The organism is Sorangium sp. So ce367, assembly GCF_051520455.1.
Taxonomy (GTDB): Bacteria; Myxococcota_A; Polyangia; order Polyangiales; family Polyangiaceae; genus Sorangium; species Sorangium cellulosum_B.
In genome coordinates, this window is sequence record NZ_CP150334.1 from 9,516,260 (window position 1) to 9,573,930 (window position 57,671).

At 69.7% G+C, this 57,671-nt stretch carries 29 protein-coding genes (1 of these 29 cut by a window edge); 8 read left to right on the forward strand and 21 right to left on the reverse strand.

Features of this window, described 5'->3' with window-relative positions; genetic code table 11:
• Nucleotides 1–5,373, reverse strand: partial view of a sensor histidine kinase gene (locus tag WME97_RS36135; protein WP_437544501.1) — the 5' portion only. The gene continues 270 nt to the left of window position 1, outside the view; 5,373 of the gene's 5,643 nt are visible here — the first part of the coding sequence; the start codon lies at nt 5,371–5,373; its stop codon lies off the left edge, out of view.
• A gap of 428 nt (nt 5,374–5,801) precedes the next feature.
• Between WME97_RS36135 and WME97_RS36140 the strand changes: the two genes are divergently transcribed.
• Complete coding sequence (locus WME97_RS36140; RefSeq protein WP_437544503.1) at nt 5,802–6,023, forward strand: hypothetical protein; 222 nt, start codon at nt 5,802–5,804, stop codon at nt 6,021–6,023.
• Entirely contained in the window at nt 6,010–7,230 is a 1,221-nt protein-coding gene (locus tag WME97_RS36145; RefSeq protein ID WP_437544505.1) for a DUF790 family protein, read from the forward strand. The genes WME97_RS36140 and WME97_RS36145 overlap by 14 nt, the downstream gene beginning before the upstream one ends.
• A gap of 43 nt (nt 7,231–7,273) precedes the next feature.
• Here the strand turns inward: WME97_RS36145 and WME97_RS36150 are convergent, their stop codons facing one another.
• A complete protein-coding gene (locus WME97_RS36150) occupies nt 7,274–8,350 on the reverse strand; it encodes a PHP domain-containing protein (RefSeq protein ID WP_437544507.1) in 1,077 nt (358 codons plus the stop codon).
• A 192-nt stretch (nt 8,351–8,542) separates the two neighbouring features.
• Here WME97_RS36150 and WME97_RS36155 point away from each other — a divergent pair, with 192 nt between their 5' ends.
• Entirely contained in the window at nt 8,543–9,652 is a 1,110-nt protein-coding gene (locus WME97_RS36155; protein WP_437544508.1) for a glycosyl transferase, read from the forward strand.
• Nucleotides 9,653–9,672: 20 nt separating this feature from the next.
• Here the strand turns inward: WME97_RS36155 and corA are convergent, their stop codons facing one another.
• Complete coding sequence (gene corA, locus WME97_RS36160; RefSeq protein WP_437544510.1) at nt 9,673–10,878, reverse strand: magnesium/cobalt transporter CorA; 1,206 nt, start codon at nt 10,876–10,878, stop codon at nt 9,673–9,675.
• A gap of 272 nt (nt 10,879–11,150) precedes the next feature.
• Here corA and WME97_RS36165 point away from each other — a divergent pair, with 272 nt between their 5' ends.
• Nucleotides 11,151–12,476 (forward strand): hypothetical protein, encoded by a 1,326-nt coding sequence (locus tag WME97_RS36165; RefSeq protein ID WP_437544512.1) that lies wholly within the window; start codon nt 11,151–11,153, stop codon nt 12,474–12,476.
• Nucleotides 12,477–12,515: 39 nt separating this feature from the next.
• Here WME97_RS36165 and WME97_RS36170 read toward each other — a convergent pair whose 3' ends face one another.
• Nucleotides 12,516–12,935 (reverse strand): GFA family protein, encoded by a 420-nt coding sequence (locus WME97_RS36170; RefSeq protein WP_437544513.1) that lies wholly within the window; start codon nt 12,933–12,935, stop codon nt 12,516–12,518.
• A gap of 225 nt (nt 12,936–13,160) precedes the next feature.
• On the opposite strand from WME97_RS36170, the gene WME97_RS36175 reads away from it, so the two are divergent.
• Entirely contained in the window at nt 13,161–14,705 is a 1,545-nt protein-coding gene (locus WME97_RS36175) for a hypothetical protein (RefSeq protein WP_437544515.1), read from the forward strand.
• A gap of 103 nt (nt 14,706–14,808) precedes the next feature.
• Here WME97_RS36175 and WME97_RS36180 read toward each other — a convergent pair whose 3' ends face one another.
• From WME97_RS36180 to WME97_RS36205, 6 genes are all read right to left on the reverse strand, one after another.
• A complete protein-coding gene (locus WME97_RS36180; protein ID WP_437544517.1) occupies nt 14,809–15,075 on the reverse strand; it encodes a GxxExxY protein in 267 nt (88 codons plus the stop codon).
• Nucleotides 15,076–15,291: 216 nt separating this feature from the next.
• Nucleotides 15,292–17,520 (reverse strand): NADP-dependent isocitrate dehydrogenase, encoded by a 2,229-nt coding sequence (locus tag WME97_RS36185; RefSeq protein ID WP_437544519.1) that lies wholly within the window; start codon nt 17,518–17,520, stop codon nt 15,292–15,294.
• Between the two features lie 406 nt (nt 17,521–17,926).
• Nucleotides 17,927–19,162 carry an ATP-binding protein gene (locus tag WME97_RS36190; RefSeq protein ID WP_437544520.1) on the reverse strand — a complete coding sequence of 412 codons (1,236 nt, stop codon included), beginning with the start codon at nt 19,160–19,162 and terminating at the stop codon, nt 17,927–17,929.
• A 21-nt stretch (nt 19,163–19,183) separates the two neighbouring features.
• Entirely contained in the window at nt 19,184–20,881 is a 1,698-nt protein-coding gene (locus tag WME97_RS36195) for an ATPase domain-containing protein (RefSeq protein WP_437544522.1), read from the reverse strand.
• Nucleotides 20,882–21,331: a hypothetical protein gene (locus tag WME97_RS36200; RefSeq protein ID WP_437544524.1), complete on the reverse strand. Its 450-nt coding sequence runs from the start codon at nt 21,329–21,331 to the stop codon at nt 20,882–20,884.
• Complete coding sequence (locus WME97_RS36205; protein ID WP_437544526.1) at nt 21,328–22,806, reverse strand: ATPase domain-containing protein; 1,479 nt, start codon at nt 22,804–22,806, stop codon at nt 21,328–21,330. Before WME97_RS36205 ends, WME97_RS36200 begins: the two co-directional genes overlap by 4 nt.
• A gap of 674 nt (nt 22,807–23,480) precedes the next feature.
• Between WME97_RS36205 and WME97_RS36210 the strand changes: the two genes are divergently transcribed.
• The gene (locus WME97_RS36210) at nt 23,481–34,496 is read left to right on the forward strand and encodes an amino acid adenylation domain-containing protein (protein ID WP_437544528.1); all 11,016 of its coding nucleotides are present in this window, start codon (nt 23,481–23,483) and stop codon (nt 34,494–34,496) included.
• 18 nt (nt 34,497–34,514) lie between these two features.
• Here the strand turns inward: WME97_RS36210 and WME97_RS36215 are convergent, their stop codons facing one another.
• The 4 genes from WME97_RS36215 to WME97_RS36230 form a co-directional block, all read right to left on the reverse strand.
• Nucleotides 34,515–39,578 (reverse strand): protein kinase domain-containing protein, encoded by a 5,064-nt coding sequence (locus tag WME97_RS36215; RefSeq protein ID WP_437544530.1) that lies wholly within the window; start codon nt 39,576–39,578, stop codon nt 34,515–34,517.
• Between the two features lie 193 nt (nt 39,579–39,771).
• Complete coding sequence (locus WME97_RS36220; RefSeq protein ID WP_437544532.1) at nt 39,772–41,916, reverse strand: response regulator; 2,145 nt, start codon at nt 41,914–41,916, stop codon at nt 39,772–39,774.
• Nucleotides 41,913–47,882 (reverse strand): AAA family ATPase, encoded by a 5,970-nt coding sequence (locus WME97_RS36225; RefSeq protein ID WP_437544534.1) that lies wholly within the window; start codon nt 47,880–47,882, stop codon nt 41,913–41,915. The genes WME97_RS36220 and WME97_RS36225 overlap by 4 nt, the downstream gene beginning before the upstream one ends.
• A 191-nt stretch (nt 47,883–48,073) precedes the next feature.
• Nucleotides 48,074–48,277: a helix-turn-helix domain-containing protein gene (locus WME97_RS36230; protein WP_437544536.1), complete on the reverse strand. Its 204-nt coding sequence runs from the start codon at nt 48,275–48,277 to the stop codon at nt 48,074–48,076.
• Nucleotides 48,278–48,444: 167 nt separating this feature from the next.
• On the opposite strand from WME97_RS36230, the gene WME97_RS36235 reads away from it, so the two are divergent.
• Nucleotides 48,445–49,755 (forward strand): MBL fold metallo-hydrolase, encoded by a 1,311-nt coding sequence (locus WME97_RS36235; RefSeq protein WP_437544538.1) that lies wholly within the window; start codon nt 48,445–48,447, stop codon nt 49,753–49,755.
• 26 nt (nt 49,756–49,781) lie between these two features.
• Here WME97_RS36235 and WME97_RS36240 read toward each other — a convergent pair whose 3' ends face one another.
• Nucleotides 49,782–50,261 carry a carboxymuconolactone decarboxylase family protein gene (locus tag WME97_RS36240; RefSeq protein WP_437555562.1) on the reverse strand — a complete coding sequence of 160 codons (480 nt, stop codon included), beginning with the start codon at nt 50,259–50,261 and terminating at the stop codon, nt 49,782–49,784.
• A gap of 136 nt (nt 50,262–50,397) precedes the next feature.
• Here WME97_RS36240 and WME97_RS36245 point away from each other — a divergent pair, with 136 nt between their 5' ends.
• Entirely contained in the window at nt 50,398–51,291 is an 894-nt protein-coding gene (locus WME97_RS36245; RefSeq protein WP_437544539.1) for a sigma-70 family RNA polymerase sigma factor, read from the forward strand.
• A 272-nt stretch (nt 51,292–51,563) separates the two neighbouring features.
• Here the strand turns inward: WME97_RS36245 and WME97_RS36250 are convergent, their stop codons facing one another.
• The 6 genes from WME97_RS36250 to WME97_RS36275 form a co-directional block, all read right to left on the reverse strand.
• Nucleotides 51,564–52,034, reverse strand: coding sequence for a cupin domain-containing protein (locus WME97_RS36250; protein WP_437544541.1), 471 nt, complete (start codon nt 52,032–52,034; stop codon nt 51,564–51,566).
• A gap of 259 nt (nt 52,035–52,293) precedes the next feature.
• Nucleotides 52,294–53,769: a hypothetical protein gene (locus tag WME97_RS36255; protein WP_437544543.1), complete on the reverse strand. Its 1,476-nt coding sequence runs from the start codon at nt 53,767–53,769 to the stop codon at nt 52,294–52,296.
• A gap of 88 nt (nt 53,770–53,857) precedes the next feature.
• Nucleotides 53,858–54,793, reverse strand: a complete 936-nt coding sequence (locus WME97_RS36260; RefSeq protein WP_437544545.1) for a hypothetical protein — start codon at nt 54,791–54,793, stop codon at nt 53,858–53,860.
• 90 nt (nt 54,794–54,883) lie between these two features.
• Nucleotides 54,884–55,321, reverse strand: coding sequence for a CBS domain-containing protein (locus tag WME97_RS36265; RefSeq protein WP_437544547.1), 438 nt, complete (start codon nt 55,319–55,321; stop codon nt 54,884–54,886).
• 257 nt (nt 55,322–55,578) lie between these two features.
• Nucleotides 55,579–56,844 (reverse strand): pectate lyase family protein, encoded by a 1,266-nt coding sequence (locus WME97_RS36270; protein WP_437544549.1) that lies wholly within the window; start codon nt 56,842–56,844, stop codon nt 55,579–55,581.
• Nucleotides 56,845–57,221: 377 nt separating this feature from the next.
• Entirely contained in the window at nt 57,222–57,608 is a 387-nt protein-coding gene (locus WME97_RS36275; protein WP_437544551.1) for a GxxExxY protein, read from the reverse strand.
• Nucleotides 57,609–57,671: the final 63 nt, after the last annotated feature.

The following is a 57,671-nucleotide window of genomic DNA, read 5'->3' on the forward strand; positions in this document are numbered from 1 at the left end:
GCCGGTGCCGAACTTGATGGCATTGGAGAGCAGGTTGGTCACAACCCGGTCGAGACAGGATCGATCCCACCTGCCACAGGCCGGCGCGCCGGTCTGGATCGACACCGAGCAGCGGGCCCCCGTAAGGTCGGCCTCGAAGCGCTCGGCCACCTCGCGGACGAGGGCGCCGAGGTCGACGTCCGTGCGCTCGAGCACGAGCGGCCCCGTGTCAAGGTGCGACACGTCGAGCAGATCATGGATGAGCCGGGTCAGCCGGGTTCCCTGTCGCTCGACGAGCTCGAGCCGCCGATCGAGCGCTTGCGGATCGATGACTCGCCCCAAAGGTGCCGCCCTGCGAAGGGACTGCACCGCAAGCGTGAGCGAGGTGAGGGGCGTGTTGAGCTCGTGGGATGCGACCGTGAGGAACTCGCTGCGAGCGCGGACGGCCTCCTGCGAAGCGCGGTAGAGCCTGGCATTGTCGATCGCGATGGCAGCGCGGCGCCCCAGCTCCACGGCGAGCCCGAGGTCGGCGGGCCCGTAGCGGCGCCCCGGGGCGTCGCAGGCGAGGCTGAGCACGCCGAGCGTCTGCCCGCGCGCGATGAGCGGCACCGAGATCCCGGTCCGCGTGCCGAACGCGCGGACGAGCCGCACGTGCTCGTCGTTGTGGCAGATCACCCGCAAGACATCGTCGGTCAGCTCGGGCGTGAGGACGGGCTCGCCGGTGCGGAGGGCCGCGATGGCGGGGTGGGGGGAATCCCAGTGGGGCGGATATCGCGTCACCATCTCCAGGAGCATGGGCTCCTTCGTGGGGTCTCTGTGCGCCACGGCGAGGCGCCGGATCTCTCGACCTTCTACGAGGTCGATGGCGCACCAGTCCGAGAGGCCTCGCACGCAGAGGCGGCCGAGGCGAGCAAACATCGTTTCGTAATCGAGCGACTCGGAGAGCACCGCTCCCGCTTCGGCGAGGAACGCGGCCTCTGCGAGCGCGGCCTTCTCCTTGGCGAGCAGCAGAGCGTTCTCCAAGGAGATCGCGGCTTGCGTGGCGAGCAGCGAGAGGGCGAGGAGCCGATCGGGCGTGAAGGCGCCGGCGAGGAGGTCGTTTTCGAGGCAGAGCAGGCCAACCACCTCGGCTTGCCGCAGGATGGGCAGGCAGAGCACCGACTTGGGCCGGTGCGCCGCGAAGTAGTCGTCGCCGGCGAACTTGCCTGCGTCGCCTTCGGCGTCGCTCAGGATGACGCGCTCCTTCGTTCGGTGCGCGTAGTGGACGACGGACGCGGGGACACGCTGGGAGCCATCCACCGACATGGTCTCGAGGACGGTCGTCACGACCCCCTTGGCGTCGAGGGTCGCCTCCGCTTCGATCGAGAGGCGTTCGTCCCGACACAGGACGAAGCAAGCCCGCTCGGCGCCGCCCTGCTCGAGGACGATCGTGAGCAGCGTGCGCAAGAGCTTGTCGAGGAGGATCTCGCCCGAGATGGTTTGGGATGCTTTGGTCACGGAGCAGAGGTCGAGCTGCTCGGTCCGCATCGCGACGGTGGCCGTGGGCGCGAGGAGCCTCGACTCGACGAGGTGGGGATACTGCTGCTCGAGCTGCCTGACCTTGCCATCGGCTCCCCAACGGGCATAACAGGCGCGCGCATCGCCGAGATGGGCAATGCCGTTCTTGTCGAGGCGGCGCTCCAGGTAGAACCGGCCGGCCAGCTCGTTGGCCAGGGCCTCGTGGTGCACGAAGCCGCCGTCGTGGGCCGAGCGGCTGGCCTGCTCGTAGAGGCGCTGGGCATCGAGGTCCCGGCCCTCGATGCGCGCGATCTCGGCGGCGCAGAGCGCCCTCTGGGGTTCGAAGTTCTCGGGGCAGTGTTTGGCCCAACTTGCGAGTTCCCGGTGGTGCGCCGCCAAGGCGTCTCGGTGCGGGGATCGCGCTTCGGCCGGCACCTCCGTGCAGACACCCGCGTGCGCAAGAGCTGCGTAGAAATGGTACTCGACGTGCTCCAAGAAACAGCGCGTCGTCCAGAGAAGTCCCTGCGCCTTTGCGACCGCCGTGAGGGCAGACGCATGGTCTCCAGCGAACAAATGGGCCTGCAGCTTCCGGATCCAATACCAGCAAGAGGCAATGGCCAAGTTAGGATTGGCTTCGAGGTACTGTTCGAATTGGGCCTCGTCGAAGTCTGGTCCGTTGAAGGAGGTGAAACAAACCGTCAGACCACGCAGCATCCGGACGAGACGCAATTGTGTTACGATGAAGGCGATGGTGAGGCCGAACTGCGCCTTGCGCGCGAACGAAAGTCCAGTGACGGCCTCACGCTCCACTTCGACGAGCGGATCTCCGCATACGAGCATGTTGGTGACCAGGCAATTGCAGGCGAAGTTGGCATAACTGAGGTCGCCGATCCTGGTCGCCACATCGAAGACGCGCCGCAACCACGGCTTGGCCGAACGCATGGGCCGTGTCCACGGGACGATGAAATGTCCGAACATGTGGTAGACGCGGGCTTTGTACCCGTCCAGCCCGCGCCTCTCCACCAGGTTGACGGCGAGCTGCCCGAAGCGGAACGCCATCGCATATTCCTCGAAGTAAGGACCGAGGATGATGCCAAACCAGACGTAGGCATTGGCCGATGCGTCGCTGTTGCCGTGCTCCAGGCTGAGATTGACGGCGTGCAAGGTGACGAGGCACACGAGGTTCTCGTCGATGGTCATGCTCGTCGGCGCGATCCGGGACAGGACCTCCATGGTGGCGCGCGCGGCCGGATCGTTCATCAAGGGCAAGTCGATGAGGTCCTCGATCCGCCCCTCGTCGAGCCGCAGCCATATCCGCTCGTACTCCTGCCGGACCTCCGCCTGGGTGGGATGCGGCGACCACTCGACCCCGCATTCGCGGAGATAGTCCAGACCGACGGCGACCGCACGGTCGGCCCGATCGAGGGTGTGGTACAACTCCACGCGCAAGCAGGTGACGGCCGCCTGGTCCACGATGCTCTCGGCCCGCTCCCAAAGCATCCCGAGCCGCTGCTCCGCCGCCGAGAGCGCGCCGGTCAAAAACTCGCATTCCGCTCGATGGAGCTCCAGCGCGAAGGCGAGCCCGTGCACGCGCTCCCAGCGGTCCTCGGCCAAGAGCGCCACGCCGGCGGCGAGGTAGCGCAAGGCCGAGGCGTAGGCCGTCGCCGCCTTGGCGCGTTTGCCGGCCAAGAGATCGAGCTCGGCGATCCGCTCCCGCTCCTCCTGCGACTCGACCAGCTCACTGCCGCGATTGAGCTGGTTGACGACCTCGAAGATCCTCTCGGCGATCGCCTCGGGCGTCAGGCTCGACGATAGGATTCGGCCGATGCGCAGGTGGGCGCCGGCGCGCGCGGCTTCCGGGATCAGCAAATAGGCCGCCTCCTGCACCCGGTCGTGGAGAAAGCTGTAGGTGTCCTCCAGGCGGAGGACCAGGCCCGCCTGCACCGCCTCCCCCAAGGACGCGTGGATGGCCCCCGCGGATTGCCCGAGCGCGAGGCCAAGCGTCTCGACGTCGGCGACGTTTCCCAGGCAGGCGAATTGTTTCAAGGCGTTCCGCGTGCCTCCTGGAAGGCGGGCGAGCTTGCCCACCATCAGGTCCACCACGTTGTCCGTGTAGCTCTTGGCGTGGATGCGCGGCAGATCCCAGCGAAAGGCCCCGCTTCCGGGGTTGAAACCGAGCAGCTTCTCCTCGCAGAGGGCCGTCAGGAACTGGGTGGTGAAGAACGGATTGCCCTGGGTTTTCTCGAACACGAGCTCGGAAAGCGGCCGGACCCTCTCGGGACGATCATGAAGCGCATCGGCGACGAGCCTCTCGACATCGTCCGGCGAAAGGGGAGTGAGGACGATGTCATGAACGATGCCGCCCGCCTTTCGGATCGCCTCCAGGCTGCGCATCAGAGGGTGACTCGAGTCGACCTCGTTGTCGCGGTAAGCCCCGACCAAGAGCAGGTAACGCACGTCCGGGTGGGTCGCCAGATCGGCGAGCAGCGCCAGCGTCCCCGCGTCCAGCCACTGCAGGTCGTCGAGGAAGATGACCAGCGGATGCGCGGCCCGGGCGAAGACGCCGATGAGCTGCCGGAACACCATCTGGAAGCGGTGCTGTGCCTCCTGCTGCGGCAACTCCGGCACCGGCGGCTGGGGCTCAAGGACGAGCTCGAGCTCGCGGATGAGACTCACCATGAGCTCTGCGTTCGGGCCCAGCGCCGCGCACAGGGCGTCCCGCCACGCTCGGATCCGGGCTTCGCTCTCGCCCAGGATCTGGCGGATCAGGGCCTGGAAGGCCTGGGCCAGGGTGGCGTAAGGAACGTCGCGCTTGTGCTGGTCGCACTTGCCGGCGATGAAATGCCCCCGCTTTTCCACGATCGGTTTGTGCAAGGCATTGACGAGGGCACTCTTGCCGACCCCCGAATAGCCGGACACCATCACCAGCGCCGGCGCGCCGGTTGCCGCCACGGCGTCGAAGACAGCCAGCAGCGCGGCCGTCTCCCGCTCACGCCCATAGAGCTTGTGCGGGGTCTGGATTCGTTCCAGAACATCGTCCTTGCCGAGCGGGAACGGCTCGACCCTTCCGCACGCCTGCCATTGGACCAAACAGCGCTCCAAATCGACCACGAGGCCGCCGGCGCTCTGATAGCGGTCCTCCGGCGTCTTGGCGAGCAGCTTCGAGACGATGCGCGCGATCGGCTCGGGTACCTCGGGGACGAGCGCCGAAGGAGAAGGAGGAGCGCGGGCGACGTGGCAATGGACCCATTCCGCGGGGTCCTTCGCCTCGAAAGGGAGCTTTGCGGTGAGCATCTGAAAGAACGTGACGCCCAGCGCGTAGAGATCGGAGCGGTGGTCGATCGCGCGGTTCATCCGCCCCGTTTGCTCGGGCGACAGATAAGGCAACGATCCCTCGATGAGCCGGGGAGGCTGTGCGGACGGCTGCTCGCGGGGCAGGCGGGACGCGAGCCCGAAGTCGGCGAGCTTGAGCTCGAAGGAGGCGGGGTTCACGAGGATGTTCTCTGGCTTCACGTCCTTGTGGACGATGCCCGCTTGGTGAATCTCCGAGACCGCCCTCGCGATGGCCATGGCGAGCGGGAGAAAGCGATCCATCGGCATGGGCGTCCCGCCGAGCAGCTCGCCCAGGGACCGGCCGCCGAAGTCCTCGATGACGAGGGCGGGCATGCCCTGGTAGGTCTCGAGGGCGAGCGGTTTGACGACAGCCGCGGAGTCGAGCAGCCTGCCGATCTCGAGTTCGTTCTGCAGCCGCTCGAGGTCCTTCGGGCGGCTGCGCTGCGGGTCGAGCACCTTGAGGACCACGGGGCAACCATCGGCGTTCCGGATCGCGCGATAGAGGGTGGATCGGCTGCCGTGGGCGAGAGACTCCTTGATCGTGTACAGAACGGAGGAGCTCATGGTGGGAATCGAGCGGACCGATGGAGCCGCCCATCTTCAGCATGACTGCGCAGTTTAGCGTGAGCAAGTCCACCCCGGAAGACTCTGCTCGCACGCATCTAGCTAGTACGCTAGTACGTTAGTACGTCTAGCGCTTCGTTCCCTGAGTTCGTCCCGGGGTCAGTCCGCTGTGTATGCTTGCCGAACTCCCCGTTCGCCATATTCCTCGACGTCGACCTCAACGCGGTCGGCGGCGGCTCGCGCGGTCGAGGTCGCCCCGCTGAAAGGCTTCCTCGGCCGCCGCACAGGCGGCCGAGAGGTCTGTCATGTCGGGCGTCTTGGGCCCGCTCTCCGTCGTGGGGCCGGAGTATGGCGCACCTCGGCGCGGCGGTCGTGCCCTTCACTATCCGGTTGGCACGCGGCCCTGCCTGCGGCAAAAGAGCGTGCCGATGACCGAGCCGGTTCCCACAGCGCCGATCGTCGTGAGCTTCCAGGGCGGCGCGCTTCGCGTCGTGAGCATCGAGCGCCCCCGGGATGCGCTGTTCCGCCTCGGGCTTGCCGCCACCCCCGAGCGCGCCGACGGCAGGGGCCACGACGACCTCGTCGTGGCCCTCGGCACGAGCGAGCAGCGGGTGAGCGACAAGCGCCGGGAGCACATTGCTTACCAGTGACCTCGTCCGCGTCCGCCGCCGGGGCGGGCTGGTCGTGCCGCAGTACCTCCGCGGGGCGGCCGCCGAGCGCCTGTTGCCGGTCGCGCGGGCGTACCTCGACATCCTCTCGCAGCGCGTCGGCGAGCGCCGCGACGACGTCGAGGCCGCGCTCGACGCCATCGAGGTGCCCGCGCGGGATCGCGTGGCCTCGCTCGGCCTGAGGAAGGTGCTCGAGGACGGCTGCGAGTACGAGGTGCAGGAGGGCGTCGATCCCGAGGCGCTCCGGCGCGAGCTGTTCCACGCGGCGGCGGCGGCGCACCGCGCCCTCGACGTCCGCGCCCGCTTCGACCGGGCCGCCGTGCTCGACGAGGTGGCCGCCCGGCTCGGCACGACGCCCGCCGCGATCGAGGCGGGCCTCTACGCCGACCTGCGCGGCGCCGAGATCCTCCGGCGCGCGGCCGCGGACGCGCCCGAGATCCTGCTCGATCGATACAACCTGGCGCTGGCGCAGTCGATCCTCCTCCGGGCGACGCAGGTGACGATCCGCATCGAGGGGGAGAGCGCCCAGCGTTACCGGCGGATCTTCCGGGCGGCGCGCTTTCACGGGCTCATCCACGTGGTCCAGGGCGATCCGGTCTCCGGCTACACGATCGCGCTCGACGGCCCGTTCAGCCTGTTCGACGCGGTGCAGCGGTATGGCTTGCGGCTCGCGATGTTCCTGCCGTCGGTGCTCGCGTGCGCCTCGTTCCGGCTGCGCGCCGACCTGCGCTGGGGGCGCGACAAGGAGCCGCTCGCCGTCGAGATCGGCCCGGCGGACGGCCTCCTGTACCACGGGCGCGAGCTCGCGGAGACGACGCCCGAGCTGGACGCGTTCTGCGAGGGGTTCAGGAAGCTCGGGTCGCCCTGGACCGTGTCGCCGAACGAGCGGCTGTTCGCGCTGCCCGGAGAGGTGGTGTGCGTCCCTGACCTGGTGTTCCTGAACGCGGAGACCGGAGAGGAGGTGTACCTCGAGGCGTTCGGGTTCTGGAGCCGAGACGCGGTGTGGCGGCGCGTCGAGCTGATCCGGAAGGGGTTTCCGGCGAGGATCCTGCTCGCGGTCGGCAAGCAGCTCCGCGTGAGCGAGGAGGTGCTGGGCGACGACGAGGCCGGGGAGATCTATGTCTACCGGGCGACGATGTCGCCGCGGGCGGTGCTGGCGCGGCTGGACGGGAAGCGCGGGGGGGCGTGAGCCGCTGCGGAGAGCAATCCGGCGCCGCGACGCCCTCGCTGCCCTACTCCACGGTCGCGTACGCCGGCGTCCACGCCCGCTTGCCGTCCGGCCGCGTGACCCGCGCCCGCACGTACCGCTCCCCGCCGCGGAGCCGGTACGTCGCCCGCCCCTCCGCGGGCTGCTGCCGCTCCAGCACGAGCCCGCCGCGCCCGACGAACTCGACGACCGCGCCCGCCGCCACCGGCCAGACCGAGAACGCGTCCCCGGCGATCGCGATCCTCCGCAGCCTCGCCCCGGACGACGCGTAGAGCCGTCCCCGGGCGAGCGCGCTGCAGATCGCGGCGCGCGACGCCTCCCGCGAGAACACCTCGATGAACCCGCGGCCGGGCCCCGCGGGCGGCGCGCCCGAGCCGGCCGTGAGCTGGTGCAGATCGTCCACCGCGACGCCGACGATCCCCCCTCCCGCGGCGCCGCGCATGGTCAGCACCGCGTCCCATAGCGCCTCGTGCGACGGGCGCGTCGCGTCGCCGTCCGTGTACACGTACGGGTGCCCGCTGTGGATCTCCAGGAGCTCCGCCGCGGGCGCCGCCAGGAGGTCGCCGGCGGACAACGACCCGTCGAAATTCGGATGGTTGATGAGCGCCACGCCCCCCTCCGCCCACACACGCCCGATCGCCCACTTCAGCGCCTCCCCCTTGGTCAGGAAGGCGCCCCCGCCGATCGTCGCCCGCGTGCAGAGCGCGTTCACGTGCACGGCCTTCCCCTCGGCCCACATCGTGACCTCCTCGCCGGGGATCACGGCGAAATTCGACGTCGACGACGGGTCCTGGAACATCGCAGGATCGACGCGCTGGTTGTGGTCTGTCAGCGCCACGAAGGAATACCCGTTCTCGCGGTACCAGCGGACGACGTCGCGCGGCTCGCTGTCCCCATCGCTCAGGGACGTGTGCGTGTGGATGTTCCCGCGCTGGAACACCTCCACGTCGAGCGCCTTCTCGAAGCGCGGGCGGCCCGGCGGTCCGTGCCCTCCGGGAGCAGAGCCCGAATCGGGCGAGGCGCGCTCCGCCCTGCCGGCGAGCGCGAGGAGCGCCGCTGCGCCGATGAACAGGAGAGCACTCCAGCGTCCGCGCATGTTCATTGCAATGACATGGAGAGTATACAGAACGCCAGGGCCGCGACCAATTCGCGGAGAGCGCGCCCACACCTCCGCCGCCGCGCGTTACCTCTCCCGCTCTCCGGCGCGCGCGAGGTGGCGCACGCATGCGCGCGCCGCCTCCTCTTCAATTTTTAATGACCCCGGTCCACCGGCGTCCGGCGGCATACTGCTCCCGTGACGCTCCCCCTCCTCGCGCTCGTCATGATCGTCAAGGACGAGGCCCCCTCCATCCGCGAGACCCTCGCCTCGGCCAGGCCCCACGTCGACCGGTTCACCCTCCTCGACACCGGCTCCACCGACGGCACACAGGCCCTCGCGCGCGCCGCCATGGCGGGCGTCCCCGGCGATCTCGTCGAGGAGCCCTTCGTCGACTTCGGCGCGACGCGCAGCCGCGCCCTCGACCTCGCGGGCGACGCGGCCGTGTTCACCCTCATGCTGAGCGGCGACGAGCGCCTCGTCGCGGGCGGCGCGCTCCGTCGCTTCTGCGAGGAGCGCCGCGACGCGTCGGGCCCGGGGCACGGCGCCTACCACGTCCGCGTGCGCTACGGCGATTCCGTCTACGACTCCGCCCGGCTCGCCCGCGCCTCGGCCGGGTGGCGCTACGTCGGCGCCACCCACGAGGTGCTCTCCAGGGAAGGCGAGCCGCCCCCCTCGATCCGCGTCCCCGACGCCCACATCGTCCACGACCTCTCTCGCCGCGACGCCGCCGCCCAGACCCGGAGGTGGCAGCGCGACCTGGAGCTGCTCTCCGCCGCGCTGGCCCGATCCCCCGGCGACGGCCGCGCCGCCTTCTACCTCGCGCAGACGCTGGAGTGCCTCGGCCGGCACGCGGAGGCGTTCGAGGCCTACGGGCGGCGCGCCGCGCTCGGCGGCTGGCAGGAGGAGGTCTACGAATCGCTGTTCCGCATGGCGCGTACCGCCGCCGCGCTCGGGCGCCCCTGGCCCGAGGTGCAGCAGCGCTACCTCGACGCCCACGCCCACAGCCCGCACCGCGCCGAGCCGCTCTTCGCCGTCGCCTGGCACTGGTACGGACAGCGGTGCTGGCCGCTCACCTACCTCTTCGCCTCCCGCGGCGCCGCCCTCCCCTTCCCCGCCCAGGCCACCCTCTTCGTGGACGCCGAGGTCTACGAGCACAAGCTGCTCGACCTCGTCGCCACCAGCGCGTTCCACGTCGGCGAGCTCGCCGCCGGCGAGGCGGCGCTGCGCAAGGCCCTCGCGCGCCGCCCCGGCGATCCGCGCCTGCTCGGGAACCTCGCGTTCTACGCGCCCGCGAAGGAGCGCTGACGCGCCGCGCTCGCCGCCGCTCAGGCGCCGTCGTCGTCCTTCCTGATCCAGCCCTTGCGGCGATAGTACGTGAGCAGCCCGACGACGCTCGCCAGCATCAGGCACCATACGAACGGATAGCCGTAGTACCAGTCGAGCTCCGGCATGTTGTACGGCGAGCTCTCGTGGTGGAAGTTCATCCCGTAGATGCCCGCAATGGCGGTGACCGGGAGGAAGATCGTCGAGATGATCGTGAGCACCTTCATGATCTCGTTCATCCGGTTCGACATCCCGGAGAGGTGGAGATCCATGAGGCCCGAGCTGAGCTCGCGGTAGGTCTCGACCATGTCCATCAGCTGCACCGCGTGATCGTACGTGTCGCGCAGGTAGAGCCGCGTGTCCTTGGAGATGAGCGGGTTGTCCTCGCGGAGCAGCGCGTTGACGAGATCGCGCTGCGGCCAGATGGCGCGACGCAGCGTGAGCAGATCCCGCTTCAGATCGTGGATCGGCTTCGACATCCGGCGCTTCGCGTCGATCACCTCGACCTCCAGGTCCTCGATGTGCTCGCCGAGCCGCTCGAGCACCGGGAAGAAGCCGTCGACCACCGCGTCGAGCAGCGCGTACGCCAGGTAATCGGCGCCCCGCTCCCGGATCGAGCCCCGGCCGGAGCGGATTCGCTCCCGCACGGCCTCCATGACGTCCCAGTCGGCCTCTTCCTGCACCGTCAGGACGAAGCTCTTGCCGACCAGGATGGCCAGCTGCTCGGTGCGCAGCACGCAGCGCTCGTTGACCTGCGCCATCCGCGCGATGATGAGGACGTGCTCGCCGCCGTAGACGTCCGCCTTCGGCCGCTGGGGCACGTTGACCATGTCCTCCAGCGCGAGCGGGTGGACACGGAAGATCTCGCCCAGCCGCTCGAAGGTCCCCTTGTGCCCGAGCCCCCGGACATCGACCCACGTGATCGAGGGCCTGTCGTCCGTGAGGTAGGGGATGCACCCGTCGACGCTCTGGATCTCCTTCTCGGACACGACCTCGGCGTCGTAGTCGATGACGAAGATCTTCGGCCGCTGCGTCTCCTCGATGACGAGCGTCCCGGGCGGCGACGCCGGCGGCGGCTCGTGCACGAGCCGGTCGCGCTTGGGCCGCAGCGTCGTCCGGTCGGGGTCGGCCTTCTCCTGGACCCAGGAGGCGCGCGGCTGCGGCGCGCTGCTGCGCCGCGACTCGGGGGGTAGCGTGGAGCTCGTCACGGGGGCGTGATGGTAGACCAAGATCCCGTGGCATCGAGCGTGGGATGACGCGTTGGATGACGCGTGGGAGCTAGCGCGCTCTCCCGCTCGCTCCGCGCCGCCGGGTGGCGTATGCTGATCGGGCCGCGGAGGGGAGTTGCTGGTCGGGCCGCGGCGGGGAACGGGCGCTCGCAGGGCCGCCTCTTCCTCCCTGTCCCTGCTGGCCGGGGGAGCGCGCGACGCGCGCCGGCCTGCGCCTCGCGCCGCCGCGCGCCCTGCCCTTCCGGATGCCCATGGGAACGACCCTCGACATCGCGATCGGCCTCGTCAGCGTCTTCTTCCTGCTCAGCGTCCTCTGCTCGGCCATCCACGAGGCGCTCGCCGGCGTGCTCCGGCTGCGCGCGATCAACCTGGCGCAGAGCATCGAGATCATGCTGGCCGACAGCGAGCTCGACGCGCACGTGAAGCAATCGCCCGGCGCCGCCGACACAGCCGCCCCCAAGAGCTCCCCGCTGGAGCAGGTCATGAAGCGCGCGGCGCGGCGCGCTGTCGAGCTCGTCCGCACCCGGGTGATGCCAGGGCCGCTCCCGAGCCCGCTCGCGGCGAAGCTCCGCGAGCACCCGCTGATCAAGGATCTCAAGTACGGCTGGGTAGGGCCGTCCTACATCCCGTCGCACGCGTTCGTGGCCGCGCTCATCGACACCCTGCGGCACGTCCCCTGGCCCGACAGCGCCGCGGCGCCGCCCGCGCAGGCCGGCGCCACGCCTTCGCAGACCGGCGCCGCGCCTGCGCCGGCGGGCGACGCCGCTTCCGCGCCCCTGCAGCAGGCGAGCGACGGCGTCCCTTCGCCGCAGGCGAGCGCCGCCGCGCCGGCGCAGGGCGAGATCGCGGCGGCGCCGAGCCGCGACGAGGACCCGCTCGATGAGCTCAAGCAGATCATCCGGAGCATGCCGCCGAAGAGCGATCTCCGGCGCGCCCTCGCCACGATCGTCGACTCCACGGTCAAGGACATGCGCGAGGCCAACATCCGGCTGGAGCGCTGGTTCAATGACGCGATGGACCGGGCCGCCGGCCGGTACAAGCGCCGCGCGCAGCTGATCATCAGCGCGACGGCGCTCGTCCTCTGCGTCGGGTTCAACGCCGACAGCATCCGCCTCGCGGGCGCCCTCTCGCGCGACGCGGTGGTGCGCGCCCGGTTGATCGCGGCGGCGCAGGAGATCGCGAAGTCGCCGCCCCGCGCCGCGCCCCAGGCCGGCGGCACCAACCAGAACGAGGACATCATGGCCGCGATCGCCGAGGGAAGCGGCGCTCGCTCCCGGCTCGCCGGGCTCGACATCGAGATCACCTGGGGCGTGAAGGCCCCCGAGCACACGAGCGTCCCGAAGCTCTGGAGCGCGATCGCTGCGATCCTCGGCCAGGGCATCGTCGGCTGGATTCGCGGGGTGCTCGACAGGCTCATGACCCCCGGCATCCTCATCACCGCGGCAGCCGCCTCCCTCGGCGCGCCGTTCTGGTTCGACCTGCTCAACAAGCTCGTGAACCTGAGGACCGTCGGCAAGAGCCCCGAGCCTTACGAGCCCCCCAAGGGCGCCGGGCCGGACAGCAGCGTGACCCGCTGACCGTGCACCCCACTCAAGGGGACGACATGCCCGGTCTTCCTACCACGACGCTGGAAGCTCGTCGTGGGTGGGAAGCCCTCCGCTGGCGCACCCCCACGGCGCTCTCGATCCCCAGAAGATGTGATCCGTCGGAGAGATGGGCGGCGCTGTATCCAGCGAACCGGCCGGGACGACCACGATGTTGCCGTCGCGCCTCAGGCGCGGGACGGGACACCCGCAGTGACTGCAAAACCACTTCCCGAAGCGCTTCGCCGTGGGCAGCTCATAACGCGTGATGGCCTCTTCCCCTGACAGCCATCGGAGCTGGCCGGGATCGACCGCCAGATTCGTGGCGTGGCCCGTGCCCGTGCCTTTGCGACACCGCGAGCAATGGCAATGGACCATCAACTTGAACGGCGGATCGACCTCGAATGTCACCGCCCCGCAAAGGCAACCCCCGTGAATGCTGGACTCGCTCATCTGCTCTCTCCAGGCGCCTGACGCCGCGATGGAATTGGGATGCTCAGCTTATCCGATCTGGCCGGCGCGGATCGAGCTCGGTCCGCCCGACGCGCCCGGAACACGACGCCGTGGCCGCCCCGACACGCGCCGTGGCCGCTCCTTGGACGGGCAGCGACGGGCAGCGGCATTTCGCCCGTGCCTCCGACCTGGTACGCAGGCTGCTTAGATCCAGGGGACCGGACCATGAAGACCTTGAGCGCTTGCTTTCTGCTGGGGATTCTCGTTGGCTGTCAGAAATCCGAGGAGGCCGGCCTGCCGGCGGCGAGCTCGGGGCCGAGCGCCGGCTCGAGCGCTCCCGCGGCGGCCGCCGCGGAGACAGCGTCGCCGGCCGCCGCGGAGGCGGCCTCGTCGGCCCCCGCGCCCGCGACCGCGGCGCCCACCGAGCCGGCTCCGTCGCCGACCGCGCCGGCGTCTCCTGGTGCGCCGGCGTCCTTCAAGGACGGCCGGAGCGAGGCGATCGCGGCGGCCGTCGGCCTCGGTTGCGAGGCGAAGAGCCTCGACGGCTGGCTCGAGCTGCTTTGCCGGAAGAAGAACGGGACCGGCGGGCACCCTGTTCGCGCGGTGATCCACGATCCGAGCGCGGAGGCCGCGGCCGAGAAGCCGAGCGAGCCGGTGGCGGCCGACGACGCCGGCGAGGCGCCCGACGCGGGCCCGTCGAACGAGGTCCTCGCCGACGAGCGCGGCGAGCTCCGGCTCGTCGCGCCGTTCCGGGCCGAGGCCAAGCAGACCGTCACGCTGGAGTGGACCGACACGCGCTACGAGCTCCAGATCGACGGGACGAGCGCGAAGCTCGACTGGGCCGGCTCCGTGGTGTCGCACCGGCGCGCCTGCCAGGAGCTCCTCGATCAGAACCGGGCGCGCATCTCGGGCGCGCAGAAGCTCGAAGGGCCCGAGAAGGTCTCGGCGGCCGAGGCGACGCGCCTGCCGAAGTTCGGGGTCTGCCAGCCGGCGGGGCTCGGCTCCTGGGCGCTGTCGCTGACGCGCTTCGCGGGCGCCGGCGAGGGCGCGGCGCGGGCGCTCGCCTTCGACATCGAGGTCGTGCGGATCGACCTCGAAGGCAAGCGCTTCGCGGCGCCGCTCGGGACGATCGAGGTCGCGCCCGGCGGACTCGCGATCTCCGCGTTGAGCGTCTATGACTTCGACGACGACGGCAACGACGAGCTCATCGTCCCCTACGAGCTCAACGCGGTTGTCGCGGGCGCGAAGCCGGCGGCGCCGAGCCCGATCTGGACGTTCTCGAACGGAGCGGTGTCCGCCTATGCGAAGGCCCCCAGCGTCTCCGGCGGCCTCGGCATCGAGCACCTCGATCACGACATGCGGCCGGACATCGGGAGCTACGGTCCCTTCGTCGCGTGGCTCGGCGCGGACTGCGGCGTGAAGAGCTGCCCGCCGCGCGTGACCGGGCCGAAGTTCTATTTCCACTCGGTGCAGGACGGCTCGTTTTCAACGACCGACGCCAGCGCGACCGGGGCGCTCGGCCGCGCGTGCGGCAAGAAGCCCGCGGCGATCGTCGTGACGGCCGGCAGCGGCGTGAACGTCGCTCAGACGGCCAAGAACCTCGTCTGCGCGCGCGCGCTGGGCGCCACGCGGGAGGCACTCGAGGGCGAGCTCACGGTGAAGCGCGCGGACCTCTGCGGCGGCGCGGCGACCTGCGCGCTGTCGAGCACCTTCGAGTCCTGGCTCGACGCGGCGCTGCCGGCTGAGCTGGGGAGCGCCGCGAAGCAGTGAGCGATGCAAGGATTTCGACGTCCTAGCGCCCGCCTCCATGTCGAGGTCGGGCGCCGGGGCGCGGCAAGCTCCGGGCGTGCTGTGGCGTCTCACGGGAAGAGAATTAACGCAAAGACGCAAAGACGCAAAGACGCCAAAAGGCAGAGAGAGTGAGCTTGGCGTTCACGGCTGCAGACCTCTGACGGTTCAGCCCTCGCGACGAGGGCTCAAAGGCGAACGCCTCCTCGTACACGGACTCGAGCAACCCAGGCCCTCCCAGCGTGCGATGGACCTCGATCGCCGCGTCCACCACGACCTCGGCGACATCGTTCTCCTCCATTGAACCCACATCTCTTTTTGCGTCTTTGCGTCTTTGCGCCTTTGCGTTCATTCTCTTCTCATAAGGCGCGACAAGTCGCCCGGAACTTGCCCCCTCGTACGCCAGCGCGAGCGACAAGAACCCGCGAAACCATTGCGGTCGGAGATCGCTGGACGTGCGTTGCACCACCGACACGGAGGCGTGAGTCGATCGTACGGTGGTTGAACGGCCGCGACCGCCGAGCGCGTCGCCTGTGGACACGCGCGCTCGGCGGGGACCCCGCGCGGCTCAGGAGAAGCCGTCGATGGCCGCGTTCAGCGTGGCGCTCGGCCGCATCGCGGCGAACGTCTTCTTGTCGTCGAAATGGTAGTACCCGCCGAGGTCGACGGGCTTACCCTGCGCGCCGATCAGCTCGCCGTCGATCTTGGACTCGTTGTCCGTCAGCGTCTGGGCGAGCTTGCCGAATTTGGCCGCCAGCTCCTTGTCCTCGGTCTGCTTGGCGAGGGACTGCGCCCAGTAGAGCGCCAGGTAGAAGTGGCTGCCGCGGTTGTCGATCTCGCCGACCTTGCGCGCGGGGCTCTTGTTGTTCTCGAGGAACAGGCCGATCGCCGTGTCCAGCGCCTTGGCGAGCACCTTGGCCTTGGCGTTGTTGGTCTTGCTGGCGAGGTCCTCGATCGAGACCTGCAGCGCCAGGAACTCACCGAGCGAGTCCCAGCGCAGGTAGTTCTCTTTCTGCAGCTGCTGGACGTGCTTCGGCGCCGAGCCGCCGGCGCCGGTCTCGTACAGGCCGCCGCCGGCCAGCAGCGGCACGATGGAGAGCATCTTGGCGCTGGTGCCCAGCTCCAGGATCGGGAACAGGTCCGTCAGGTAGTCGCGCAGCACGTTGCCGGTGACGCTGATGGTGTCCTTGCCCTCCTTCATGCGGCCGAGCGTGAACTTGATCGCCTCCACAGGGCTCTTGATCGGGAGCTCCAGGCCCTTGGTGTCGTGCTCGGACAGGTAGGCCTTGACCTTGGCGATCAGGTTCTTGTCGTGGGCGCGGTTCTCGTCCAGCCAGAACACCGCCGGGGCGCCCGTGGCGCGCGCGCGGGAGACGGCCAGCTTGACCCAGTCCTTGATCGCGATGTCCTTCGTCTGGCAAGCGCGGAAGACGTCGCCGGCCTCGACCTCCTGCTCCAGCAGGGCGTTGCCGGAGGCGTCGACGACGCGCACCGTGCCGCTCTCGGCGATCTTGAAGGTCTTGTCGTGTGAGCCGTACTCCTCCGCGGCCTGCGCCATGAGCCCCACGTTCGGCGAGGTGCCCATCGTGCGCGGGTCGAACGCCCCGTACTGCTTGTGGAACTCGATCGTCGCCTGGTAGATGCCGGCATAGGAGCGATCGGGGATCGTGAACTTGGCGTCGTAGAGCTTGCCATCCGTGCCGTACATCTTGCCGCTGGAGCGGATGGCCGCCGGCATCGAGGCGTCGATGATCACGTCGGAGGGCACGTGCAGGTTGGTGACGCCGCGGTCGGAGTCGACCATGGCCAGCGTCGGGCGTTGCTCGTAGACGGCCTTGATGTCCGCCTCGATCGCCGCCTTCTCGTCTGCCGGCAAGCCCTGGATCTTCGTGTACAGGTCGCCGATGCCGTTGTTCGGGTCGAAGCCGACCTTGGCCAGCGTGGCCGCGTGCTTCTCGAGCGCCTCGGCATAAAACACGCTGACGGCGTGCCCGAAGAGGATCGGGTCGCTGACCTTCATCATCGTGGCCTTCAGGTGCAGGGAGAACAGCACTCCCTGCTTCTTCGCGTCCGCCACCTGCTCGGCGTAGAACGCGCGGAGGGCCCTGGCGCTCATCACGCTGGCGTCCACGACCTCGCCCGCCTGCACCTTGACGCTCGCCTTGAGCACGGTCGTCTTGCCGCCGGCCACGAGCTCGATCTTCAGCTCCTGCGCCTTGTCGACAACGACGGACTTCTCGCTGCCGTAGAAGTCACCGCCCGACATATGAGCGACGTGGCTCTTCGAGTCGCGGCTCCACGCGCCCATCGAGTGCGGGTGCTTCTTGGCGTAGTCCTTGACGGCGGGCGAGGCGCGACGATCGCTGTTGCCCTCGCGCAGGACGGGGTTCACGGCGCTGCCGAGCACCTTGGCGTAACGCGCCTTGACCGCCTTCTCCTCCTCCGTCTTCGGATCGGAGGGATAGTCCGGCACGGCATAGCCCTGCTGCTGCAGCTCCTTGATGGCGGCCACGAGCTGCGGGATGGAGGCGCTGATGTTCGGTAGCTTGATGATGTTGGCGTTCGGCGTCTTGGCCAGCTCGCCGAGCTCCGCCAGGTGGTCGCCTAGCTTCTGGTTGTCCGTCAGGCGCTCGGGGAAGTTGGCGAGGATGCGGCCCGCCAGGGAGATGTCGCGCGTCTCGACCCGGACCCCGGCGGCCTTCGTGAACGCCTCGACGATCGGGAGGAGCGAATAGGTGGCCAAGGCCGGCGCCTCGTCCGTCTTCGTGTAGATGATGGTAGAATTTTGCGTTTCCACTGTATTCTCGAGGGTTGAACGGGTCGGGATTGTTGGAAAGGTTTCGCCCGGTGCCAAGGGCCCGTCGCACCGGCACAATGCCTGGCACCGAAATTTGCGCAAGCCCCTGGCTCCGGGCCGAGGCGCCGCCGACCTGGCCCGCCGGATGCACGAGCGGCGGGCCGTGGCAGAGCCGCCGCCGAAGCGCGGCGCAGCGCGTAAGTAGAAGAAGCCGGCCCGCAGCGCGATGCGGTGTGCGCGACGAGCGGATCGGGCGGCATCGCGGGCGTCAGCTGGCGAGGTCGCGGGGACCCTGGAGCGCATTCGGGCGCGACGCAGTGCGCAAAACTGGCCTCGGCGGGCCGCAGGCCCACTTCGCCCTTGGCTCGTTGTAGATCATTCCGTGGGACGAGCGCCTGGGCGCGGATCAGCCGCCGCCGCTGGCGGGTGTCTCCGCGACCGGCAGCGTGACGAAGAACGCGCTGCCCCGTCCGACGCTGGACTCGACCCAGATCCGGCCGTCGTGAGCCTCGACGATCCCCTTCGCAATGGAGAGCCCGAGCCCGGTACCCGCGCGGGCGGTGGGGCGGGCCTGCCAGAAACGATCGAAGATCAGCGGGATGTCCTCTTGTGCGATCCCGAGCCCGGTGTCCGTCACGGAGAGCGTCACCTCGTCGCCGAGGGATCGTGCCCGGACGGTGATCTCCCCGCGCGCCGGCGTGAACTTGACGGCGTTCTCCAGGAGGTTCGAGAGGACTTGCTGCAGCCGCACCGGATCGGCGGAGACGGCGGGGAGGTCGGCCGCGAGCTCGTTCGTGAGACGCAGGAGCTTGGCCGCCGCGAGCGGCCGGATGGCGTCGACCGCGTCGCCCACGAGCGGCGCGAGCGGAATCGGGCGCCGCTCGACCGAGAGACGTCCGGCCTCGATGGCCGCGGCATCGAGCAGGTCCCGGATGAGGCGGCTCATCCCCTCGGCGGATCGCTTGATGACGTCGAGTCGCTCGCGCGACCTTCCACTAAAGTCCGCCCCCCCTCTCAGAAGCTCGATGCTCATGATCATCGCGCTCAGAGGGGCCCTGAGGTCGTGAGAGACGACGGCGACGAGATCCTCTCGGGCGCGCGTGGCGCTCTGGGCCTCCTGGTAGAGCTGCGTCGCGCGCTCGGCGAGCTGATGCTCGCGGAGCCCGGCGAGGACGAGCGCCTCGTTGGCCTGTCGCACCTCGGCGGCCATCTGGGCCAGCTCGATGCTCGCCGTCACCTGCGCCGTCGTGTCGATGAGGCGCACGCAGAGGCCCCGTGAGCATGCCCGCCCGTCGAGGACGGGGGACACGACAGCGAGGCAATGGCCCGTCCGCCCCCCCGCGGCATAGACGAGATCGCTCGCGAGATCGGTGAGCCCGCTTCGATGGACGCGGTCCTCGATCTCGGCGAGCGTGCCGGCGTCCTGGAGGAGTGTGACGAGCGGCTCGCCCTTCATCTCTTCAGGCGATCTCTGCATGAGCTGGCAGAGCGCCCGGTTCGCGTAGCGCACGACGTGCTTCGGCCCCCCCGTGAACGCGGTCGGCAGGGGCGAGGATTCCGCGGCGCGGCGCAGGAGGGCCTCGGTGCCCGGCAGCGCGGCCCTCCGCTCGGACGGTCTCTTCGCCTTCCGCAGCGGATTCATCTCCCCAGCCTTGCCCCTCCTCTACTCTCGGCCGAGCGCGCGCGCCAGCGGCCGGTAGATCGTCTTGCCCTCCTCGACGACCGTGATGGCGTAGCTCAGCTTGACCAGCCGATCGAGCGCACTGCCGAGCTTCGCGCCCCTCCAGCCGAGCGCGGCGGTGATCTCCTCCTGCGTGGCCTCCTTCGCCTCCAGGAGGAGCTGCAGCAGCATGTCCTCCTCTTCGGTGAGCCCTGGATACGCCGCGCGCTCGCGCTGCGCGCGCAGCTTCGGCTCCCCGGTCAAGATGCCTTGGTACTGTGTGAGCGGCTCCTTGATCACCATCCCCCTCGAGGTGATCGCGAACTCGTACAGCTCGGCCGAGTGATAACTCCTCCGCATCTTGACGATCGAGAGCACCTTCTTCAGCGCGCCGTTGATCTCCGCGTAGCGCAGGATGACGATGTTCTCGGTCAAGAACGAGACAGCGTGGGGGCTGAAGCGCAGCTCGTGGAACGACTCGGTGACCTCGACGGTCATGAGGATGGTGACGCCCGCGCCCGTCAAGGCCCCCATCATGCGATAGAGCGACTCCCGGAAGTCTTCGCGGAAGGCCGGCGCCAGGGCCACCTCGAACCCCGTGAGCGAATCGATCACGAGCCGCTTGGCGCGCATCTCCATGACCGCCTGCTGTACTTCCTGGAGCGTCTCGTCGACCGAGAGGTCGAGGGGCCGGAGCGAGATGATCCTGAGCGCACCGCGCTTCACCAGGCCGTCGAGGTCGAAGCCCATCTCCCCCGCGCGAGCGATGTAATCCTTGGGGTGCTCCTCGAAGACCACGAGGACGCCGGGCTCCTCCGGGGTCGCGCCCGAGACGAAGTGGGTGCTGAGGCACGTCTTGCCGCAGCCCGAGGGCCCCGCGACGAGCATGGTGTCCCCGAGGGGGATCCCGCCGCCCATCGGCCCGTCCAGCCCGGGGACGCCGCTCGAGACGCGGTGGCTCGAGTCGACCCTCTCGCTCTCCGCCATCCTCTTCAGGACGCGCGGGAAGACGTGGAGGCCGTCGCGGTCGATCCGGAAGGTGTGGAGCCCAGGCATGGACGCCTGGCCGCGGAGCTTCATGACCTGGAGCTTGCGGACGATGGAGTTCCGCTCCCTGCTCTGGCTGAGCCAGAAGATGCTGTCCGCGACGGTGAAGATCGGGTTGTCCTGCATCTCCGCCTCGAGGTACTCGCCGACGAGGAAGGTCGTCGCCTGCCAGCTCGTGAGATGAAGCGCGAGGCGCTGCAGGAACGATTGCAGCTCCATCTCGCCCGCCTCGCGCAGCACCCGCGCGCGAACGACGGTGCGGAAGGAGTCCACCACCACGATGGCGGGCTCCGTCTCCTTCACGATCTGCACGATCCTGTCGATCACCTTGCCGAGGTCCTGCTGGAGCACCTCCTGGCTCAGATCCACGAAGCGAATGGGATCTCCCACCTTCCTGGCGTCGAAGAACGACATCTGCCGCAGGTAGCGCAGCATCTTGAGGGCCGGCTCGCCGAGGACGGTGAAGTAGAGGGCTCTCCTCTCGGCCGTCGCGCTGCTGAACATGATCTGATGGGCCAGCGTCGTCTTCCCCGACCCCGGCTCGCCCGCGATCAGGTTGAACGAGTACTCGGGCAACCCCCCGCCGAGCACGTCGTCGAGGCCCGGGACCCCGGTCGACAGACGCGTGAACGGCGTATCTCCGGTCGTGCTCATCTACTTGCCCCCCGTGGTGGAGGATCCACGGCTCTCTCCAAGTCGCGGCACCTCCGTCCAGATCCGCTGGACGATCCGCAGCGTGAGCTCATCGCCGATGAACGTGAAGAGCAGCCCGATGAGGTGCGCCAGCAAGGCTGTCATGCCGTCGATCACGGCCGGCGCGCCCTCGCGCTCGACGCGCCCGGCCAGCCCCTCGAAGACCACGTTCGACCTCGCCGGAACGACGGCGGTCTCGAGCCAGCCGTGCTCCGGCTGCGCCAGGTGGACCGCGCGCCCGACGAGCGCCTCGACCCCCGCCACGCCGACGATGTTCCGCAGCGCCTCGTGGAGGCGCTGAAAGCAGCCCTCGACGCCCCGCGCGATCTCCTCGGGAGCCTCGCGCTCCCCGATCTCGTGCTGCATGATCCTGCGCGCCACCTCGAGCGCATCGGGGCTCGGGCTCATCACGGGGGCCCTCCCATGGAAGAGGGCGCCGAGCGCTTCACCCGCATCTCCGAGGGCATGCGGGCTATCCCCGAGAGGACCCCTTCGCCGCTCTCCATGACGGTGAGCACGTGGAGGCCGTCGTTCGAGATCTCGTACTGCCGGATCGTGCGGTCGTGCGCGGTGTCGCGCATCTTGAGGATGGAGAGGATGCGGTAGAGCTCACTGCGGAACTCCACGTATCGGAGGAGGATCAAGTTCTCGCCCAGGCTCGCCAGCGGAGAGTCGGAGAATTCGAGCTCCGGGCCGGTGACCTGGCTGATCTCCCGCGTGACGAGCGCCGTCACGTCACGGGTTCGAAGCACCTCCGCGAAGCAGGTGAGGACGCTGCGCCGGCGCCGCTCGTCGGGCACGGCTTGCTCGATCTCGGCGATGCTGTCCAGCGCGAGCCGCTTGGGGCCGAAGTCCTCGATTTCCCGCAGCATCTCGCAGAGCAGCTCGTCCGCGCCGGTGTCGATCGGGACGCGATGGAGGACGCGGACGAGGCCCTGCTCGACAGGGGTCGCCAGATCCATGCCGAAGGCGCGCACCTTGTCGATAAGGAGGCTCGGCGACTCTCGATAGCCGACGATGAGGCCCTTTTCACCTCGTCCGGCGCCATCGAGGATGTACTGCAACCCCACGAGCGTCTTGCCCGTCCCGGGGGCGCCCGCGAGGAGCGTCACGCTGCCGCGGGGCAGCCCTCCCGACAGCATCTTGTCGAGCTCGACCTGCCCGAGCGGCAGCCGCTCCTGGTGGAGGCCGCTGTCGGAAGGCGCCGTGAGGGCCTCGATGCGTGGAAAGATGCTCACGCCGCCGGGATCGAGCCGCATCGTGTGGATGCCGAGCATCGGAGAGCGCCCTCGCACCTTCTGGACCTGGACGGTGCGCATGGCCTGGGTGCCGACGTTGATCTGGGCCAGGAGGATGATGCAGTCGCTCATCGTGAGCTCGGGCGACATCCCCGCGCCCGGCTCGAGCCGGCCGCTGCCGGTGCTGGTGATGATCGTTGTGCATTCGAGCCCCGCGAGCGCCACGGCGAGCTCGTAGATGAACGTCCGGATCTGAGCGGTCCCGGCATGGAGGTCGCGGATCGTGTCGAGGCCGTCGATGACGAGGAGGCTCGTCCGATGGTCCTTCACCGCCACGATGAGCGCGTCGAGCGTCCGGTCGAGCCCTTCCTTGATGATCGGATAAACGTGCAAGAGGAAGAGTTGCTTTCCTATCCTGCTCTCGTCGAAGAACGAGAAGGACCGGAGGTGCCGGGCGAGCCGGGCGGGAGGCTCCGAGAGCGTGGAGACGTACACGACGTTCTTGTTCGAGGACGCGGCGCGAAAGGCGATCTGTAACGAGAGCGTCGTCTTTCCCGACCCGGGCGGCCCCATGACGAGGATGACGTCGCCCTCGGGGACGCCGCCGCCGAGGAGCCGATCGAGGTTCGGAACGCCGCTCTCAAGCATATCTGGCGGATCCACCGCTCGTCCTGGCCCGCGCTGCGGTGCCTCGCCGTCGTATAAGTAAGCCCGTCAAGCTGACCAGCAAGCGGCAAACCACGTGTTCGCGGCGTGCAGCGACGGCTGGGTCGGTCCGTCGGGCTCCGCGGGCGTGGCGCGGCGGGTTCGGCCACCTGCACAGCAGAGGACCGAGCGTGTCGACGGCTGCCGCGAGCACGATTCTGACGTGATGCGCTGGAAGCTGCCCCGAAGGTGGGGAAGAGGACCAACTCAGCGTGAGACGGAAGCCGGATTTGTCTATCGGCCCACAAGAGCAGGCGCGAGGTCGGGATCCCGGAATCCAGACAAGGTCCATCAATCGCCAGCACCCGCATGCTCCCAAATACAAACTGGCGTCGTGGTGTCCATACTTCATACTGCGGAGCGTGTGCATCGCGCCCCTCGCGATGCGGCCGACATCGATTTAGTATTTTTCTGCATTTTTCAACCTTTGGCCCCGCTTGGCGCCTGTTCCTCGTGCCCAGGTGACCAGGCGGCCCTGATGTCTGAAGAGCGTACGACAGATCAGCAAGCACGGTGTGCGCACAGGTGTGCGCGCGTCGAACGTTCGACGCGGCGCGCGGTTGCTCCACGCGCATCGATGCAACCGACCCCTATCAGCAACAAGGAGGTCATCCGCGATGAACGAAATTTCCTATTCCCCGCTCTCTCTGGAGCAAGAACGTGCTTGGCTGCTCGGCCGGGGCGGAGGCGCCGCGCCGGGCTTGAACGAAGGGGGCGCGGCGTGGCTGGACGGCGAGCTGGATGTGCCCAGGCTGGTCCATGCCATCGAGGAGCTCACGGGGCGTCAGGCGATCCTGAGGACATCCTTCGCAGAGCGCGAGGGGCAGCCGGTGCAGGTCGTCTCGCCGCGGGCAGACATCACCTTCCTCGAGGTGGATCTCGGCGCCGCGGGGCAGCCCGCCTCCGATGGATCCGCGCTCGCGATGGCCCGCCGGGAGATCGCTCTGCCCCTCGATCCGGAGCGCGGCCCCCTCTGGCGCGTGAGCCTCATCCGGGTGCATTCGAGGCGCCACCTCATCGCGATCTCCATGCACCCCCTCCTCTCGGACGGCAAACCGAGCGTGGCGCTGTTCTTTTCGGAGCTATTCGACGGCTATCATGGCGTCGAGCTGCCGGCGCCGCCGATACGCTACCAGGACCACGCACGGCGGCAGCGGGAGCACAGGACCGCCGAGCTCCTCGACAGGCAGCTCGCGCACTGGCGTCGCGAGCTCTCGGGGGCACCGGACGCGCTGGAGATCCGGACGGATCGGCCGCGGCCCGCGGTGCGGACCTTCGCGGGAGGTTCGGTGGCGTGCGCGCTCGATCAGGAGCTCGCGCGAGAGCTCCGCGCGCTGGCCCGGGAGGAGGACGTGGCGCTGGACGCCGTCCTGCTTGCGGGAATGCACGCCGTGCTCCACCGCCATACCGGCCAGGAAGACGTCCTCATCGGCGTTCCGCTGTCCGGACGAGACGAGGAGACCCGAGGCCTCATCGGCGCATTCGGTAATCTTGTGACCGTACGGGGCAGGCTGGGCGCGGATCCGAGCTTTCGCGCGCTCCTGCGTCAGGTGCGCCGATCCCTGCAGGAGGGGAGCGAGAACGGGGATCTCTCGTTCACCTCTCTTGTCGAGCAGCTCTCGCTGCCGCGGGATCCAAGCCGCGCACCGCTCGTCCAGGCCACCTTCTCCAGCGAGCCGAGCACGCTGGAGCCGAAGCGAGGCCCTCTGCTCACGCTGACGGAGGTGGCGCTCGAGGCGACCGAGGTGGCCTTCGAGCTCGCCGTCCGCGTCGAGGAGACCGATGCGGGCCTCTTCGCGCGCGCCGACTACAATCGAGACCTCTTCGAGCGCGAGACGGTCGAGCGGCTGCTCGGGCACTGGGCGGTGCTGCTGCGCGGGGCGGCGGGCGACCCGGAGCAGCGCGTCTCGGACCTGCCCGTCCTGACCGAGGAGGAGCGCCGTGCGCTGCTCGCGTGGAACCGCGGCGAGGTGTTCGATCCGCCGCGCGATCGGCTGCACGAGCGGATCGAGGCGCACGCCCGGCGCGCCCCGTCCGCGGTGGCGGTGGTGTTCGAGCGGCAGCGTCTCACCTATGCCGAGCTGGATCGAAGGAGCAACCAGATAGCCCACCTCCTCCGGGAGAGCGGCGCGGGGCCCGAGGTTCCGATCGGCGTCTGCCTGGAACGATCGCTCGAGATGATCGTGGCGCTGCTCGGCGTCCTCAAGTCCGGCGGCGCCTATGTCCCGCTCGATCCCTCTTATCCGGAGGCCCGGCTCGCCTTCCTGCTCGAAGACGCCGGCGTCCCCGTGATCCTCACCGAGGAGCGCTTTGCCTCCCGGCTCCGGAGCGGGAGCGCGAGGGTTGTGTGCCTCGACGCGGATCGGGCCATGATCGAGCGACTGCCCGAGGACAAGGTGGCGCCCTCGCCGAACGAGGGTCCGGAGAACCTCGCGTACATCATTTACACCTCGGGATCGACCGGGAAGCCCAAGGGCGTGATGGTCAGCCACGCCAACGTCCTTCGCCTGTTCGACACCACCGCCGGATGGTTCCGCTTCGGCGATCAGGACGTGTGGACGACGTTCCACTCGTTCGCCTTCGACATCTCCGTCTTCGAGATCTGGGGCGCGCTCCTCCACGGCAGTCGCCTCGTCGTCGTGCCGCGGCCGGTGATCCACGCGCCGCAGCTGTTCTACAGGCTCCTCGGCGAGGAGGGGGTGACGGTGCTCACCCAGACGCCGTCGGCGTTCCGCCTGCTCGTCCACGCCGAGGAGACGATCGAGCCGGAGGCCAGAGAGCGACTCGCGCTCCGGCTCGTGATCTGCGGCGGTGAGGCCCTCGACGTGACCGCGCTGAAGCCGTGGTGGGAGCGCCACGGCGACAGGGTGCCCGCGATCCTCAACCTCTACGGACCCACCGAGACCACCATGTTCGTCACCTACCGCCCTGTCGGCCTGTCCGATCTCGAGCGGCCCTGGTCGAGCAGGATCGGCCGCGCGGTCCCCGATACGCAGGTGCTCCTCCTCGATCGCAACCGCGCGCTCGTCCCTGTCGGCGTCCCCGGAGAGATTCACGTCGGCGGCGCGGGCCTCGCGCGCGGCTACCTCCGTCGGCCCGAGCTCACGCAGGAGCGGTTCATCGAGCACCCGTTCAGCGACGACCCAGGCGCTCGCCTGTACAGGACAGGTGATCTCGCGAGCTACCTCCCGTCGGGAGACCTCGAGTACCTCGGTCGGGTCGACGACCAGGCGAAGATCCGCGGCCACCGCGTCGAGGTGGGCGAGATCGCGTCGGTGCTGGCCCAGCACCCCGAGGTACGCGAGGCCATCGTTGTGCCGCGCGAAGACGCGCCCGGAGAAAAGACGCTCGTCGCCTACGCCGTCCCTCACCGGACGAGCCAGGGCGACCCGGCGAGCGACGAGCGCGTGCTGGCTCCGGCGCTCCTCGCCTTTCTCGAGAGCCGTTTGCCGAGCTACATGGTCCCGTCCGCGATCGTGCTGCTCGCGTCGCTCCCCACCACGCCGAACGGGAAGCTCGACCGCAAGGCGCTGCCCGCGCCGAGCAGCGCTCGTGCGGAGCTCCGGGGCGCGCTCCTCGGGCCGCGCTCCGAGCTGGAAGAGGAGCTGGCGCACCTCTGGAAGGAGCTCCTGCGCGTCGATCACGCCGGCGTTCACGACAGCTTCTTCGCGCTGGGCGGCGACTCGCTGCACGCGCTCCGGCTGTTCTCCCGCTTGCGCGGCGCCTTCGGGATCGACGTCACCTTCCAGCAGCTCTTCGCCCACCCGACCATCGCCGCGCTCGCGGCGCTGATCAGCGGAGAGGAGCGCGCCGCGGCTCGGGGCGATCAGGCCATTCCGAGAGGCGCCCGGGCGGGATCGATCCCCCTGTCGTTCGCGCAGGAGCGCATGTGGTTCCTCCACCGGCTCGCGCCGGAGAGCAGGGCCTACAATTGCTTCTGCCCCTTCCGCCTCGCCGGAGACATCCACGTCCCTGCGCTCGACAGGAGCCTCCGTGAGCTCGTCCGCAGACACGAGATCCTGCGCACGGTCTATACGGAGCTCGACGGCCAGCCCGTCCAGATCGTCGCCGAGGACGCCGCCTTCCGGCTCGAGGTCGTGGATCTCCAGCACCTCTCCGGGGAGGAGCGCGAGGCCCAGGCGGAGCAGCACCTCTCGTCGGAAGCCCAGAGGATCTTCGACCTGAAGCGCGGCCCCGTCTTCCGCGCAGGGCTGCTCCGGCTCGGGCCTCGGGATCACGTCCTCTGGTTGCACATCCACCACATCGCCGTCGACGGTTGGTCGCTCGAGGTCGCTTACCGTGAGATCGCGGCGCTCTACGATGCCTTCTGCCGGGGGGCTCCGGCGGCGCTGCCGGACGCGCCGCTCCAGTACGCCGATTTCGCCTCGTGGCAGCGCGAGCAGATGACCGAAGAGGTCCTGTCGGAGCTGCTCGCCGGCTGGAAGCAGAGGCTCCTCGACGTGCCGCCCTTGCTCGAGCTGCCGAGCGATCACGTCCGGCCGGCGGTCCAGACCTTCCGCGGCGCGACCCTCCCGTTCCAGCTCGATCCGGAGGTCGGAAGGGCGGTCCGGGACCTCGGCGCGCGAAACAACGTGACCGTGAACATGGTCCTCCTGGCCGTGTTCGCCGTCCTGCTCCACCGCACAACGCAACGCGACGACGTCCTGGTCGGCCTGCCGAGCGCGGGCCGGGATCACGCCGATCTCGAGGCGGCGATCGGCTTCTTCGTCAACGTGGTCCCCATCCGGATCGACGTCTCCGGTGGGCCGTCGTTCGAGGAGCTGCTCCGCCGCGTGAGGGGCGTGTGCCTGGACGCCTACGCGCACGACGGGCTCCCGTTCGAGCGGCTCGTCCAGGAGCTCCAGCCGGAGCGCGACCCGAGCTACAGCCCTCTCGTGCAGATCGTGTTCGCGCCGCAGCCGCCCGCGGAGCGCGAGCTCCACCTCGGCGGGATCGAGGCGCGCGCCATCGACACGGACACGAGGAAGACGATCTTCGACGTCTCGCTCTATGCCTGGGAGAGCGCCGGGGGCGTCGCCGGGATGCTGGAGTACAGCACCGACCTCTTCGAGCGGGCGACGATGGAGCGGATGTTGACTCACCTGTTCACGCTCCTCGCCGCCGCGACCTCGGACCCCGCGCGCTCCGTCTCGTCGATGCCGCTGCTCCCGGAGCGCGAACGGCGCCGGCTGCTCGTCGATTGGAACGACACCGGCGCCGATTTCCCTCGCGACCTTTGCGTCCTGGATCTGTTCGAGGAGCAGGCGGCGCGCGCGCCGCACGCCGCAGCGGTCGTGTCCGATCGCGGCTCGCTCACGTACGGGGAGCTCGATCGCCGGGCGAACCAGCTCGCGCGCCGCCTGCTCGAGCTGGGCGTCGCGCCCGAGTCCCTGGTCGCGATCTGCGCGGAGCGCTCGCTGGAGATGGTGATCGGGATCGTCGGAGTCCTCAAGGCGGGCGCGGCGTATCTCCCTGTGGACGCGGAGATCGCGAGAGAGCGGCTGGCGTTCCTCCTCGAGGACTCCGGGGCGCCGGTGCTCCTCACGCAGGAGCGCCTCGCCGATCGCCTCCCGCCGTTCGCAGGCGCGGTGATCCGCCTCGACGCCGACTGGCCGGAGATGGCAGCGCGCGACGGGTCGCCCCCTCCGACGTGCGCGGGCCCCCGGGATCTGGCCTATGCCATCTACACGTCGGGCTCGACCGGCCGCCCGAAGGGCGTGCTCGTGGAGCACCGGAGCCTCATGAACCTGGTCGCGTGGCACGTGCGGCGCTTCGCCGTCACCTCCGCGGATCGCGCGACCCTCGTCGCGAGCCCTGGCTTCGACGCGTCGGTATGGGAGCTCTGGCCGTACCTGTGCGCGGGAGCGTGCCTGTTCATCCCGGGGGAGCCGCTCCGCCGCTCCCCGGACGAGCTGAAGACGTGGCTCCTCGCGCGAGGGATCACCGTCTCGTTCTTGCCGACGCCGGTGGCCGAGGAGCTCCTGCGCCTCGACTGGCCTGCTTCCGTCGCGCTCCGGTACCTGCTCACCGGAGGAGACAAGCTCCGCGTCTGGCCAGGCGCAGGGCTCCCCTTCGAGGTCGTGAACAACTACGGTCCGACCGAGGGGACCGTCGTCGCGACCTCCTGTGTCGTGCCGAGCAGCGGGGCTGCGACCCCCGACCCGTCGATCGGCCGCCCCATCGACAACATGCGGGTTTACCTCCTCGATCCGCGCGGCGAGCTCGTCCCGGTGGGCGTCCCCGGCGAGCTTTACCTGGGAGGCGCCGGCGTCGCCCGCGGGTACCTGAACCGGCCCGAGCTCAATGAGGCGAGGTTCCTCCCCGACCGGTTCACGGACGAGCCGGACGCGCGCATGTACCGCACCGGCGATCGCGCCCGGTGGCTCGCTGACGGAAACATCGAGTTCCTGGGGCGGGTCGACAACCAGGTGAAGATCCGCGGCTACCGTATCGAGCTCGGCGAGATCGAGGCCGTGCTGCGAGAGCACCCCGCCGTGGAAGAGGCCGTCGTGGTGGCGCGGGAAGATGCGCCGGGCAACAAGCGGCTCGTCGCCTACGTCATCCCTCGCCTCGATGACGGCGGCGCCGCGGATCAGGCCCCGGCCCTGCAAGCGGAGCACGTCTCGGCGTGGCAGGCGCTGTACGACGGCACCTACGGGAAGGCCGGCACCGGCGTGGATCCGGGCTTCAACATCACGGGCTGGAACAGCAGCTACACCGGAGAGCCCATCGACGCCGGAGCGATGCGCGCATGGCGGGATCACACGGTCGAGCGGATCCTCTCGTTCCAGCCGCGCCGGGCATGGGAGATCGGCTGTGGGACGGGGCTCCTGCTCCTGCAGCTGGCCCCGCAGTGCGCCGCCTACCTGGGGACCGATTTCTCGGAGAAGGCGATCTCGCTGCTCCGCCCCGAGCTCGCGCGCGGCACGCTCTCGCATGTGTCGCTGCAGCGCCGGGAGGCGAACGACTTCAGCGGCGTCGAGCCGGGCAGCTTCGACGTGATCGTCTTGAACTCGATCGTCCAGTATTTCCCCAGCGCCGATTACCTGCGCTCGGTGATCGAGGGCGCCGTGCGCGCGGCGGCGCCCGGCGGCGTCGTGTTCCTTGGCGACATCAGGAGCCTTCCCCTGCTCGAGGCGTTTCACACCTCGGTGCAGCTTCACCGCGCGCCCGCGGGCGTGACCTCGGCCGAGCTCTTTGCCCGGGCGCGGCGGGCGGCCCTCGGCGAGGAAGAGCTCGTCCTCGCGCCCGAGCTCTTTCACGCGCTGCCCGGCCAGGTCCCGGGCGTGGAGCACGTGGAGTGCTGGCTCAAGCGGGGTTCGGACGCCGACGAGATGACGCGCTTCCGCTATGACGTGGTCCTGCACGTGGGCGTGGCGCCCGAGCCCATCACCATCGACCGATCCCTGGACTGGGCTGCCTCGGAGGGCCTCGCGGGCGTCGAGCGAGCGCTGCGCGAGGGGGGCTCCGGCGCGCTTCTGGTCCTGGGGATCCCGAACGCGCGCGTGGTCGCCGACGTGGTCGCCGCGAGCCGGCTGCGGGAAGGGGGCGGCGCCGAGCTGGACCGCGCCGATATCGCTGCTCGGAGCGCGGCGGCCGCGGTCGAGCCGGAGGCGCTGTGGGCGCTCGGCGCGCGCCTCGGCTGCTCGGTCCGGATCACCGCGTCGAGGACCTCGGGCCCAGGCTGCATGGACGTGCTCTTCGAACGCTCGGAGCGCGGCGCGCCGCGGCCGCGCGCCTGGGTCCAGGCGCGGCCCGGGGAGACCTCGCCGGCCCGGTCGCTCGCGAACAGCCCTCTCCGGAGGCAGAAGGCGCGCGTCATGCCTGAAGGCCTGCGCGAGCTCGCCGCGGCGAAGCTCCCCGATTACATGGTTCCGGCCGCCTTCGTGAAGCTCGACGCGCTGCCGCTCACGGCGAACGGGAAGGTCGATATCGCGGCCCTTCCGGCCGACGATCGCGCGAGACCCGAGCCGCGGGCGGAGCCACCCGCGCCCGCCTCGAACATCGAGGTGATCGTCTCCGAGATCTGGCGCCAGGTGCTCGGCATCGACGAGGTCGGCCTCGACGATCCATTCTTCGAGATCGGCGGTCACTCGCTGCTCCTCGCCCGGGTCCGCGCGGGGATCCGGGCGCGGCTCGGCGAGGACGTGCCCCTCATGGAGCTGTTCCAGTACCCGACGATCCGCAGCCTCTCTGCACGTCTGAAGAGGGGCTCTCGGGCGGCCGCCCCGGGAGAGAGCGCGGCCTCCGGGCGCGAGCGCGGCGCCGCGGCCCCCGCGACCGAGGCGCCCGCGCGGGAGGCGCTCCCCGAGAACGCCATCGCCATCATCGGAATGGCGGGTCGCTTCCCGAAGGCGCGCAGCGTCGACGCGCTGTGGTCGATGCTCAAGGGCGGGGGCGAGGGGATCTCCTTCCTTTCAATCGAGGAGCTGAAGGCGCTCGGCGTGGAGTCGGAGCTCTACCGGTCGCCCGGGTTCATTCCGGCGGCCGGCGTGATCGAGGACGTCATGTGCTTCGACGCGGCGTTCTTCGGCTACAGCGCGCAGGACGCCGTGCTCATGGACCCGCAGCAGCGCGTCTTCCTCGAATGCGCCTGGGAGGCGATGGAGAGCGCCGGCTACAACCCGCTCGCCTACCCGAAGCCGATCGGCGTATTCGCCGGGAGCGACGCGCCGAGCTACTGGATCGAGCAGGTCGGGCCGCTTCCGGCCGCGCCGAACTCGGAGCACCACCGGATCTATACCGGGAACGTGACCGACTCCCTGACCACGCGCGTGGCCTACAAGCTGGGGCTCCGGGGGCCTGCGGTGAGCGTCATGACGGCCTGTTCGACGTCGCTCGTCGCCGTGCACCTCGGCTGCCAGAGCCTCGTCACCAGGGAGAGCGATATGGTCCTCGCGGGAGGCGTCGGCATCCTCACGCCGAAGAGGATCGGCTACCTCTACGAGGAAGGCCGGGTCACCTCGCCCGACGGCCATTGCCGGCCCTTCGACGCCGAGCCGAGCGGCATCGTGGCGAGCAGCGGTGTCGGCCTCGTCGTCCTCAAGCGGCTGAAGGACGCGCTGGACGACGGCGACACGATCCACGCCGTGATCCGCGGATCCGCCGTCACCAACGACGGCGCGCTCAAGGTGGGTTACACGGCGCCGAGCCTGGAGGGGCAGGTCGAGACCCTCGCGCGGGCCCACGCCGCTGCCGGCGTGAGCCCGGAGAGCATCACGTACGTGGAGACGCACGGCGCGGGCACGCGGCTCGGCGACTCGATCGAGGTGGCCGCGCTGGCGCGGGTGTTCCGGAAGGCGACCGATCAGGTCGGCTTCTGCGCGCTCGGCTCGGTGAAGAGCAACCTCGGCCACCTCCGCGCGGCGAACGGGGTGACCGGCCTCATCAAGGCGACGCTCTCGCTGGAGAACGAGCTCATCCCCGGGACGCTCCATTTCCGCCGGCCCAGCCCCGAGCTCGATCTCGCGAGCAGCCCGTTCTTCGTCAACTCGGCGCCGCGCGCGTGGAAGCGCGGCGGAGCCCCGCGCCGCGCCGCGGTGAGCGCCTTCGGCATCGGCGGCACGAACGCGCACGCCGTGCTCGAGGAGGCGCCGGAGACGGCGCCGTCCGGCCCGTCCAGGCGCTGCCAGCTGCTGGTCGTCTCGGCGAAGACAGGCGCCGCGCTCGAGAGGAGCACCGATCGGCTGGCCGAGCACCTGCGGCGCGCGCCGGAGCGCTCGCTCGCCGACGTGGCGTTCACCCTGCAGCGCGGCAGGGTGCCTTTCGCGCACCGCCGCGCGGTGGTGTGCGCGGATCCGGCCTCGGGCGCGGCCTTCCTCGATCGGCGCGACCCCGCCCGCGTCTTCACGCAGGTCGCCGGCAGGCGGCCGCCGGAGGTCGTCTTCATGTTCCCCGGCACGGGCGCGGAGCATGCCGGCATGGGGCGCGAGCTCTACCTGCAGGAGCGCGCCTACCGCGAGAGCTTGGACGAATGCGCCGAGCTCTTCCGCCGCGAGCTGTCGGTCGACCTCCGCGACTGGCTCTTCCCCGAGGCGCAGGGGCGCGCCCGCGGTGAACGCGGTGAAGGGGAGCTCGGCTCTCCACGCCTCCGCGCGGCCGCCCTCTTCTCGACCGAGGTCGCCCTGGCGCGGCTCCTGATGTCGTGGGGGATCCGCCCGGCCACGCTGTTCGGGCACGGCGTGGGCGAGGTCGCCGCCGCGTGCGTCGCCGGGACGCTCTCGCTCGACGACGCGGTCGCGCGGGTCGCGCTGCGCGGGCGCGCGGAGGAGGAGGCCACGAGCCCCGCTGGCCCCGACGATCGCATCGCCGCGCTGCTCGCGTCGGCCGATCGCGCCCTCCTCGAGGTCGGGCCCGGCTCCACCCTGGCCTCCGTGGCGTCGCGGCACCCGGACGCGGAGCGACGGGTCGCGACCACCCTGGCGGGCCCGGGCGAGGGCGCCGGCGACCTCGAGGCGTTGCTCGCCGCGGTGGGCCGGCTCTGGTGCGCCGGCGTCGACGTGGACTGGGCCGCGTTCTCCCGGGACGAGCGCCGGAGGCGCGTGCCGCTCCCCACGTACCCGTTCGAGCGCACCGCTCACGTGCTCGACGCCCCCTGCACCGTGGGCCCGGCCACGGAGCGATCCCTGCCGTCGAAGATCTGGAGTCCGCCGGCGTCGTCCGGGCCTCCCTCGGTCGCGGTGCTCACCGAGCGCGTCCGGGAAGCGCTGCCTCCGAGCTCGCCGGCGCCCCTGAGCCCCGCGATGACGCAGCGGAGCGGGAGCGCCGCGGTCCTCACGGCCAGGCGCGCTGCCGGACAGCTCCTCGTCTCGCTGCAGGCGGGGGCGCCGGACGCCACGCCGCTGTTCCTGATCCCGCCGCTCGGCGGCACGGTCCACCTCTATCGCCCTCTGGTGCAGCGCCTGGGCGGCGAGCTGCCCGTCTACGGGATTCAACCCACCGGGGCGGATCCGAGCGAGCCGAGCCTCATGAGCGCCATGTCCGTCCCCGCGATCGCGGCCCGGTACGTGGAGGAGATCCTGAGCGTCAGGCCCGAGGGTCCGTACCTCCTGGGCGGGCATTCGGCCGGCGGCGTCGTCGCGTACGAGATGGCGCAGCAGCTGCTCGCGCAGGGGCGCAAGGTGCCTTTGCTGCTGCTGCTGGACACGGGCGGCGTACAGGGAGCGAGCGACCGCTCTCCGGCGAGCGCCCTGGGCCACGAGATGGCGAAGATCCAGGCGATCGCGTCGCAGAGATACCGCGGCTTCATGGCGGCCATGGAGGACGACGCGCGGCTCCGCGCCGAGGTCACGAGCACGTGGCAGGCGCTCTCGAGCTACGCGCCGCAGCCGACGGACGCCAGCGTCCTGTTCCTGCGCGCGCGGGAGCAGATCAGCCCGGAAGACGCGGCCGCCGTCCATGCCTGGATGGACCTCGCGCGAGGGGAGTTTGCGCTCCAGGTGGTGCCTGGCAACCATTTCACGATGATGGAGCCGCCCCACGTCGCGCACGTCGCCCGCGCGATCCAGCAGCGCATCGCGGCCGCGGTCAGGCCCGCGCTCGCCGACCCGCTGGAGGGGCGGTCGCTCCGGAGGTCGAGGGCCAGGCCGCTCGGCGCGGAGAGCGTGCCCGAGAGCGGGCCGCCGTCGCACTGAGAGCGCCCCGGCCGCCCCTCACCGCGCGCGCGTTCCGAGGGGCGCGCCGCGGCTCCCCACCCGCTGCAGGGCATAGGCGATGCCGCTCTGGAGCGTCCCCTGCGTGACCACCGCGCCCAGGTCGATCTGCAAGCGAATGAGCGTCTGTGCGACGTCCGGGCGGATGCCCGTGATCACCGCCTGCGCCCCGAGCAGCCGGAGGGCGACGGCGGCGTTCATCAGGGTGCTCGCGACGTCGCCGTCGACCGTCCTCACGCCGGTGATATCGATGATCACGACCTCGGCGCCGCTCGATTCGACCCCCTGGAGCGCCGTGCTCAAAACCTGCTCCGCCCGCTGCCGGTCCATCATCCCGATGAGGGGCATGACCATGATCCGGTCGGTGATCGGGATGATGGGCGTGGAGAGCTCCGCCAGGCGGGCGCTCTGCACGCGGATGATCTCCTCCTGGAGCTCGGCGCGCGCGTGCTCGCTCTGCTCCCGCGCCGAGAACTCGACCCTGAGCTGCTCCTCGGCGACGCGCAGCGACTCCGTGCGCCTGTGCAGGTTCGCGTAGAGCACGGCGTTCTCCACCGCGGTCGCCGCCTGCGCGAGGAGGAGCTTCGAGAGCTCCAGTCGGGCCGGCGTGAACACGTTGGTCGCCGTGTTGTTCTCCAGATAAAGAACGCCGTTCGTGCGCCCCTGGTGCACCATCGCCAGGCAGAGGATCGATCTCGGGTTGTTCGCGGCGACGTACGCATCCGCGGCGAAGCGAGGCTCATGGCTCGCGTCCGCGAGGACCACCGGCTGCATCGTCCTCGCGACGTACTGCACGATCGAGGCGGGGACCTCGGCGCTGCCCTCGACGGGGAGCAGCAGGCCGACCCTCACCGCGTTCGGATCCACGGAGATGGACGCCTCGATCATCAGCTGATGATCGCGCTCCAGGACGAGGACCCCCTTCTTCGCGCCCGCGTTCTGGATCGCGATGTCGAGCAGCCGGCTGACCACGCTCTCGAGGACGACCTCGCCGGCGATGGCCTGAGCGGCCCGGATGACCGCCTCGACGTCGAGCACGCTGGTGCTGAGCCTCGTCGTCGAGGTGGTCTGGACCGCGGCCCGGGCGTGCTCCAGCATGCCAGGCGGCGCCGACGTGAGCGCGATCTTCTGCACGAGCTGCGGCACCTCGGCCGCCAGTCGGTCCGCCTTGGCGGTCGCACCCCACTGCATGTAGCCGTGGTGGGCGTCGGTCATGTGGGCGCGCGCGCTCCGGGTGAGGCCGTTCGCATGGTGGAACTTCCCGGCGAGCTCGCTCGCCAGCGCCTGGTCGCGCGTGAACCCGGCCTCCTCGGCGCCCTCGATCGCCCTGTCATAGAGCTGCGCCACGGCGTGCCGGTCGCCGCCCGAAATGCGCGCGATCTCCGCCTCGGCGAGGAGATGCTTGTGCGCGTAGCTCCGGGGGCAGAGCTCGGCCCAGCGGGCGAGCTTCTCCCGGTGCGTCGACAGCGCCGCCACGAGCCGCTCCCTCTCGGAGGCCGGCGCGCCGTCGCACGAGGCGGCGAGGATCAGACACGAATAGAAGACGAGCTCGGTCGCCCAGAAGTTGTTCACGCAGCCGGCGGTCATCTTCTCCGCGGCGGCCATGAGCGCGCGCGCGGCGCCGTGGTCGCCGTGGAGATAGGCCAGCTGGACCTTTTGCGTGTGGTACCAGGCGGCCACATAGGTGAGCTCCGGGACCGAGATCATGCTGGCGAAGGCGGCCTCGTCGAAGGTGCCGTCGCTCAGGGTGTGCGCCCCGGCGGTGCCGCCCGTGAGGTTCGCGACGACCTGCCTTGCGCACGTGAGGATGAGCGTCGTGAGCTTGTCGTTCGTCTTCCGCATGAGCGCGAGATCCTGCTCGATCTCGCCGGCCACCCCGCCGAGATCGTCGCCGAGGCTCAGGCTCGCCGAGATCATGTGAATGCAGCAGTACGACGCGTACGCCAGATCTCCCGACTCGAGGCCGGCCTGCCGGGAGCGGGCCAGGAGCTTCACCGTGTCCCGGAGCGGCTCGAAGAAATGGAGAATGCACGCGAAGGTCAGGAGGAGCATGCACGTGATGCGCTGGTTGGGGATCCGCTCGTTCAGCTCGATACCGACTTTGGCGAACTGGTAGGCTTCCTTGTACCGGTCGTCGGTGGTCCTCGGCTCGAAGACGCCGTCGATCAGGAGCGCCGCATAGAGCACGCACGCGTACGCCGTGGTGCTCGAGGTGCCGCACTCCACCGCGAGGTTGATCTGCATGATGAGCGTGAGCGGACCGAGCACCGGCAGCCCGAGCGCGGAGGCGGGCTGCGTCATGTCGGCGAGGAGACGGAGGATGGTCTGCTTCTCTGGATCGGCGACGGTGGGCAGCCCCAAAAGTGCGGAGATCGGGCGGCTCGCGAGGTGGGCCTGCATCGCCTCGAGCTCTCTGCCGAGCAGCGCGCGCTGCTCCTCGGCCGCCGCGGGGATGTCGACCCCGAGCAGCGCGAGGGCCTCGAGGCCGCACCGCACGACCTCGGAGAGGTCGCCGCGCATCAGGTGGAACGACATGCGCAGGTTGCGGACCTGCGCGCCGTCCAGCGGGGATCTCGCGCGCTCGAGGAGCGCGTCGAACAGCCGCTCGCCGGCGTCGAACTGGCCTGTCAGGCAAAGGCACTCCGCGAGCCCGGTGGTCAGCGCGAAGGTGAGATCGTGCTGCTCGTCCCAGCGCTCCGGGCCGAGCGCGCTCGTGCCGGCCTCGAAGTAGCCCGCGGCCGCCTCGTACGCCGCGCCGGACTTGGCCCTCCTGCCCGCCTCGAGGTTCAGGCGCGCCAGCGCGACGCGCTCTCCCGGATCGGTGATCCGCGGCATGCCGAGGTTCATGTGGGTCGCGACCTCGAAGACCTCACCCTCCATGCCGCCAGGTTCGCTGTCCGCGAGCAGGAGCCTCCCGATCTGGAGATGGATCTCCTGCTTGCGGGGCTCGTCGAGGAGCCGGTAGGCCGCTTGCTGGACCCGGTCGTGCAAGAACCGGTAGGCGGCGTCGAGCGCGAGCTCCGGCTCGTCCGCCTCGCCGGTCATCGCGCCGCTCAGCGCCGCGTCGAAGAACCTGGAGTCCGCGCCGACGGCGAGGATCAGCCCCTCGCGGAGCGCCGCCGACAGCTCGCCTGCCACCTCGCGGCGCGGCCTGTCGGCCACCCTCGCCAGCGTCTTCAGGTCGAAGCGATAACCGATGCACGCGGCGAGCATGAGGGTGCGCTGCGCGCGTCCATCGAGCTCCAGGAGCCTGCCCGCCATGAAGTCGACGACGTTGTCCGTGACCTTCATCTGCTGGATGCGCGGCAGATCCCAGGTCCACTCGCGCCGGGCCGGATCGAAGGAGACGAGCTTCTCGGCGTGCAGCGCCCTCATGAACTGGTTCATGAAGAACGGGTTGCCGTGGGTCTTGCTCATCACATGACGCGCGAGCGGCTCGGCCCGCTCGGGGTCGCAGGAGAGCGTGTCGGCGAGGAGCCGCGTCACGACGGGGAGCTCGAGCGGCTTGAGGTCGATGTCGCCGACGGCGACCCCGGCCTTGCGCAGCTCCCCCAGGGTGATCGAGAACAGGTGGCTCTCGTCGACCTCGTTGTGGCGGTACGCGCCGATCACAAGGAAATGCTTGATCTCCGGCTCGGTCAGGAGCTGCTCGAGGAGCTTGAGCGAGGCCGGATCCGCCCATTGCAGGTCATCGAGGAAGACGACGAGGGGGTGCTCCTGGGCGGGGATGGCGCTGCAGAACTTCCGGAACGCGAGGTGGAAGCGGGCCTGCGCCTCGGTCGGTCCGAGCGGCTCGACGCCGGGCTGGGGGCCGAGGAGGAGCTCGAGCTCGGGGATGAGGTCGACGAGGTGCTGGCCGTTCTGCCCGACGGCGTTCGCGATTCGCTCCTTCCACAGCGCGAGCGCCTCCGCGGGCTCGGTCAACAGGGCTCGGACGAGCTCCCGGAAGACATGCGCCACGGCCGCGTAGGGGACGGTCCGGTTGATCTGGTCGAACTTGCCAGCGACGATGTACCCCTTGCCCTGCGCGATGGATTTCTGGATCTCGCCGACGAGGAGCGACTTGCCGATACCGGCGTGGCCGGACACGAGGAGCAGCTCGCTCGCGCCCTGGCTGACGCGCCGCCACGCGCCTTCGAGGACCGCGAGCTCCGCCTCGCGGCCGTAGGCCTTCTGCGGGATCCGGAGCGCGTCCACGTAATCGTGGCGCCCGAGCGTGAACGGCTCGATCGCCGACGCCGCCTCGAGCTGCGTGAGGCACTCGGCGAGATCCATCCGGAGCCCGTAGGCGCCCTGGTACCGATCATCGGGGCTCTTCGCCAGGAGCTTCATGATGATGTCAGAGACGGAGCGCGGTACGTCGGGCGAGACCCGCGCCGGCGGCGGCGGGAGCCTGGCGATGTGGCAGTGCACGAGCTCCAGGAGATCCTTCGTCGGGAAAGGGAGCTTGCCCGTGACCATCTCGTACAGGGTGACCCCCAGGGAGTAGAGGTCCGTGCGCAGGTCGATAACGCGGTTCATCCGCCCGGTCTGCTCCGGGGACATATACGCCAGGGTGCCCTCGAAGGCGGCGGGGCTCCTCGGCCGCTGTGCCTCCTGGGAGAGGCGGGTGGCGCTGCCGAAGTCCATGATCTTGGCGTTCCACGTGGACGGTTCGACGATGATGTTCTGCGGCTTGATGTCCATGTGAACCGCGCCGCCCCGATGAATGGATTCGAGCGTGCTCGCGATGGATATCGCGATCCGGAGCGCGTCTTTGAGGGTGAGGGAGCGCGCCGTGATGAGCTCATGGAGCGTGCAGCCCCCGGCGTCTTCCATGATGAGCGCCAGGCTCGCCCCGATCTTCACGATGCCCAGGACGTGAACCACGCCAGGCAGCGCGAGCTCCTTGGCGATGGCGTACTCGTAGCGAAGCCTCGCGATCTCGGCCGGCGCCGGGCGCTCGTTCCTGAGGCGCTTGACCGCGACAGGGGCCCGGTCCTCGTTGCGGTATCCTCGGTATACGGTCGACGCAGCGGATTCGTGGATGAGGCCTGTCAGGGTGTACCCGGGGATACCGATCATGGACTACTTGTAGAGCGCTTCTGTGCGCTGCATCAAGCGGTCCGCACGGCCATTCGAGGGAAATCCGCCGCGGCGCCGCCGTGCTCTCCAACCCGGGTGCAGCCCGTCCACAATGTGCGGGCATGAAGTCGATCTCGGAGCGCGCCGGGCCCAGCGTGCGCGGCGAACGGATCGGAGCAGGTGGCGTCGATCCTCACCTCGCCCCGCCATGGATTCGCCCGGCCAACGTCGCCACGTGCGCCACCAGATCCGGTGGCTTCACCGGCTTGGCCAGGTGCATCTGGTATCCGGCCGTGAGCGCCCGCGCGCGATCCTCGGCGCGCGCAAACGCGGTCAACGCCAGCGCCGGCACGCTCCCCCCACGCTCTTCCGGCAACTGCCGCACCTTCTGGATCAGCTCATACCCGCCCTCGTGCGGCATACCGATGTCGCTCACCAGGACCGTCGGCTGGTCCCGCTCCAGCTCCGCCAGCGCCTCCACGACCGAGCCCGCTGTCCGCACCTCCGCCTGGCACTCCGCCAGTATCCGGAGGAGCAGCTCTCGCGTGTCCGGCTCGTCGTCCACCACCAGCACCCGCACCCCCTTCAGGCTCAAGAGCTCCCCGGCGCGGTGCCATGACGGCCGGCGCTGCGGCGTCTGCGGCGGCTCTCCTCCGGCCAGCGCCTCGGCCTGCTTGGCCGAGAGCGGCAGCTTCACCGTGAAGCTCGCCCCCTGACCCTTGCCCGCGCTTGTCGCCTCCACCGTCCCCCCGTGCAGCTCCACCAGGTGTTGCACGATCGAGAGACCCAGACCCAGCCCGCCGTACTCGCGCGTGGTCGAGGCGTCCGCTTGCCGGAATTGCTCGAATACGTACGGCAAGAACTCCGGCGCGATGCCGATCCCCGTGTCGCTCACCGCGAGGCGCGCGTACGTCCCCTCGCGGCGCAGCGATACCTTCACCTGCCCGCCTTGCCGCGTGAACTTCATCGCGTTGCTGACCAGATTCCACACGATCTGCTGGAGGCGATTCGGGTCCCCCATGACCTGTTCCCCGGCCGACTCGACACTGAGCTCCAGGCGGATCCCCTTCGCCTTCGCCGCCGGCTCCGCCGATTCCAGCAGCGTTTCGAGCATCTCGACCAGATCGACCACCTCCACGTCGAGGCTCAGCCGCCCGCCGATGATGCGCGACATGTCCAGGAGATCGTCGACGAGCTTGGATTGCGCCCGCGCGTTCCGCTCGATCGTCCCGAGCGCCCGGCTCAGGATTTCATCCGACGGGCCGCGCAGGCGGAGCAGCTGCGACCAGCCGAGGATCGCGGTGAGCGGCGTCCGCAGCTCGTGGCTCAAGAGCGCCAGGAACTCGTCCTTCAGCCGCCCGGTGCGCTCGAGCTCCGCCCGCGCCGCCTGCTCGCGAGAGAGGAGCATCTCCCGCTCCGCCTCGGTCCGCTTTCGATCGCTGATGTCCGTGGAGATCCCGCAAACCGCATACGCCCGGCCCGACTCGTCGAAGAGCGGACACTTGATCGCGATGTACGTGTGGAGCCCATCGTCGTGGGGCACGATCTCTTCCATCTCCAGCGGCCCCCCGGCCGCCACCACCTGCCGGTCGAAAGCGCGAAGCGCGTCGGCGCACTCCGCGGGGAACAGGTCATGATCGGTCTTGCCGGCGATCGACCGCGTGGTCACATGGAACAGCTCTTCGTAGCGGCGGTTGACCATCAAATACCGTCCTTCGAGGTCCTTGACGAAGATGACCGCCGTGGAGTTGTCGATGATGGCCTGAAGCAGGTGCTGGCTCTCGCGCAGAGCGACCTCCGCGCGCCGGCGCTCGGCGTTCTCCGCCTCGAGGGCGGCGTTCGAGCTCGCCAGCTCGGCCGTGCGCTCCCGCACCCGTTGCTCGAGCTCCTGGTGGGCACGCAGGAGCTGCGCGTTCTTCGCTTCGAGCTCCTTCTGCGCCTCGCGCAAGCTCAGGTGCGTCCTGATCCGCGCAAGCACCTCTTCGATCTCGAACGGCTTGGTGATGTAATCGACGCCCCCCGCCTCGAACCCCACGAGCTTGTCCGCCACTTCTCCGAGGCAGGTCATGAAGATCACCGGGATGTCCCGGGTGCCCTCGGCCGCCTTCAGGCGCCGGCAGGTCTCGAACCCGTCGATCCCGGGCATCACCACGTCCAGCAGGATCAGGTCGGGTTTCATGAGGCTGGCCCGCTTCAGGGCCGCCTCCGCGTCCTCGGCGGCGAGCGCCTGATGACCCGCGGATTCCAGATGATCCACGAGCAGGGCCAGGTTGGCGGGCATGTCGTCCACGATGAGGATCGTGGGCTCACGAGCGCCGGGCGCGGAGGCTCTGCTCATGATCGCCGACCGTCGGCCACCACCTGGCCTACCGCGGCGTGCTCCTCGACGAACTCCTGCAGCTTCCGCATCTGGTACGTCCGCGCCAGCGTCTGGAGCTGATCGAGCCAGGGGCCGAGTCGCGGCTCATCTCGCTGCATCCGCTCCGCCTCCGCCAGCACCTTCCGGATACGGCCCGACGCCACAAGGCCCGACAGCAGCGACAGCTGTTCGGCCGAGGGCGGCACAAGCACGTCATCCCCCTTCACCGCCGTGGGGGCGACGGCGTTCACCGGTTCATGCATCCATTCCACGCGCAGGAAACGCGCGATCTTCTCGAAGAGCAGGCTGGCATGCACCGGCTTCGGCAAGAAGTCGTCCCAGCCGGCGTGAGCCCCCTTCGGCTGTTCGGCGGCGGTGACGTTCGCCGACGAGGCCAGGATCACCACCCCGTCGAGCTCGGGCATCTGCCGAAGGCGGCGCGTGGTCTCATAGCCGTCCAGGCCCGGCATGGCCAGGTCCATCAGGATCAGCGCCGGCCTGTGCTCCAGGGCGAGTCGCAGCGCGGATTCGCCGCCGTCGGCCTCGACGAGGTCGAAGCCGATGGGGATCAGCAGATCGCAGAACAGGGCGCGGTTGCCGGGGTTGTCGTCCACGACGAGGATCGTGCGGCGCTCGCCGCGATACCCGGTGATCGTGGCCCACGCCGGGGCCTCGTCGGCGGCCGCGGAAGAGAGCGCCTCGGCGAGCGTGAGCGTCACGGTGAACGCGCTGCCTTTGCCGAGCTCGCTCTCGACATGGATGGTCCCGCCCAGCTGCTCGATGATCCTCTTGCTGATGGCGAGGCCGAGCCCGGTGCCCTCGCTCTTCGCGCGCAGGTCTCCCACCTGCTCGAAGGGCTCGAAGATGCGCGCGAGGTGCTCCGGGGCGATGCCGGTGCCCGTGTCCTCGATCCGGAAGCGCACCTCGCGCTGCCCATCTCCTCCCTCATCAAGAACGTCGACGAGCAGGGTGACCGCGCCGCGCTCGGTGAACTTGATGGCGTTGCCGAGCAGGTTCAGGAGCACCTGCGTCAAGCGCTTCTCGTCCGCGTGCACGGCGGCGAGCGCCGGACCCCGCACCTCGTGGGTGAAGGCGATGCCCCTCTGCTCGGCGCGCACGCCGCAGAGATCCACAACGTTGTGCACGAAGGAGGGAAAGTCGAACCTCCGGGGGACGAGCTCCATCTTGCCGGCCTCGATCTTCGCCAGGTCCAAAAGGTCGTTGAGCAACGCCAGCAGGTGCTCGCCCGATTTCTTCACGATCTGCACCCCTTCGCGGCTCTTCGGCGAGAGCTCGGGCGCTCGCATGAGGAACTGAGCGTAACCCAGGATGCCATTGAGGGGCGTGCGCAGCTCATGGCTCATGCTCGAGAGGAAATCGCTCTTCGCGCGATTGGCGCGGTCGGCCGCCTCCTTGGCGATCCGCAGCTCCGCCGTCCGCTCCTGGATCTTGACCTCCTGGTCCCGGTACAGCACCGCGTTCTCGACGGCGATCGCCGCCTGCGAGGCGAGCACCGACAGGAGCTCCACGCGCGCCGGAGGGAACGCCGACGGCACGTCGCGGTGCTCCAGGTAGAGCACGCCCACAACGTGGCCCCGATGCGTCAAGGGCAGCGCCAGCAGCGAGAGCACCGCGTGCAATGCCAGGTACGGGTCGCCGGCGAAGCGCGCGTCGGACCTCGCGTCGCCCGTCACCACCGGCTCGCCCGTGCGGGCCGCATATTGCACCACCGCCACCGGCACGTCGTGGCTCTGCCCGAGAGGCTCCGACAGGCCCGCCTCGATGCGGGTCCCCTCCACCCATAAACGAGCGACGACCGAGAGCGCCTCCCCTTCGCTGAGCACCAGGGCGCCGCGCTGCGCCCCCGCGTTCTCCAGCGTGAGCTCCATCAGCCGGCCCACCACGCGCCCCGGGTCGAGCTCACCCGCGAGCGCCTGCGCCGCGCGCACCGCCGTCTTCACGTCGAAATGCGCGCCCGTGGACCCGCCCGTGGTCGTGGTGGTCGCCGTCACGGTCGTTCGGTCGGAGGCCGACTCGTGCATGGACGCCTTGAGCACGGCAGGGTACCTCGCGTTCAGATGGGCGACCACCGCGTCAGCACCCCAGCGCGCGTAGGCGTCGCGCGCCTCGCGCAGGTACATCACCCCGACATGGCTCTTGCCCGCCTCCAGCCGAGACTCGGCGGCGAGCTGGGCTGCCAGGGCCTCGATGTGCAGGAAGCGGTGCTCGCGGGCCAGCTCGATGGCCTCGTCGTATCTGGCCGCTGCCTCCTCGGGCTTGCCCAGGACGCGGGCGTACTCCGCCTCGCCGAGGCGCAGCTTGTGGAGGAAATTGGCCTCGCAGCCCTCGGTGAAGTAGCGCAATCGCGCGAGGCTGTGCTCGATATGCTGCCGCAGCCGCGCCCGCTCCTCGCTCGTCATGGCGTCAGGCCAGCATTTCGCTGCTGCGAGCGCGAGAAAGAGCGCGATGTCCGTCACCATCGGGATCCCGAGGAGATCTGCCTGGAACTGCTCCGCCTCCCGCATCCTCGACAGCGCCCGCTCCCACTTGCCGACGGCGCAGAACAGATACCCTTCCAGGGCACGAGCGAACCCTCCGGTGTACCTGTCCCCGTCGGCGAGGAGGGAACGAGAACCTCGCGGCAACGGCTCCTCCTCCAGGAGGCGCCTGGCGCCGTCAGGAGACATCAAGACCTCGCAGAAGGACGCGACCAGCTCGAAGTGGTGTCGTCCGACGGCGTCCCCTGCGCGCTGCACCAGCTCCCAGCGCGCCTTGTGCTGCGCATCGACCTGGCCGAGCGGCAGGCCGCGCCACAGCCGGTAATAGAGCAAGTCACACAGGAGCCCCCAGCTCGTGCCTTGAAACGACCCGATCTTCAGGCCGGCTGCGATGGCTTGCTCATAGACGGGGGACGCTTCGTCGATGGGCCTCGAGTGGCCGAGGTAGATCCCCTTGAGCGCGAGGCACTCGGGGAGCATCGGGGAGCCCACGCGCTCCGCGGCGCGCACCCCGGGCGTGAGCCAGCGCATGGTGCGGCGATACATGCCCGTCGCCACCGACCACGCGTTGGCGAAGCTGCAGATCATGAGGGTGGCGGCGGGCGTGAGCGCGTCCCGCCGTATCGCCTCGGACACGATGCGGGCGATGACGAGCGAATACAGCATCGGCCGGCCACCGTAGATCGCGCAGAGCTGCGCCTGCGTCATCAGGGCATCGATGAGCCGGTGCTCCAGCGACGGATCGACCTGCATTCGATCGAACCCGTCCGGCTCGTGATCGAGCCATTGATCCAGCGAGGTGGACTCTCGCAGGAGCGCGACCTGGCACGCCTCATCCGTGTCGGGGAACGTGATGCCCTGCTTCGCGAGGGCGGCCATCCCGAGCCCGATTCCCCGCGTGTACTGGCCCGTGGCGACGCAGCAGCGCGTGCGGATCTCCTGCGCCGAGAGCCAGGCGACCTCCGGCAGGGGCCTGTCCAGCAAGGCGAGCGCCCGCGCCTCGACGTCGTCGAACTCCCGCAGCAGGTAGGCGGCCTCCAGGCGCTCGAGCCCGATCTCCACCGACAGCGCGCGCTCCTGCTCCCAGGCCCGCTCGCCGAGGAGCGCGTGGGCGCTGTCCAGCAGGTGGGTCATCAACCGGTACGAGCTCGCCGCCTTCGCGGCGCGCGCGGCCTCCAGGTTCAGCCGCGCGAGCTCCTTGCGCTCCTCGACGGACTCGAGCCGCGCCGCGCCCAGGTTCAGGTGCCGCACGAGCTCCAGGAATTGCTGAACCGTCCCCCCCTCGGCGCGATGACGCGCCTGGAGCCGGCGGCCAATCTCGAGGTGCGCGAGGACCCGCTGCTCCGGCGAGATCCGCTCATAACTCGCCTGCTGCACGCGGTCGTGCAGGAACCGGTACGCCGCGTCCATCGCCGCCGCGCCGATGACCCCGAGCGCCTGCGCTGGGCGGTAGGCCCCATCGACCGGCACCACAAGCTCGGCGTCCAGCGCCGGCCATAACGCCCCCGTCACGCGGGCGCGCTCCCACCCGCTGAGCCGCTCCAGGTCGTGCAGGTGGAACGTGTGGCCAGCGCAGGCCGCGAGCCCCAGGAGCTGCTGCGTCGGCTCAGGCATCTCACGGACCTTGCCCGTCAAGAGCGCCACCACGTTGTCGGTGACGCCCGCCTTCTCCAGCGACGATTGCTCCCACCGCCACGCCCCGGTCTCCGGGTCCCTCACCACCTGCTTCTGCCGGTGCAGGGAGAGCAGCAGCTGCTCCAGGAAGAAGGGGTTTCCGCGGGTCTTGCGCGAGAGCACGCGCGCCAGCGGCTCCACCCGCGCGGGCTCGCTCTCCAGCGTCCGCGAGCACCACTTTTGCACCTGCTCTGCCGACAGCGGGCCCACCGTCATCCGCGAGACGCTGGCATCGCTCTTTTCAACCGCCTCAACGAGCTTCCACAGCGGGTGCTCGGGCGGCGCCTCGTTGTCTCGGTACGCCGCGATCACCAGCAGCGATTTGCGCTCCACGTCCGTCAGCAAGGTCTGCAGGATGATCAGCGTGGCGCTGTCGGCCCATTGCATGTCGTCCAGGAACATCACGAGCGGCGGGTTCGGCGCCGTGACGGCTCGCACGAAATTCAGCCACGTGAGCTTCTGCCGGTTGAGCACCTGCTCGCCCTCCACCGGCGGCACCGGCGGCAGCTTGCCCATGACCAGGTCGAGCTCCGGCACCACGTCCGCGATGAGCCGCGCGTTGTCCCCGACCTCGCGCCGGATCCGCTCCTGCCAGGCCTCGAGCACCGCCTCCGAGCTGGAGAGCCACTGGCGCATCAGCGCCCCGAACGCTTGCGCCAGCGCCGCGTAAGGCGTCGACCGCGCGAGCTGATCGTGCTTTCCCGCGATCAGCAGCCCGCGCCCCGCCTGCGCGATACCCCTGTAGACGGTGCGCACCAGCGCCGTCTTGCCGATGCCCGACGGGCCGCCGACGAGCAGGAGCTCCGTCATGCCCTGCGCGGCGCGCGCAAAGGACTCGCCCACCCGCTCGACATCGCGCTCCCGCCCCACGAGCACCTGCGGCAACCGGAGCTTGCGTGAGAAGTCCTTTCTTCCCAGGCCGAACGGCTCGACCGTGCCCCGCTCGTCCCATTGACGGAGGGCCTCCTCCAGATCCTCCGCCGCGCCGCGGGCCGTCTGGTAGCGCCGCTCGGGATCCTTGGCCAGGAGCTTCGCAATGATGGCTGCCACGGCGCTCGGCACCTCCGGGGCGACGGCGTCGAGCGGAGGCGGGTCCTTGGCCAGGTGCGCGTGCACCAGCGAGAGCGGATCGCGCTCCGTGAACGGCAGCCGCCCCGACATGACCTCGAAGAGCGTCACCCCCAGCGAGTACAGGTCCGTGCGCGTATCGAGCGCGCGCGCCGTGCGCCCCGTCTGCTCCGGGGAAATATAGACGAGCGTCCCCTCCAGCGCCTCCGGAATGCTCGCCTCGGTCGCCTCCTGGGACAGCAGCGAGGCGATGCCGAAGTCGAGCAGCGTGACCCTCTCACACGCCTCGTCCACCAGCACGTTTTGCGGCTTGATGTCCTTGTGCATCACGCCGGCGGCGTGCACGCCCTCGAGCACCCGTGACAGGAGCCGGCCGAGCCGCAGCGCTGCCCCGACCGGCACGCGCCCCTGCTTCGCGAGCAGGCGATCGAGCGACCCGAGGCCAGGATCCTCCAGCACCAGGGCCGCAGAGCCGCCCCGCTGCTCCAGCGCCCGTGCGCGCGCCACCCCGGGCACCTCTGCGAGCTGCGTCAGCACCTGGTGCTCGTGGATCAGCCGCCCCATCACGCGCGGACTGGCCACCTCGGCCACCGGGATCTTGATCGCCACGCGCGCCCCCGAGGGGACATGGACCGCGCGCCATACCCGTGTCTCGGTGCCGTCGTAGATTACCTTTTCCGGTGTGTAATCCCGCAGCTCCATCATTGCCCCCCTCACATCCTTCAGGGGCGCTGCTGTCGGGGCCTCATCGTAGTGTCGAGCAGGACGGAATGCGACCAGCGATCCTCCCTGTGGGGATTTTTTCGGGCGACCTCTGCTGCGCGACAAGGCAGTGGTCGTCTCCGCGCTTCCCGGCGACCGAGCGGGTTCCTTCGCGAGCTGTCCCCCCGCACCCGTCAGCTCGTCAGGCACCATGAGCGCCGAACCAAACCGGACCGAGCCATCGTGCGCTCGAGGAGTCGCACGCCGAGCGACGCCTCGAGGCGGGCCACACGCTGGCTGAGCGTCGAACGCGGCAGCCGCAGCGCCTTCGCCGCCGCGCTGAAGCTCCCGAGCTGCACCACCTCCACGAACGTCGCCATCGCGTCGAAATCGAACATTGTGCAGCCTGGTCGAACGAGCCATTCGCCCGCCGCTACCTGGTCAAGCGCAGCGGGAGAACCTACCCTCGTCCTTGACGTTACCACGGCTGGCAGCGAAGAAATGGAGAGCTCCGAGCTCGGCTGAGAGATGCGCTACCGGCCATTGCCATCCACGAGGTACCGCGATGCAAGACGAAATGCAGGTTGAGGAGTGGGGAGAGCTATTCGTTACGCGCAAGTGCTGCGGCGCCGGCACGTGCCGGAACTTCGCGCCGGAGCTCCTGGGCGAGGTGGTGCCGGCCAGCGACCTCCGGGGAGGCCGCCGCCTCTCGGTGCTGCCGGGCTCCTACGAGCAGGGCGCCTTCACGGGTGTGCTGCGGCAGCCGCGGAGCAAGGAAGAGCTGATGGCGGCGCGGACGGCGGTCGCGGCGTGCCCGTTCGGCGCCATCACGCTCAAGCCGGGCGCGGCGCCGGTTCGCCGGGGCGATCTCGGGTCACCCTGGCGCGGGTTTCCGCGGCCCATCGAGGATCATGTCTGGGTCATCGGACAGCCATCCGTCAAGAACTTCGGCGCCCTGTCCTATTTCATCGAGCGCGACGGAGGCGGGGTGCTGATCGATCCCCCGAAGCCGAGCGAGGAGGTCTTCCGCTGGCTCGCGGAGCACGGCGGCGTGCGATGGCTCTTTCTGACGCACAGGGACCATACGAACCACCACGCCGAGTTCGCCAGCCGCTTCCCGGGTTGCCGCCGCATCCTCGGCGCCGCGGACGTGAACCTCCGTGAGACCAAGTACATGCCCTCGACCGGCGACGTGGAGATCAAGCCCGGGAACGAGCTCGGCCCCCTCTCGCTCGAGGGGGAGCCGCTCTCGAGAGAGGCGGCCAGAGAGGCCGAGTTCATGCTATTGCCGCAGCCCGGGCACACGCCGGGCTCGTTATGCCTCCTCTATCGAGGCCGCTTCCTGTTCACCGGCGATCACCTGAGCTACTCGCGCTTCCTGGGTCAGCTCGTGGCGCACCGATTGCAATGCTGGGAGGATTGGGAGCGCCAGATCCGCTCGGTGCGGTATCTGCTCGCCGCGGCGGAGGCCGGCTGGCTGAGTTTCGCGTGGGTGTTGCCGGGTCACGGGGAATGGGCCCGCCTGCCGGGCGAGGGGAGCGCGGCCGAGACGGCCGCCGAGCTCCGCCGCGTCATCACGTCGATGGAGCAGAAGCCGAAGGGGCATACCCCGCTGGGCCGCTGGATCATGTACGTTCAGAGCCGGATGGCGCCCGAGAAGACGCTCGGGCGCGCCATGCGCGCGATCGGCGGCGGGAGCGACGCCTGGGTCTTGCCGCGCGGCTCGCGGAGCTCGCTCCCCGATTTCGATCCCGACAAGACGGGGGTCGCCCTGCGCCGGCTCTATCTCCTCGGCGCCTCCGCGCTCCTGGCCGCCGCCGGGACCGCATGGCTCACCGCGCGCCGGGACATGAGCGCCCTTTCTGGTCGCTCCTAGGACGCTAATCCCACGGCTTCTCCCCGTCAGCGGTTGTCCGCGCGCGCATCCAACTTCATCGAGCCGGCGATCTGCCTCGTTGTCACGTTGAACCGATTGAAGAGGTTGACCAGCCCGATGTGCAGGGTCAGCGCCGCGAGCGCCGGCTCGTCGTAATGCCGCGCGGCCTCCTCCCAGACGGCGTCGGGCACCGGATCCGCGCGGTCGCTGAGCCTCGTCGCGGCCTCGGCGAGCGCCAGCGCGGCGCGCTCCGCGTCGGTGAAATAGGGCGCCTCGCGCCACGCCGCCACGGCGAACATGCGCTCGTCGGTCTCGCCCGTCTTCTTCATCTCGCGCGCGCCTATGTCGACGCAGAAGCCGCACCCGTTGATCTGGCTCACCCGCAGGTGGACGAGCTCGAGCGTCCGCGCCGGCACGCCGCTCTTCTTCACCGCGCCGACCAGGGCGTAGATCGGCTGCATGACGTCGGGGATGACCATCGCGGGGTTCTTCATCCGTGCTTTCAGCATGTTCGTGCTCCTCTCGAGGCGTTCGGGTGTGCTCGCCAACGGTGACGGCGCGCGGAACGTCCGTTCGCGTCGTCACATCGGCTAGGGTTCGTCCGTCACAGCCATGACGAAGCACGACGAGGGAGTGTGACCGATGGATGAAAATAGTTGGCTGGCGGAGCGGTTCGAGGCCCACCGGGCCCATCTGCAGGCCGTGGCGTACCGGATGCTCGGCTCCCTGAGCGAGGCGGAGGACGCCGTGCAGGAGTCCTGGCTGCACCTGAGCCGCGCCGACACGAGCGGCGTCGAGAACCTGGGCGGGTGGCTGACGACGGTCGTGGCGCGGGTGTGCCTCGACATGCTGCGCTCGCGCAAGGCGCGGCGCGAGGACCCGATGGCCGCGCCCGACCCCGCCGCGGACCGCGAGGCCGGGACCGACCCCGAGCGCGAGGCGGTGCTGGCCGACTCGGTCGGCCTCGCGCTGCTCGTGGTGCTCGACACGCTGACCCCCGCCGAGCGGCTCGCCTTCGTGCTGCACGACCTGTTCGCGGTGCCCTTCGAGGAGATCGCCGCCATCGTGGGCCGCTCCCCGGCCGCGGCGAGGCAGCTCGCGAGCCGCGCCCGCCGCCGCGTGCAGGGCGCGCCCCCGTCCCCGGACGCCGACGTCGGCCGCCAGCGCGAGGTCGTCGACGCCTTCATCGCGGCCATGCGCGGCGGCGACTTCGACGCGCTCGTGGCGATCCTCGATCCGGACGTCGTGGTCCACGCCGACGCGACGGTCGAGCCCCCGGCCGGGGGCGAGATCCGCGGGGCGCGCGCCTGGGCCAAGCAGGCGATCCCCGCCGCGCGCGGCGCCAAATTCGCCCGCCCCGCCCTCGTGGACGGCACGGTGGGCATCGTCGTGGCCCCGAAAGGAAGGCTCTTCCGGGTGCTCCGCTTCACCCTCGCGCAAGGGAAGATCGCCCGGATCGACGTCGTGGGCGACCGCGAGCAGCTCCGCGATCTCGACCTGTTGGTTCTGGACGGCGGACCGCAGCTGGAGATCTAGAGCGACAAAGGGGTTGAAACCCCGAGAAAAAGCAGGAATTTCACAGGGAGACGGGGAGGCGGGGAGCGAGAGACGGCAAGACGGAGAAATTCATTTCTTCTTCCTCCCCGCCTCCTCGCCTCCCTGTGAAAATTCTCCGGGTTTCAACATGATATTGGTGTTCTAGACAACCCGCGCCGGCGCGCGGCGGACCTGCTCTGCTCTGCGCTGCGTCCCGGCGCCGCGTGGACCCGAGCCCACCTCTCGCGGCGGTCATTCACCAACTCATCCACTCAGTAAGGTGTTCCGTCCTTGTGCGTGAAGGCGTACTCGCCGCCCACCTTGCGGAAGGCGAGGTCCTCGTCGGGATACTCAACACTGTCTTCGGGATCGCGGTTGCTGATCTCGAGGTAACGCGCTGGCGCGGCGCTGCGGTTGACGAGGTGATGCCCGTTGCGCGCACCGGCCGGAAAACCCGCGCACTGACCCGCCGTGAGCACCTGCTCGCCGTCGTCCGTGCGCAGCACCACCTCGCCCTCCAGCACGAAGACGAGCTCGTCCTCGTGAGAGTGATAGTGCCGCAGCGCCGACGCCTTGCCCGGGAAGAGCGTGGTGAGGTTGACGCCGATCTTCGTCAGGCCGAGCGCGTCGCCGAGCGCGCGCTTCTCGCGCGGCGTGACGCGCGCGGGAAACGGCTCGGGGTACGTCGAGCCGGTGCGGGGCTCGAGATCGCTGGGGTTCAGGGCAGGGCGTTCGAGGGGCATGATCATCTCCGAGCAAAGCGGCTGCGCTCAGCGGCCGCGCGGTGTGGGCATGAGCGTGGAGGCGAGCGTCGCCGGGCTCAAGGGGATCGCGGCGGCTCACGACCAGCGCCGCACCCCGAGCCCCTCCCGGAGGGAGAGGGAGGGGGCTCCCGGGAGCGCAGTCACATCGGTCGGGCGAGCGCGGCGCGCGCGGCCAGCAGCGCGGCGCGGCGCTCGGGAACCTGGAGCAGGGCGCGATCGCGGACGCGGGTGAGCGTCGTCAGGAGCCACTGAGGCGCTCCTTGGCGCGCGAACTCACGAACATCGCTCCGTCACGCGCCAGCACCGACAGCACGGCGGCGGTGGCTCGCGGGTGGTCCGCGACGGCGTAGCGGACATGCGCGTTCTCGTCGGTGGCGCGCCGCTCCAGGATATCGAGCGGACAGTCGGCGCGCCATACGATGTGACGGCGCACGACGAAGTCTGGGTCGTGTTCGAGGTCGAGCAGCAGGGACAGTGGACAGGTCTCGTTTCTGCCAACGAGCAAGCGCACATACGAATCGGGGTCGCGCGCGAGCTGCGACAGCATGCGCTCGGTCGTGCTCGGATTCTGCGCGACGGCGCCACGAACGAAGAGGTCGGCGGAGTCGGCCAGCTGGACGAGGAGATGCTCCGGTGTGAGCGGGTGCTTTCCGATCTCGCAGTGGTTGTCGCGCAGGGCGCTCGCGGTGACAAGGATGTCCGGCGTCACGCCTGGATGCGCGAACACGGCGCGACGCAACAGCTCGCTCGAGGCACGGCTCCATTGGCGCAGGCACGCTTCGGGACAATCGGGGCGCTTCACGAGCTCGAGCTTCACCCAGGTGTCGTCGTCGCTCGCAAGCACTTCGAACTGCTCGGCGCTCAGCGCGCGGCGCCGCGCCAGACGCCGACGAACATCCGCGAGCGGGTCGCGCAGCAGGCCCTGCAGGTGCGCGGCATCGAGCGCTTCGTGGGTTGCGAGCAGCAGACGCACGGCGGGCGGCGGACTGCCTGTGATCTGGGGGTAAAACGCGGCGGGGAAGTCCGGCCGTCGCAAGAGCGCGAGCAAGACGCGTTCATTCTGATCAGCGAGCAGCTGGGGCATCCTCGCGTCGTCCCACGGAAGCGACGCGGCGGCGATGGCGCGATAAGAAGCCAGTCGGTGTTGCGCGAAGGCACGCAGTGTGTCGAGCGAGAGACCCATGCGCGTCTCGGCGACGAGCCGCACGGCTGCGTCCGCGTCGTGACGGAAGCGTTCGAGCCAGTCGCGCGGACACTCGCGATGCGAAGCGACGGCGCGGCGTGCCTGGCCTCCGAGCTCGGCGAACTCGGCGAGCACGGAAGCGGGCACCGGCTCGTTGCGCAAGAGTCGCGCGAGGTCTTCGCCAAAGGGACGCGGAATCGCCGCGGCGTGTCGTGCGACCGCGCGCACATTACCGTCGCTGTCGGTCCAGAGCCGGCGGCGGAGCGGCTCGTCACAGCCTGGATGGGCGGCGACAGCGCACCGGACGGGGCGCGTGGGGTCACGCGCGAGCTGCGCGAGGACCTCGCGAGGAGCGCCCATGCGGCGGGCGAGGGCGCGACGAACGCCAATGGCCTTGTCGGTAGCGAGCGAGAGCAGCGTCGCGAGCGGCGTGTGCGGGTGCAGCGCCGCCTTCACGCGCAGACCTTCGTCGGGGGAGCGCGCGAGCGTTTGCAGATCATCGGCGCTGAGCTCTGCTGTCCGTCGCTTCATTCACAGGGATATTTAGCAGACCCCCCCCGTGCCGGCACAGGTCCCTCCCGCAGGCCCTGTCCCTTCGCGCCACGCGGCCGCAGCCAGCTCAGAATCTGGCCCCCACGGCGAGACGGAGCGTCGCGAGCTTGCCCTGCTCCAGGCCGAACCCGAGCGGCTCGTCCAGCGCCACGAGCAGCCCGGCGCGGAAGTACAGGCCCGACGCGGGTGGCTCCACCCCGACGAAGGGCTCGGCCGCGAGCTGCATCTTGTCGGCCTGAGTGAGCGGGAACGCGGCCTGGAGCCGCGCGCCGACCCCGAACCCGCCCACGCTGCGCAGCTCCGCCTCGTTGCTCTGCTCGATGAAGAACTCCGTGTCGCCGCCGCCCGTGGGGATGGCGAACATCGCCACGAGATCGCTCCGCACATAGAGCGCCTCGATCGGGCGCAGCTCGATGCCGCCGCGGGCCCGCAGCGGGACGTGCTCCAGGAGCGCCCGCTGCGTGTCGAAATACCCCCGCACGGCCAGCGCCGCCGCCGCGGCCGCCTTCGTGTCGTCGGACGGATCCTGCGTGATGGGGATGGAGGCCGAGAGCCCGCCGACGAGCATCATCATGGTGGAAATGTTCCCGGCGTAGTGAAGTCCTATCGAGGGATTGCCGAAGAAGAACCCCTCGAGCTCCGGCGCGACCGTCGTCGCGTCGTGCTCCCCCGTGCCTGGCTCGCTCGCCTTGCTGCTCCCGTACGCAAACGGCAGCTCGGCGTCGAGGTGGAGCCCCCCGATCAGCTTGATCTGGGCGACCGCCGCGAAGGACGCCACGAAGGAGTCCCCCTCCCACGCGCCGCTCGTCCCGTCGCTGCTCACGGTTTCCCAGTCGGGGAGGTTCGCCTCGATGGTGCTGGTGAGCACGTCCGCCTCCACGCCGAGACGGAAGCCGTGGGACTTGGCCCACTGCGCATCCGTGACGGTCTCCTCGGCGAGCGCTGGCGGGGTGAACGAGAGCAGGAGCGAGAGGGCGGCGAGGGACGAAGCAAGCTGGCGCATGCGGACAGCGTATCTTTTTTTCCGTCCGGGGCCATCCGGCGGGACGATGGAACAGGCAGCCCGGAGGAGAGGTGGCCGCCCGCCGGGCGCTCAGCTGTAGACCCCCTGCACGTACTCGGTCAGCATCTTGATCTCGGCCTCTTGCTCGCGGCTCACCCAGTGGACGAGGTCGCCGATCGAGATCATCCCGACCACCCGCCCGTCCTGGACCACGGGCAGGTGGCGGCAGCGTCGCTCGGTCATGACCGCCATGGCCTGCCGCGCCGACGTGCTCAGCTCGACGCAGACGACGCCGCACGTCATCACCTCCGCGACGGGCGTGTCCGCCGGATCGCGTCGGGCCAGGATCACCCGCGTCATCACGTCCCGCTCGCTGATGATCCCGCTCGGGGACCCGTCGATGCTCACGAGCAGCGCGCCCACGCGCCGCACGCACATCGACTGCACAGCCTCGAAGACGGTTGCATCCGGCGAGATGGTGTAGACGTTCCGGCCCTTCCTGTTGAGGATTTCGCCAATGCTATCCATGGTCATCCCCTTCCCAAGGGGAATCATGACAAGAAAATCGCGCGTGCAGCGTGCTCATGCGCAATTATTTTGGCTGCTTTTCACCCGGGACGCCCGGCTTCCGGCGCTTCACGGCCGGGCTCGCCTTGGCGTCGAGAATGCGGCCGGGCTGAGGCGGTGGCCTTTTGTTGCATGGATATTTCAGACCGAGGGCATCGCTCTTTTCGAAGAGTCGGAATCGATGAGGCTTTCTTTGGCCTACCAGCCCGGGGGAGCTCTCAGTAAGCAAGCGTGCACGTGTTGCCGGCTCCGCACTCCTTGGAGGTGACCGCCGCGACGACCTGGGACGCCGGCATCGCCGTGTAGCGGTACGGGATCTCGAAGACGGTGCCCTTCGAGTCGTTCAAGTCGTCGCCGGTCCCCTGGTTGCCGATCCCCTTCCAGCCTCTTGGACTGCCCATGTCCGTCCAGATCGACCTGTTCTCATCGTAGACGCAGTTCTCGGCGATGAGCGCCATGTCCTTGCCCACGCCGTGGATCTGCCCGCCGCCGGTCTTGTGGTAGTTGTTGAGCATGTGGACGTTGCCGTACCGCCCGCGAGGCTGGCGTGAATCGACGCGCTCGCCCCAGTGGCTGTTCATGTACGTGATGCGCAGCTTGCCCTGGCTCGCCGGCTCGTCGTCGCTGCCGGCGATCAGGTTCGAGAACCGGTGCTCCTTGTCGTATGTATAGTAAAAGCGCGACCAGGAAACGGTGACGTAGTCGGCTCCCTGGGTGATGTCGCAGTTGCCGTCCTGGCCGTCGGAGATGTCCAGATGGTCCAGCCAGACGTGGTGGGCGCCGTTCCCCGTGTAGACGGCGTCTGCGCCGGACTTGCACTCGTCGTAGCTGGCGCAGCGCGCGCCCCGCACGGCGAGGTTGCGGAGGATGATGTTGTTCACGCCGGCGCCGCTCATCCGGATGTTGCCGGTGATGGTCACGCCGGGGCCGATGCCGATGATCGTCTTGTTGGCGCCCGGCGCGAGCGTCCCGCTGTAGCTCCCGGGCTTCACGAGGATGATCGCCGGGGTCGAGCCCTTCGCCGCGTCCTGGAGCTCGCTCATCGAGCTTACCGTGATGGCCGAGCTCAGATCCGTGCCGCCGCCGGTCGTGCCGCCAGCGACGCTCGCGAAGCCCGGAACCGGATCCGTGATGTGGAGGTCCCCAACCGGGGTCGACCCGCCGGTGCCCCCGCCGCCAGCGCCCGCTCCACCCGTGTCCCCGCCACCAGCGCCCGCTCCACCAGCGCCCGCTCCACCCGTGCCGGCCGCGCCCCCGGTGACGCCGCCCGTTGCGCCGGTGGTGGCTCCGGCGCCGCCGGTTCCGGCCGTGGTGGTACCGGAGACGCCCGTGGTCGTCACGCCACCGCCGCTGGTCGTCGCCCCCGCGCCGGAGGTTCCTCCAGAGCTCGCGCCGGGGCCGGGCGTGACATCGGGATCCGTCGAGCTACAAGCGATCAGCAAGCCGAGGAGCGAGAAGGAGGCGAGTCGATACGAGTGGGGCATGGGTCCTCTGCGGGTGATGGAAGCCAAGCTTCTTTACCCTCAGGTTGCGCGGCGCCCCCGCCAGCCGTCAGAAATCGCCAGGACGCTCCCGAACCGCGACCGGCGTCGAATCCTGGAAGGCCGAGCTCGGCCTTCGCAACCAGGGGGCCGTGGGGCTCACCGTCGCCTTGCCGCTGCGCGCGGGCGGGCGCGGGGCGCGCGCCACCCGAGAGCGTGCGCCGTCGCACACCGGCCTGAGGCGCGCGTGCTTGTCATCCTCCTGGCCGCGGTGCCCCCCGGCAAGTAGCGGGCAAGTTGCCGCGTTTCGCGAGAAGAGAATTAACGCAAAGACGCAAAGGCGCAAAGGCGCAAAAAAGCGGAGAGAGGGAGGTAAGCATTCACGACTGCAGACCGTTGACGACGCGATGGATGCCCTGTCTCACGAGGCGCTCGCCGAAGTTGATGACGAGTGCGAGCTTGAGATCACAGAGCTTCAGGTAGGTGAGCGCTTGCGCTTCGAATAGGCGGTTGTAGATAGCGGTCGACTTGCACTCCACGATGACACGTTCACCCACGAGCAAGTCGAGGCGGAGGTCGGTGGCCAGCCGTCTCCCTTTGTAAACGAGCGGGACGGCCTTCTGACGCTGCACGTTCAGCCCTCGGGACGAGAGCTCGAAGGCGAGCGCCTCCTCGTACACGGCCTCAAGCAACCCAGGCCCTCCCAGCGTGCGATGGACCTCGATCGCCGCGTCCACCACGACCTTGGCTATCTCGTTCTCCTCCATTCAACCCACATCTCTTTTTTGCGTCTTTGCGCCTTTGCGCCTTTGCGTTAATTCTCTTCTCGC

Excerpts from the sequence above, each read along its gene's own strand:
- WME97_RS36265 (WP_437544547.1), bottom strand. The coding sequence starts at position 55,321 with ATGGATAGCATTGGCGAAATCCTCAACAGGAAGGGCCGGAACGTCTAC.
- WME97_RS36170 (WP_437544513.1), bottom strand. The coding sequence starts at position 12,935 with ATGAGCGAGTCCAGCATTCACGGGGGTTGCCTTTGCGGGGCGGTGACA.
- WME97_RS36250 (WP_437544541.1), bottom strand. The coding sequence starts at position 52,034 with ATGCCCCTCGAACGCCCTGCCCTGAACCCCAGCGATCTCGAGCCCCGC.
- WME97_RS36150 (WP_437544507.1), bottom strand. The coding sequence starts at position 8,350 with ATGAACATGCGCGGACGCTGGAGTGCTCTCCTGTTCATCGGCGCAGCG.
- WME97_RS36260 (WP_437544545.1), bottom strand. The coding sequence starts at position 54,793 with ATGCGCCAGCTTGCTTCGTCCCTCGCCGCCCTCTCGCTCCTGCTCTCG.
- WME97_RS36270 (WP_437544549.1), bottom strand. The coding sequence starts at position 56,844 with ATGCCCCACTCGTATCGACTCGCCTCCTTCTCGCTCCTCGGCTTGCTG.
- WME97_RS36215 (WP_437544530.1), bottom strand. The coding sequence starts at position 39,578 with ATGATCGGTATCCCCGGGTACACCCTGACAGGCCTCATCCACGAATCC.
- WME97_RS36165 (WP_437544512.1), top strand. The coding sequence starts at position 11,151 with ATGGGAACGACCCTCGACATCGCGATCGGCCTCGTCAGCGTCTTCTTC.
- WME97_RS36255 (WP_437544543.1), bottom strand. The coding sequence starts at position 53,769 with ATGAAGCGACGGACAGCAGAGCTCAGCGCCGATGATCTGCAAACGCTC.
- WME97_RS36195 (WP_437544522.1), bottom strand. The coding sequence starts at position 20,881 with ATGAGCACGACCGGAGATACGCCGTTCACGCGTCTGTCGACCGGGGTC.
- WME97_RS36175 (WP_437544515.1), top strand. The coding sequence starts at position 13,161 with ATGAAGACCTTGAGCGCTTGCTTTCTGCTGGGGATTCTCGTTGGCTGT.
- WME97_RS36140 (WP_437544503.1), top strand. The coding sequence starts at position 5,802 with ATGACCGAGCCGGTTCCCACAGCGCCGATCGTCGTGAGCTTCCAGGGC.
- WME97_RS36220 (WP_437544532.1), bottom strand. The coding sequence starts at position 41,916 with ATGAGCAGAGCCTCCGCGCCCGGCGCTCGTGAGCCCACGATCCTCATC.
- WME97_RS36245 (WP_437544539.1), top strand. The coding sequence starts at position 50,398 with ATGGATGAAAATAGTTGGCTGGCGGAGCGGTTCGAGGCCCACCGGGCC.
- WME97_RS36230 (WP_437544536.1), bottom strand. The coding sequence starts at position 48,277 with ATGTTCGATTTCGACGCGATGGCGACGTTCGTGGAGGTGGTGCAGCTC.
- WME97_RS36180 (WP_437544517.1), bottom strand. The coding sequence starts at position 15,075 with ATGAACGCAAAGGCGCAAAGACGCAAAGACGCAAAAAGAGATGTGGGT.
- WME97_RS36205 (WP_437544526.1), bottom strand. The coding sequence starts at position 22,806 with ATGCTTGAGAGCGGCGTTCCGAACCTCGATCGGCTCCTCGGCGGCGGC.
- WME97_RS36275 (WP_437544551.1), bottom strand. The coding sequence starts at position 57,608 with ATGGAGGAGAACGAGATAGCCAAGGTCGTGGTGGACGCGGCGATCGAG.
- WME97_RS36225 (WP_437544534.1), bottom strand. The coding sequence starts at position 47,882 with ATGATGGAGCTGCGGGATTACACACCGGAAAAGGTAATCTACGACGGC.
- WME97_RS36190 (WP_437544520.1), bottom strand. The coding sequence starts at position 19,162 with ATGAATCCGCTGCGGAAGGCGAAGAGACCGTCCGAGCGGAGGGCCGCG.
- WME97_RS36210 (WP_437544528.1), top strand. The coding sequence starts at position 23,481 with ATGAACGAAATTTCCTATTCCCCGCTCTCTCTGGAGCAAGAACGTGCT.
- WME97_RS36235 (WP_437544538.1), top strand. The coding sequence starts at position 48,445 with ATGCAAGACGAAATGCAGGTTGAGGAGTGGGGAGAGCTATTCGTTACG.